The sequence below is a fragment of the Streptomyces sp. NPDC102279 genome (assembly GCF_044766365.1).
Classification (GTDB): domain Bacteria; phylum Actinomycetota; class Actinomycetes; order Streptomycetales; family Streptomycetaceae; genus Streptomyces.
Window position 1 is genome coordinate 339,353 of the sequence record NZ_JBIWLU010000006.1, and the last position, 55,756, is coordinate 395,108.

General features: G+C 72.1%; 56 protein-coding genes (2 of these 56 cut by a window edge). 34 read left to right on the top strand and 22 right to left on the bottom strand.

All coding sequences use genetic code 11. The features are described 5' to 3' along the window. A protein-coding gene (locus ACIRQH_RS17085) for a thioredoxin family protein (protein ID WP_358816675.1) crosses the window boundary here: on the bottom strand, window positions 1–400 show its 5' portion. The gene continues 14 nt to the left of window position 1, outside the view; the window shows 400 of its 414 coding nt (coding positions 1–400); the start codon lies at window positions 398–400; the stop codon falls past the left edge of the window. Between the two features lie 75 nt (window positions 401–475). Between ACIRQH_RS17085 and ACIRQH_RS17090 the strand changes: the two genes are divergently transcribed. Together ACIRQH_RS17090 and ACIRQH_RS17095 are read left to right on the top strand one after the other, a co-directional pair. Beyond that, complete coding sequence (locus ACIRQH_RS17090) at window positions 476–892, top strand: DUF4395 domain-containing protein (protein ID WP_358816676.1); 417 nt, start codon at window positions 476–478, stop codon at window positions 890–892. A gap of 186 nt (window positions 893–1,078) precedes the next feature. Then, the gene (locus ACIRQH_RS17095) at window positions 1,079–1,807 is read left to right on the top strand and encodes a lysophospholipid acyltransferase family protein (protein WP_358816677.1); all 729 of its coding nucleotides are present in this window, start codon (window positions 1,079–1,081) and stop codon (window positions 1,805–1,807) included. A gap of 40 nt (window positions 1,808–1,847) precedes the next feature. Here ACIRQH_RS17095 and ACIRQH_RS17100 read toward each other — a convergent pair whose 3' ends face one another. From ACIRQH_RS17100 to ACIRQH_RS17120, 5 genes are all read right to left on the bottom strand, one after another. Further along, window positions 1,848–2,537 carry a B3/4 domain-containing protein gene (locus ACIRQH_RS17100; RefSeq protein ID WP_404226446.1) on the bottom strand — a complete coding sequence of 230 codons (690 nt, stop codon included), beginning with the start codon at window positions 2,535–2,537 and terminating at the stop codon, window positions 1,848–1,850. A 12-nt stretch (window positions 2,538–2,549) separates the two neighbouring features. Beyond that, window positions 2,550–3,122, bottom strand: a complete 573-nt coding sequence (locus ACIRQH_RS17105; RefSeq protein WP_404226447.1) for a transglutaminase domain-containing protein — start codon at window positions 3,120–3,122, stop codon at window positions 2,550–2,552. Between the two features lie 98 nt (window positions 3,123–3,220). Then, window positions 3,221–4,294, bottom strand: coding sequence for a threonine aldolase family protein (locus ACIRQH_RS17110; protein ID WP_388870433.1), 1,074 nt, complete (start codon window positions 4,292–4,294; stop codon window positions 3,221–3,223). Continuing rightward, on the bottom strand, window positions 4,291–5,046 hold the full coding sequence (locus ACIRQH_RS17115; protein ID WP_358816820.1) for an SDR family NAD(P)-dependent oxidoreductase: 756 nt from the start codon (window positions 5,044–5,046) through the stop codon (window positions 4,291–4,293). Before ACIRQH_RS17115 ends, ACIRQH_RS17110 begins: the two co-directional genes overlap by 4 nt. Window positions 5,047–5,087: 41 nt before the next feature. Further along, on the bottom strand, window positions 5,088–6,485 hold the full coding sequence (locus ACIRQH_RS17120) for a DUF6421 family protein (RefSeq protein WP_388933579.1): 1,398 nt from the start codon (window positions 6,483–6,485) through the stop codon (window positions 5,088–5,090). Window positions 6,486–6,961: 476 nt separating this feature from the next. Here ACIRQH_RS17120 and ACIRQH_RS17125 point away from each other — a divergent pair, with 476 nt between their 5' ends. Continuing rightward, window positions 6,962–7,645: a glycerophosphodiester phosphodiesterase family protein gene (locus ACIRQH_RS17125; RefSeq protein WP_358816682.1), complete on the top strand. Its 684-nt coding sequence runs from the start codon at window positions 6,962–6,964 to the stop codon at window positions 7,643–7,645. 67 nt (window positions 7,646–7,712) lie between these two features. On the opposite strand, the gene ACIRQH_RS17130 is transcribed toward ACIRQH_RS17125, so the two are convergent. After that, a complete protein-coding gene (locus tag ACIRQH_RS17130) occupies window positions 7,713–8,252 on the bottom strand; it encodes a GNAT family N-acetyltransferase (protein ID WP_358816683.1) in 540 nt (179 codons plus the stop codon). 70 nt (window positions 8,253–8,322) lie between these two features. On the opposite strand from ACIRQH_RS17130, the gene ACIRQH_RS17135 reads away from it, so the two are divergent. Next, window positions 8,323–8,709, top strand: coding sequence for a VOC family protein (locus ACIRQH_RS17135; protein ID WP_404226448.1), 387 nt, complete (start codon window positions 8,323–8,325; stop codon window positions 8,707–8,709). A 34-nt stretch (window positions 8,710–8,743) separates the two neighbouring features. Here the strand turns inward: ACIRQH_RS17135 and ACIRQH_RS17140 are convergent, their stop codons facing one another. Continuing rightward, window positions 8,744–9,310 (bottom strand): MarR family winged helix-turn-helix transcriptional regulator, encoded by a 567-nt coding sequence (locus ACIRQH_RS17140; RefSeq protein WP_388870441.1) that lies wholly within the window; start codon window positions 9,308–9,310, stop codon window positions 8,744–8,746. Continuing rightward, complete coding sequence (locus tag ACIRQH_RS17145) at window positions 9,307–10,950, bottom strand: FUSC family protein (protein ID WP_404226449.1); 1,644 nt, start codon at window positions 10,948–10,950, stop codon at window positions 9,307–9,309. The genes ACIRQH_RS17140 and ACIRQH_RS17145 overlap by 4 nt, the downstream gene beginning before the upstream one ends. 324 nt (window positions 10,951–11,274) lie before the next feature. On the opposite strand from ACIRQH_RS17145, the gene ACIRQH_RS17150 reads away from it, so the two are divergent. The 4 genes from ACIRQH_RS17150 (at window position 11,275) to ACIRQH_RS17165 (ending at window position 14,561) form a co-directional block, all read left to right on the top strand. After that, complete coding sequence (locus tag ACIRQH_RS17150; RefSeq protein WP_388870446.1) at window positions 11,275–11,874, top strand: DUF5134 domain-containing protein; 600 nt, start codon at window positions 11,275–11,277, stop codon at window positions 11,872–11,874. Between the two features lie 104 nt (window positions 11,875–11,978). Continuing rightward, window positions 11,979–12,914: a M56 family metallopeptidase gene (locus ACIRQH_RS17155; protein WP_358816688.1), complete on the top strand. Its 936-nt coding sequence runs from the start codon at window positions 11,979–11,981 to the stop codon at window positions 12,912–12,914. Window positions 12,915–13,164: 250 nt separating this feature from the next. Beyond that, a complete protein-coding gene (locus tag ACIRQH_RS17160; RefSeq protein WP_404226450.1) occupies window positions 13,165–13,830 on the top strand; it encodes a phosphatase PAP2 family protein in 666 nt (221 codons plus the stop codon). Between the two features lie 32 nt (window positions 13,831–13,862). Then, window positions 13,863–14,561 (top strand): HAD family hydrolase, encoded by a 699-nt coding sequence (locus ACIRQH_RS17165; RefSeq protein ID WP_404226451.1) that lies wholly within the window; start codon window positions 13,863–13,865, stop codon window positions 14,559–14,561. Window positions 14,562–14,582: 21 nt separating this feature from the next. On the opposite strand, the gene ACIRQH_RS17170 is transcribed toward ACIRQH_RS17165, so the two are convergent. Next, window positions 14,583–14,828 (bottom strand): DUF2630 family protein, encoded by a 246-nt coding sequence (locus tag ACIRQH_RS17170; protein WP_358816690.1) that lies wholly within the window; start codon window positions 14,826–14,828, stop codon window positions 14,583–14,585. 249 nt (window positions 14,829–15,077) lie between these two features. On the opposite strand from ACIRQH_RS17170, the gene ACIRQH_RS17175 reads away from it, so the two are divergent. Next, complete coding sequence (locus ACIRQH_RS17175) at window positions 15,078–15,323, top strand: hypothetical protein (RefSeq protein ID WP_404226452.1); 246 nt, start codon at window positions 15,078–15,080, stop codon at window positions 15,321–15,323. Window positions 15,324–15,483: 160 nt separating this feature from the next. Further along, on the top strand, window positions 15,484–16,161 hold the full coding sequence (locus tag ACIRQH_RS17180; RefSeq protein ID WP_358816692.1) for a helix-turn-helix domain-containing protein: 678 nt from the start codon (window positions 15,484–15,486) through the stop codon (window positions 16,159–16,161). Here the strand turns inward: ACIRQH_RS17180 and ACIRQH_RS17185 are convergent. Then, the gene (locus tag ACIRQH_RS17185) at window positions 16,149–17,651 is read right to left on the bottom strand and encodes a hypothetical protein (RefSeq protein WP_358816693.1); all 1,503 of its coding nucleotides are present in this window, start codon (window positions 17,649–17,651) and stop codon (window positions 16,149–16,151) included. The genes ACIRQH_RS17180 and ACIRQH_RS17185 overlap by 13 nt on opposite strands. 229 nt (window positions 17,652–17,880) lie before the next feature. Here ACIRQH_RS17185 and ACIRQH_RS17190 point away from each other — a divergent pair, with 229 nt between their 5' ends. Next, window positions 17,881–18,492, top strand: a complete 612-nt coding sequence (locus tag ACIRQH_RS17190; protein WP_388870462.1) for a DUF305 domain-containing protein — start codon at window positions 17,881–17,883, stop codon at window positions 18,490–18,492. Window positions 18,493–18,519: 27 nt separating this feature from the next. On the opposite strand, the gene ACIRQH_RS17195 is transcribed toward ACIRQH_RS17190, so the two are convergent. After that, complete coding sequence (locus tag ACIRQH_RS17195; RefSeq protein ID WP_358816821.1) at window positions 18,520–18,987, bottom strand: DUF6214 family protein; 468 nt, start codon at window positions 18,985–18,987, stop codon at window positions 18,520–18,522. A 213-nt stretch (window positions 18,988–19,200) separates the two neighbouring features. Here ACIRQH_RS17195 and ACIRQH_RS17200 point away from each other — a divergent pair, with 213 nt between their 5' ends. Further along, entirely contained in the window at window positions 19,201–20,550 is a 1,350-nt protein-coding gene (locus ACIRQH_RS17200) for an FAD-dependent oxidoreductase (RefSeq protein ID WP_388933598.1), read from the top strand. Window positions 20,551–20,748: 198 nt separating this feature from the next. Further along, on the top strand, window positions 20,749–22,104 hold the full coding sequence (locus ACIRQH_RS17205; RefSeq protein ID WP_358816696.1) for a nucleobase:cation symporter-2 family protein: 1,356 nt from the start codon (window positions 20,749–20,751) through the stop codon (window positions 22,102–22,104). Here ACIRQH_RS17205 and ACIRQH_RS17210 read toward each other — a convergent pair. Beyond that, entirely contained in the window at window positions 22,090–22,449 is a 360-nt protein-coding gene (locus ACIRQH_RS17210; protein WP_358816697.1) for a helix-turn-helix transcriptional regulator, read from the bottom strand. The genes ACIRQH_RS17205 and ACIRQH_RS17210 overlap by 15 nt on opposite strands. A 152-nt stretch (window positions 22,450–22,601) precedes the next feature. Here ACIRQH_RS17210 and ACIRQH_RS17215 point away from each other — a divergent pair, with 152 nt between their 5' ends. The 4 genes from ACIRQH_RS17215 to ACIRQH_RS17230 all read left to right on the top strand — a co-directional run bounded on the left by ACIRQH_RS17215 (window position 22,602) and on the right by ACIRQH_RS17230 (window position 28,313). After that, window positions 22,602–23,681 carry an NADH:flavin oxidoreductase/NADH oxidase gene (locus tag ACIRQH_RS17215; RefSeq protein WP_404226453.1) on the top strand — a complete coding sequence of 360 codons (1,080 nt, stop codon included), beginning with the start codon at window positions 22,602–22,604 and terminating at the stop codon, window positions 23,679–23,681. Between the two features lie 179 nt (window positions 23,682–23,860). Further along, on the top strand, window positions 23,861–24,163 hold the full coding sequence (locus ACIRQH_RS17220) for a hypothetical protein (RefSeq protein WP_358816699.1): 303 nt from the start codon (window positions 23,861–23,863) through the stop codon (window positions 24,161–24,163). Window positions 24,164–24,371: 208 nt separating this feature from the next. Continuing rightward, complete coding sequence (locus ACIRQH_RS17225; RefSeq protein WP_358816822.1) at window positions 24,372–26,117, top strand: phosphatidylglycerol lysyltransferase domain-containing protein; 1,746 nt, start codon at window positions 24,372–24,374, stop codon at window positions 26,115–26,117. 120 nt (window positions 26,118–26,237) lie between these two features. Beyond that, window positions 26,238–28,313: a HEAT repeat domain-containing protein gene (locus ACIRQH_RS17230; RefSeq protein ID WP_404226454.1), complete on the top strand. Its 2,076-nt coding sequence runs from the start codon at window positions 26,238–26,240 to the stop codon at window positions 28,311–28,313. A 142-nt stretch (window positions 28,314–28,455) separates the two neighbouring features. On the opposite strand, the gene ACIRQH_RS17235 is transcribed toward ACIRQH_RS17230, so the two are convergent. Next, on the bottom strand, window positions 28,456–29,028 hold the full coding sequence (locus tag ACIRQH_RS17235; RefSeq protein ID WP_404226455.1) for a hypothetical protein: 573 nt from the start codon (window positions 29,026–29,028) through the stop codon (window positions 28,456–28,458). A 273-nt stretch (window positions 29,029–29,301) separates the two neighbouring features. Here ACIRQH_RS17235 and ACIRQH_RS17240 point away from each other — a divergent pair, with 273 nt between their 5' ends. The 4 genes from ACIRQH_RS17240 to ACIRQH_RS17255 all read left to right on the top strand — a co-directional run bounded on the left by ACIRQH_RS17240 (window position 29,302) and on the right by ACIRQH_RS17255 (window position 33,362). Then, the gene (locus tag ACIRQH_RS17240; protein ID WP_388933611.1) at window positions 29,302–30,387 is read left to right on the top strand and encodes a WD40/YVTN/BNR-like repeat-containing protein; all 1,086 of its coding nucleotides are present in this window, start codon (window positions 29,302–29,304) and stop codon (window positions 30,385–30,387) included. Between the two features lie 153 nt (window positions 30,388–30,540). Then, complete coding sequence (locus ACIRQH_RS17245) at window positions 30,541–31,218, top strand: uracil-DNA glycosylase (RefSeq protein ID WP_404226456.1); 678 nt, start codon at window positions 30,541–30,543, stop codon at window positions 31,216–31,218. A 50-nt stretch (window positions 31,219–31,268) separates the two neighbouring features. Continuing rightward, on the top strand, window positions 31,269–32,312 hold the full coding sequence (locus ACIRQH_RS17250; protein WP_404226585.1) for an N-acetylglucosamine kinase: 1,044 nt from the start codon (window positions 31,269–31,271) through the stop codon (window positions 32,310–32,312). A gap of 129 nt (window positions 32,313–32,441) precedes the next feature. Then, window positions 32,442–33,362: a hypothetical protein gene (locus tag ACIRQH_RS17255; protein ID WP_358816704.1), complete on the top strand. Its 921-nt coding sequence runs from the start codon at window positions 32,442–32,444 to the stop codon at window positions 33,360–33,362. 230 nt (window positions 33,363–33,592) lie between these two features. On the opposite strand, the gene ACIRQH_RS17260 is transcribed toward ACIRQH_RS17255, so the two are convergent. From ACIRQH_RS17260 to ACIRQH_RS17270, 3 genes are all read right to left on the bottom strand, one after another. Next, window positions 33,593–34,639, bottom strand: a complete 1,047-nt coding sequence (locus ACIRQH_RS17260; RefSeq protein WP_358816705.1) for a lactonase family protein — start codon at window positions 34,637–34,639, stop codon at window positions 33,593–33,595. Between the two features lie 227 nt (window positions 34,640–34,866). Then, on the bottom strand, window positions 34,867–35,964 hold the full coding sequence (locus tag ACIRQH_RS17265) for a nitric oxide synthase oxygenase (RefSeq protein ID WP_404226586.1): 1,098 nt from the start codon (window positions 35,962–35,964) through the stop codon (window positions 34,867–34,869). Between the two features lie 804 nt (window positions 35,965–36,768). Then, entirely contained in the window at window positions 36,769–38,256 is a 1,488-nt protein-coding gene (locus tag ACIRQH_RS17270) for an FUSC family protein (protein WP_404226457.1), read from the bottom strand. A gap of 241 nt (window positions 38,257–38,497) precedes the next feature. On the opposite strand from ACIRQH_RS17270, the gene ACIRQH_RS17275 reads away from it, so the two are divergent. Both ACIRQH_RS17275 and ACIRQH_RS17280 read left to right on the top strand, forming a co-directional pair. After that, the gene (locus ACIRQH_RS17275; protein ID WP_358816707.1) at window positions 38,498–38,974 is read left to right on the top strand and encodes an Lrp/AsnC family transcriptional regulator; all 477 of its coding nucleotides are present in this window, start codon (window positions 38,498–38,500) and stop codon (window positions 38,972–38,974) included. Between the two features lie 51 nt (window positions 38,975–39,025). After that, window positions 39,026–39,721, top strand: a complete 696-nt coding sequence (locus tag ACIRQH_RS17280; protein WP_388933619.1) for an HAD family hydrolase — start codon at window positions 39,026–39,028, stop codon at window positions 39,719–39,721. Between the two features lie 117 nt (window positions 39,722–39,838). On the opposite strand, the gene ACIRQH_RS17285 is transcribed toward ACIRQH_RS17280, so the two are convergent. Together ACIRQH_RS17285 and ACIRQH_RS17290 are read right to left on the bottom strand one after the other, a co-directional pair. Then, window positions 39,839–40,468 (bottom strand): dihydrofolate reductase family protein, encoded by a 630-nt coding sequence (locus ACIRQH_RS17285; protein ID WP_388933622.1) that lies wholly within the window; start codon window positions 40,466–40,468, stop codon window positions 39,839–39,841. Between the two features lie 164 nt (window positions 40,469–40,632). Next, the gene (locus ACIRQH_RS17290) at window positions 40,633–41,697 is read right to left on the bottom strand and encodes an NAD(+)/NADH kinase (RefSeq protein ID WP_388933624.1); all 1,065 of its coding nucleotides are present in this window, start codon (window positions 41,695–41,697) and stop codon (window positions 40,633–40,635) included. 355 nt (window positions 41,698–42,052) lie between these two features. Here ACIRQH_RS17290 and ACIRQH_RS17295 point away from each other — a divergent pair, with 355 nt between their 5' ends. The 4 genes from ACIRQH_RS17295 to ACIRQH_RS17310 all read left to right on the top strand — a co-directional run bounded on the left by ACIRQH_RS17295 (window position 42,053) and on the right by ACIRQH_RS17310 (window position 46,735). After that, complete coding sequence (locus tag ACIRQH_RS17295; RefSeq protein WP_388870676.1) at window positions 42,053–42,697, top strand: class I SAM-dependent DNA methyltransferase; 645 nt, start codon at window positions 42,053–42,055, stop codon at window positions 42,695–42,697. 51 nt (window positions 42,698–42,748) lie between these two features. After that, window positions 42,749–44,617 carry a SpoIIE family protein phosphatase gene (locus tag ACIRQH_RS17300; RefSeq protein WP_388870499.1) on the top strand — a complete coding sequence of 623 codons (1,869 nt, stop codon included), beginning with the start codon at window positions 42,749–42,751 and terminating at the stop codon, window positions 44,615–44,617. A 228-nt stretch (window positions 44,618–44,845) separates the two neighbouring features. Next, window positions 44,846–45,328: a carboxymuconolactone decarboxylase family protein gene (locus ACIRQH_RS17305; protein ID WP_404226458.1), complete on the top strand. Its 483-nt coding sequence runs from the start codon at window positions 44,846–44,848 to the stop codon at window positions 45,326–45,328. 183 nt (window positions 45,329–45,511) lie between these two features. After that, a complete protein-coding gene (locus ACIRQH_RS17310; protein WP_388933627.1) occupies window positions 45,512–46,735 on the top strand; it encodes an MFS transporter in 1,224 nt (407 codons plus the stop codon). Window positions 46,736–46,844: 109 nt separating this feature from the next. Here ACIRQH_RS17310 and ACIRQH_RS17315 read toward each other — a convergent pair whose 3' ends face one another. Continuing rightward, window positions 46,845–47,267: a secondary thiamine-phosphate synthase enzyme YjbQ gene (locus ACIRQH_RS17315; protein ID WP_358816715.1), complete on the bottom strand. Its 423-nt coding sequence runs from the start codon at window positions 47,265–47,267 to the stop codon at window positions 46,845–46,847. 124 nt (window positions 47,268–47,391) lie between these two features. On the opposite strand from ACIRQH_RS17315, the gene ACIRQH_RS17320 reads away from it, so the two are divergent. From ACIRQH_RS17320 to ACIRQH_RS17345, 6 genes are all read left to right on the top strand, one after another. Next, window positions 47,392–47,475, top strand: a complete 84-nt coding sequence (locus ACIRQH_RS17320) for a putative leader peptide (RefSeq protein ID WP_349817350.1) — start codon at window positions 47,392–47,394, stop codon at window positions 47,473–47,475. A gap of 145 nt (window positions 47,476–47,620) precedes the next feature. After that, window positions 47,621–48,547, top strand: a complete 927-nt coding sequence (locus ACIRQH_RS17325) for an ABC transporter permease (protein WP_404226460.1) — start codon at window positions 47,621–47,623, stop codon at window positions 48,545–48,547. After that, entirely contained in the window at window positions 48,520–49,266 is a 747-nt protein-coding gene (locus tag ACIRQH_RS17330) for an ABC transporter ATP-binding protein (RefSeq protein WP_404226461.1), read from the top strand. The genes ACIRQH_RS17325 and ACIRQH_RS17330 overlap by 28 nt, the downstream gene beginning before the upstream one ends. Before the next feature lie 47 nt (window positions 49,267–49,313). Continuing rightward, a complete protein-coding gene (locus ACIRQH_RS17335; protein ID WP_388870514.1) occupies window positions 49,314–50,345 on the top strand; it encodes an ABC transporter substrate-binding protein in 1,032 nt (343 codons plus the stop codon). After that, complete coding sequence (locus ACIRQH_RS17340) at window positions 50,345–51,499, top strand: LLM class flavin-dependent oxidoreductase (protein WP_404226463.1); 1,155 nt, start codon at window positions 50,345–50,347, stop codon at window positions 51,497–51,499. The genes ACIRQH_RS17335 and ACIRQH_RS17340 overlap by 1 nt, the downstream gene beginning before the upstream one ends. 75 nt (window positions 51,500–51,574) lie before the next feature. After that, complete coding sequence (locus ACIRQH_RS17345) at window positions 51,575–52,663, top strand: NAD(P)-binding domain-containing protein (RefSeq protein WP_404226464.1); 1,089 nt, start codon at window positions 51,575–51,577, stop codon at window positions 52,661–52,663. A 64-nt stretch (window positions 52,664–52,727) separates the two neighbouring features. Here the strand turns inward: ACIRQH_RS17345 and mltG are convergent, their stop codons facing one another. After that, on the bottom strand, window positions 52,728–53,609 hold the full coding sequence (gene mltG / locus ACIRQH_RS17350) for an endolytic transglycosylase MltG (protein ID WP_388933637.1): 882 nt from the start codon (window positions 53,607–53,609) through the stop codon (window positions 52,728–52,730). Window positions 53,610–53,653: 44 nt separating this feature from the next. Continuing rightward, a complete protein-coding gene (locus ACIRQH_RS17355) occupies window positions 53,654–55,453 on the bottom strand; it encodes an ABC transporter ATP-binding protein (protein WP_358816722.1) in 1,800 nt (599 codons plus the stop codon). A gap of 157 nt (window positions 55,454–55,610) precedes the next feature. On the opposite strand from ACIRQH_RS17355, the gene ACIRQH_RS17360 reads away from it, so the two are divergent. Further along, a protein-coding gene (locus tag ACIRQH_RS17360; RefSeq protein WP_358816723.1) for a MarR family transcriptional regulator crosses the window boundary here: on the top strand, window positions 55,611–55,756 show its beginning. Its footprint extends 310 nt past the window's final position; the window shows 146 of its 456 coding nt (coding positions 1–146); the start codon lies at window positions 55,611–55,613; its stop codon lies off the right edge, out of view.

A 55,756-nucleotide genomic window follows, 5' to 3' on the forward strand; every position in this document is an offset into this window, starting at 1 on the left:
CCAGTGCGGCGATGACGTCCGCCTTGCGCGGCTGTCCCGTCGCTCGCCGCACGATCCGGCCGTCCGCGTCGAGGACGAGGACGGTGGGGGTCTTGAGGATGCCGAGATCGCGTACGAGGTCGAGGTGGTCCTCCGCGTCGATCTCCACGTGCGACACGCCGGGGACCAAGTCGGCCACCTCGCCGAGGACCCGGCGGGTCGCCCGGCAGGGGGAGCAGAAGGCGCTGGAGAACTGCACGAGGGTGGCCCGTTCACCGAGCCCCTCCCCCAACTCCGCCGCGCCGAGCAGCTTTCCGTCGTCGCGCCCGCGCACTGTCACCCTCCCGCTCCGCCGCCGATGCAGCACTCCGTACACGCTCGCCAGCGCGAGCACCGCCAGGCACACCACAAGTCCGGTCATCACATGCACAAGCATTCATGAGACCGCATTGATTCCCGGCATCGAGCAGTGCTCGGCATGCGGAATCCTTGAATCATGGACATTGATGTGAGGGGACCGCGTTTCGGCGCGGTCGTGACGACGGTCGTCCTGGCGGCCACGCTGATCACCGGGAGCACGTGGCTGCTGGCCTGGCAGACGCTGGCGTTCGCGCTGGGAGCCTCGGGCGGTGTGGCGCGTTCTCCGTACGGGTGGCTCTTCCGGAAGGTGGTGCGGCCGCGCCTCGGGCCGCCGGCCGAGTTCGAGGCGCCGGAGCCGCCGCAGTTCGCGCAGGCGGTCGGGCTCGTCTTCGCGGTGGTCGGGCTGATCGGCTTCACCGCCGGCCCGCAGTGGCTGGGACTCGCCGCGACCGGGTGCGCCCTCGCGGCGGCGTTTCTCAATGCGGCGTTCGGGTACTGCCTGGGGTGCGAGATGTACCTGCTCGTGCGGCGCGCGATGGTACGCGCGGAGTAAAGGCGAGTTAAAACCCCGAGGTGGATCAAGTGAACGACGTGACAAGGATCTCGCCGTTCTCCGGCACCAGGACTGGCCACCCGTCCGTTCTTCGGGCACGATCTGCGCAATGCCGTAAACCTACGGCTGCGTAACTTTCCCGCCGGGAGCCCCCTTCCCAGGCAGAGAGAAGGGTCCACCCCGTCCATGGCAGAGCTTGTCTACCGTCCCGTCGTCGCCTTCGCCCAGACGCTGTTCAAGGCCTGGGACCTCAAGATCGACTGCCAGGGATCGGAGAACATTCCGCGCTCGGGCGGCGCCGTGCTGGTCAGCAACCACATCAGCTACCTGGACTTCATCTTCGACGGCCTGGCCACCCTGCCGCAGAAGCGCCTGGTGCGCTTCATGGCGAAGGAGTCGGTGTTCCGGCACAAGATCTCCGGACCGCTGATGCGGGGCATGAAGCACATTCCCGTGGACCGTGAGAAGGGCGAGACGGCCTACCAGCACGCGCTGGAGTCGTTGCGTTCCGGTGAGATCATCGGCGTCTTCCCCGAGGCGACCATCTCGCAGTCCTTCACTCTGAAGAGCTTCAAGTCGGGTGCCGCGCGCATGGCCCAGGAGGCCGGCGTCCCGCTCATCCCGATGGCACTGTGGGGCACGCAGCGGCTGTGGACCAAGGGGCACCCGCGCAACTTCAAGCGCAGCCACACCCCGATCACCATCCGGGTCGGCGAGCCGATGGAGGCCCCGCAGGACCAGTACGCGGGCGCCATCACCCGGCGGCTGCGCGAGCGGGTCCAGGAACTGCTCGAAGCGGCGCAGCGCGCCTATCCCGTACGCCCCAAGGGGCCGGACGACACCTGGTGGATGCCCGCCCATCTCGGCGGCACCGCGCCGACCCCCGAAGAGGTGCGCGCGGCCGAGGCCCGCTGAGCGGTTCTCCCGCTCGGCTCGCTCGCCACGCGCCGGGGCGTCACTCCGGGGCGTGGACGGTGATCCGCGCCCCGGGGCTGAACTTCGCCAGAAGCTCGGCGAGTTCGGCGCCCGCGCCCTCAACGTCCGCGACGGGCATCGGAGCGAGGCTCTCCAACAGGAAGACCGCCGAGGTCGATCGCTCGGTGAGCCGGGTGCGCGGTCCCTGCCGCCAGTTCCAGCGACGGCAGGTGACACCGGCGTCGTCGCGCCACACCACTTCTCCCGCGTCGGGGTGCTCGACGGTCTCCTCACCGCCCGCGACGGTCACGAAGTCCTCGTCGCCGGTGGCGCGCACGAGGCGCATCGCACCCCGGATGTGCTCGGTGTCCTCGCCGCCGACGGGGATCAGATGGGCCACACTGATCGCGTTGTAGACGTCCACGAGGACGTTGATCCGCGGCAGGCCGGCGTCCGAGAGGGCGCGCCTGGCCAGTGCCTCCGCGGAGTTGCGGGTTCGAGAGGGCTTCGAGCCGAACGCCGTGTACGTCTCCCGCCAGGCCGCCACGTGCGGGTCCTCGTGCGGAGGCCGGCCCCCCAGACGCTCGGCCAGCCGCCGAGCGTCGTCGAGAAGAGCCGAAGTGCCTTCCGTGCTCGGCCCGTTCACCAGTCCGTCCGCCTCCACGGCGACGTGCGTGAAACCGGGCGCGAGCGCGCGGACCTCGTCGGACACGGTGAGCGTGAGAGTCATCGTTGCCTTGCCTCAGAGTGCGGTGGGGAGAGTCCGCCACAGGGACGGCCGGTCCGGGGCGGCCTTCAGGGCGCCGAGCACGGTCGGGTGCGGTTCAGCGTACAACACCGGGTAGTCCAACTCATTGGACTCGGGATCGGGCGTGAAGGCCAGCCGTTCGCCCTCGAGGGAGAACCGGGCGTCCACGCCCGGCTTGTTGCCGCGCGGGTCCTGACGGTGCCAGGCGCCGTGGAAACGTACGGCGACCAGGCCGTGCACCTCGCCGAGCCGCTGATAGCAGAAGGCGGTCGGGATGTCCTCGGCGCGCAGCAGGGCGGCAAGCGCGTGGGCCTTGGCGTAGCAGATGCCGGTGCGCCGCTCCAGGACGTCGGAGGCGCGCCAGGTGACCCGCGGGTCGCCCGAGTCCTGGGAGTGCGGGATGGTGTCGCGCACGAACTCGAACGCCGACCGCGCATAGGCATACGAGTCGGCAGCCCCCTCGGCGAGCCGTGCCGCCGTCCCACGGACGAGCGGATGATGATGGTCGACGACCTCGTCAGCGGCCAGATAGGCGGACAGGTCGCTGGTTTCCTGGATCAGCTCCATATCCGCAGAGCATAGGAAAGCGATCACCCGGGGGTCAATGCTTTTCCAGGTGACCGCATACCTATGCAACGAGAGGGAGCAGAAGACAGCCCGGCTAGCTAGCTCTGGGCCATCTCCTCCTTGAGCGCGGCGACGAAGCCGTCGACGTCGTCCTCGGTGGTGTCGAAGGCGCACATCCAGCGGACGTCGCCTGCGGCCTCGTCCCAGAAGTAGAAGCGGTAGCGCTTCTGGAGCCGCTCGGTCACGTCGTGCGGCAGCCGGGCGAAGACCGCGTTGGCCTGCACCGGGTGGAGGATCTCGACGCCGTGCACGGCGCGGACGCCCTCGGCGAGTCGCTGGGCCATCTCGTTGGCGTGCCGGGCGTTGCGCAGCCACAGGTCCTTGGCGAGCAGCGCCTCCAACTGCACGGAGACGAACCGCATCTTGGAGGCGAGCTGCATCGACAGCTTGCGCAGGTGCTTCATGTGGCGGACGGCGTCCCGGTTGATGACGACGACCGCCTCGCCGAACAGCGCGCCGTTCTTGGTGCCGCCGAGCGAGAGGATGTCGACGCCGACCGCGTTGGTGAACGTCCGCATGGGGACGTCCAGGGAGGCGGCCGCGTTGGATATCCGGGAGCCGTCCAGGTGCACCCGCATGCCGTGCGCGTGGGCGTGGTCGCAGATCGCCCGGATCTCCTCGGGCGTGTACAGGGTGCCCAGTTCGGTGCTCTGGGTGATCGAGACGACCTGCGGCATCGCGCGGTGTTCGTCGTCCCAGCCGTACGCCTGCCGGTCGATCAGTTCGGGCGTGAGCTTGCCGTCGGGCGTGGGCACCGTGAGCAGCTTGAGGCCGCCCATGCGCTCGGGGGCGCCGCCCTCGTCGACGTTGATGTGCGCGCTCTCCGCGCAGATCACCGCGCCCCAGCGGTCGGTGACCGCCTGGAGGGCGACCACGTTCGCACCGGTGCCGTTGAAGACCGGGAAGGCCTCCGCGGCGGCACCGAAGTGGCTGCGGATGATCCCCTGGAGGTTCTCGGTGTAGTCGTCCTCGCCGTACGCGACCTGGTGCCCGCCGTTGGCCACGGCGAGCGCGGCGAGCACCTCGGGGTGGGCCCCCGCGTAGTTGTCACTGGCGAAACCGCGGACGGCCGGGTCGTGATGACGCCGGGCGTCGGTCTTCGGAGGGTTCACGGCTTCTCGGTCAGCCACAGACGGTTTCCGTTCACTTCGGCGGCGGGCCGGTTCCAGACGTCGACGATGGACTCGGCCAGGTCCTTGACGTCCGTGAAGCCCGCGAACTTCGCGTTCGGCCGCTCGGCGCGCATCGCGTCGTGCACCAACGCCTTGACCACCAGGATGGCAGCGGCGGACGTCGCGCCCTCGGCGCCCTCGGCGATTCCGGCCTTGCGGAAGTAGTCCGCCATGGCGAGCGTCCACGCCTCGGCGGCGGCCTTGGCCGCGGAGTAGGCGGCGTTCCCCGCGGTGGGGTTGCTCGCACCGGCGGCGCTGATCAGGACGTACCGGCCGCGCTCGCTGCTCTGCAGCGCCTCGTGGAAGGCGAGGGTGGTGTGCTGCACGGTGCGGATGAGCAGCAGTTCGAGCAGGTCCCAGTCGTCGAGGACCGTCTTGGTGAAGGTCTCGCTGCCCCGCCAGCCGCCGACGAGGTGGACGAGGCCGTCCACCCGGCCGAAGTCCTTCTGGATGCGTGTGGCCCAGTCACGGGTCGACTGGAGTTCCAGCAGATCCACCGTGTCCCCGACGACGGTGGAGCCGCCGTGGGCGTAGCTGGCCGCGTCGACGGCCTCGGCCAGCCGCTCCGCGTCGTTGTCCGCGCCGATGACGGTCGCGCCGGCCTCGGCGAGCCGGAGCAGTGCCGCCCGGCCGGCGGGTCCACCCGCTCCGGCCACCGCGATCACCGCACCGCTGAGAGCCCCGTTCCCCATGGTCTTCGCCTCCTGAGCAATGATCTCGGTACCGCGGTCGGTCACGCGGCGATCCGCTCGGAGTCCGCCGCCGTGATGCCCTTGGTGGAGGCGATCACGTTCTTCAGCTTCTTGGAGAGTGCCTCATAGAACATGCTCAGGGGAAACTCGTCCGGAAGCACGTCGTCGACCAGCCTGCGCGGCGGCTGGGACAGGTCGAGGGCGTCGGGACCCTTGGCCCAGCGGGAGCCGGGGTGCGGTGCGAGGTAGGTGGAGACCAGGTCGTAGGCCTTGAACCAGTGGACCAGCTTCGGGCGGTCGATGCCGGCCCGGTAGAGGTCCTCGATCTCGCCGCACAGCTGGTTGGTGACCTGCGGTGCGCGCTGCCAGTCGATGTGCAGCTTGTTGTCGGTCCAGCGGACGACGTCGTGCTTGTGCAGGTAGGCGAAGAGGAGCTGGCCGCCGAGCCCGTCGTAGTTGCGGACGCGGTCGCCGGTGACCGGGAAGCGGAACATCCGGTCGAAGAGCACGGCGTACTGCACGTCACGGCCGTGCTGGTTGCCCTCGGCCTCCAGCTTCACGGCCTCCTTGAAGGCGGTGAGGTCGCAGCGCAGCTCCTCCAGGCCGTACATCCAGAACGGCTGGCGCTGCTTGATCATGAAGGGGTCGAAGGGCAGGTCGCCGTGGCTGTGCGTACGGTCGTGGACCATGTCCCACAGGACGAAGGCCTGCTCGCAGCGCTCCTGGTCGTCCACCATGGCGGCGATGTCCTCGGGCAGCTCGAGGCCCAGGATGTCCACGGCGGCGTCGGTGACGGCCCGGAAGCGGGCGGCCTCGCGGTCGCAGAAGATGCCGCCCCAGGAGAAGCGCTCGGGCGCCTCGCGGACCGCGATGGTCTCCGGGAAGAGCACGGCCGAGTTCGTGTCGTACCCCGCGGTGAAGTCCTCGAAGGTGATGCCGCAGAACAGCGGGTTGTCGTAGCGCGTGCGCTCCAGCTCGGCCAGCCAGTCCGGCCACACCATGCGCAGCACGACCGCCTCGAAGTTGCGGTCCGGGTTGCCGTTCTGCGTGTACATGGGGAAGACGACCAGGTGCTGGAGGCCGTCCTCGCGGGACGCGGCGGGCTGGAAGGCCAGCAGCGAGTCCAGGAAGTCGGGCACGTGGAAACCGGCGTCAGCCCAGCGGCGCAGGTCCTTGACGAGGGCCTCGTGGTACGCCACGTCGTGCGGCAGCAGCGGGGAGAGCCGCTCGATCGCGTCTATCGCGCGGCGGACGGCCAGGTCGACGTCCGAGGCGTCGGGCGCGTCGTCCGCGTCGAAGTCGATGGAACCGTCCTTCGACTGCCAGGGCCGGATCTCCTCGACGGCATCCTTGAGCACGGGCCACGCCGGGTGCTCCACCACCCTGGCGACGGGAGGAATTCGATCCTCCACACCGACCTGCACAAGCATTTCCGTCATGTCCCACCCTCCACAGGAGAACCTCGCGTATGGACACCGTATGTATACGAGGTTCCTTCCCGCAAGAGGGAATCCGAGAGATTATCCTGCGCATCCCCACCTTCACCGCTCTTTTTCCTGTCGGACACCGTGAGGACAGCCGCATGCGCCGCGGCCTTCCGGCGGTGGAACGGACCTCGGAGGGTGCCGGGCGGACGCGGCTCACGGAGCCGAACTCCCCGCCGGGGCGCGGGAGTCGACGGGCCGGGGGCGGTCCTGCGAGGGGCGCGCCCGGCCGGCCACCGCAGGACGCGACCGGCGCCCCGGTGAGCCGTCCGCCGATGTGGGCAGGGTCTCCCCCGTCCGACACCCTCATTGCCCGGCGCAGGAACGGGTACATCGCACAGTCAGGCCATTAGGCTGCGGCCTTGCCGCGTGGGCGTCCCCGTCGGAACCACGCGCGAGCCGAGCCGCCGTCGACGGAAGCGAGTCGCATCTTGAACTTCCTCACCATCGGTCACCGCGGAGTGATGGGCGTCGAACCCGAGAACACTCTCCGTTCCTTCACCGCCGCGCAGAACGCCGGCCTCGACCTGATCGAACTCGATCTGCACCTGAGCAAGGACGGCGCCCTCGTCGTCATGCACGACGCCGACGTGGACCGCACGACCGACGGCTCGGGGCCGATCGCCGAGAAGACCCTCGCGGAGCTGCGCGCACTGGACGCCGGGAGCGGCGAGCGCGTTCCCGTCTTCGAGGAGGTCCTGGACGCCGTCACGTCGCCGTTGCAGGCCGAGATCAAGGATGTCGCGGCGGCTCGGGCGCTGGCCGAGGTCATCCAGCGGCGCGACCTGGTCGGCCGGGTGGAGGTATCGTCGTTCCACGACGAGGCGGTCGCCGAGATCACCCGGCTGGTGCCGGGCGTCCGCACCGCGCTGATCGCCAGCCGCTACGGTGTCGACGTCGTGGACCGCGCCGTGGAGGTCGGCGCCGAGACGGTCTGCCTCAACATCCGCAGGCTGAGCCTGGAGGTCGTCGAGAAGGCCCGCAAGGCCGAGCTGCGGATCATCGGCTGGGTGGTCAACACCCAGGACCATCTGCGGCTGGTGCGCGCCCTGGGGCTGGACGGCGCGACCACCGACTACCCCGAGATCAAACGCACCGGCCGCTTCACCGCGTGAGGCACGGTCCTGGGGCCGCCCACCGGGCAGGCCCCGGGACCCCGCCGCACGATCCGGACGACGGGCCCTAGGCGAGGGGCTTGACCAGCAGTTCGAAGCACAGGTCGTCGCGCTGCGGAACGCCGAAGCGCTCATCGCCGTACGGGAAGGGCGTCGTCCGTCCCGTACGGCGGTAGCCGCGCCGCTCGTACCAGGCGATGAGGTCCTCGCGCACGGAGATCACCGTCATGTGCATCTCGGTGACGCCCCAGGTCTCGCGGGCCGTGCGCTCCGCCTCCGCGATGATCACCTTGCCGAGTCCGCCGCCCTGGAGCGCCGGGCTGACCGCGAACATCCCGAAGTAGGCGTGGTCACCGCGGTGCTCCAGCTGGCAGCAGGCGACGACCGTGCCGTCCCGCTCGACCGTCAGGAGCCGGCTGTCGGACGACTCGATGACGGCGAGGACACCCTCGGGGTCGATTCGCTGCCCCTCCAGGATGTCGGCCTCCGTGGTCCAGCCGGCCCGGCTGGCGTCCCCTCGGTACGCCGATTCGATCAGCGCGACCAGGACATCCACATCGTCGTCCTTGGCGTCGCGGAAGGTCAGGCCGGTGGTGGCGGTTTCCATGGAGCGGTTATCCGTTCGGTGGCGCGGCTCGGGCACGCCTGAGCGTAACCCGCCCCTATGATCCCGCTGCATGGTGCATGTACTGAGCAGCCGTGTCCTTCTGCGCCCCACCGATCCCGAACGCTCACGCGCCTTCTACGGCGAACGTCTCGGACTGGCCGTCTACCGCGAGTTCGGTACGGGGCCCGAGCGCGGGACCGTGTACTTCCTCGGCGGCGGTTTCCTCGAGGTCGCCGGACGGTCCGGGACACCGCCCTCCCCCGCCCTGAAACTGTGGCTCCAGGTCGCCGACGCGGCGGCGGCCCACGATGAGCTGGTGGCCGCCGGCGTCGAGGTCGTGCGGCCTCCGGTGCGGGAGCCGTGGGGGCTGATCGAGATGTGGATCGCGGATCCGGACGGAACGGAGATCGTGCTCGTCGAGACGCCGGCCGACCATCCGCTCCGGTACCGGCCCTGAGAACGGTGGGAGGACTGCTGCGGCGCGGGAGGCGTCAGGCGCGCGGCAGGCCCAGGCGGCCTTCGAGCTGCCCGAGCAACTCCCCGAGGAGAACGGCCAGTTCACGCTGCCGTTCGGCGTCGATGCCGGACAGGACCGTGGTCTCGTAGGCGAGCTGGTCGGGGAGGACGCCGTCGACGAGGTCGCGCCCGGCGTCCGTCAGCCGGACGTGCGCGACCCGGCGGTCACGAGTGTCGCCGCGGCGCTCGACCAGCCCGCGCTCGGTCAGTGCCTTGAGCCGCTTGGTGACGGCGGCACCCGAGGAGAACGTCTCGCGGGCGATGTCGCCGGGGGTCAGCTCGTGCCCGGTGCGGCGCAGTGTGCCGAGCACGTCGAACTCGGGGCGGGTGAGACCCGCCCGGCGCAGCGGCGCGTCCTCGGCCTGCTGGAGGAGCGCGGAACAGCGGTTGACGCGCCCGATGACCTCCATGGGTCCCGTGTCGAGATCGGGCCGCACCGTCTCCCACTGGCGCACGACGGCGGCCACCGTGTCGGCGGGTACCCGCTGCGGCCCCGCCACCGGGCCGCCGTCCGCCGCGCTCCGTCCGTCCGCTGTCGTCATGCCTGTGCGCCCTCCCGGCCGTGCAGTCCCTGGCGTCGTACCGTCGCCGCGAGCGTACGGTGTCCGGCCTGTTCGGCCCGCATCACTCGCTCCTCGGGCAGGGCGCGCTGCCACCACTCGCCGGCCGCGGCGTCGGCTGTGGCGCGCAGGTCCACGACGGCGGCGGCCAGGCCGCGGCGGGCCGACTCCAGGGCACCCCGGCCGGGCGTCTCCTCGGTCAGCAGCGCGTCGGCGTGTTCCCGGGCGCGCTCCACGGCCGACAGCCCGTCCTCGATCCGGTCGCCGGCCCGCCGGTTGGTGACGGCCATCGCGGCGACGAGGCCGACCAGCGCGCCGACCAGGGTGTCGACGACCCGGTCGGTCATCAGCTCGGCGGGCTGCTGCGCGCGGGCGAACTCGGTGATCAGCAGGGCCATGGGTGTCACGCAGATGCTGCCCAGCCAGTAGTTCCGGCCGATCAACGCCTCGGCTCCGAAGTTCAGCGCGAGACAGCTCAGGACCAGGGCCGCCTGGCCGACGTGGGCGAGCGGGACCAGCGCGGCGAAGACGAGTACGCCGACGAGGTTGCCGACGACGCGCTGCACACCCCTGCTCCAGGTCAGGGTGACGTTGGCCTGGTAGAGGGACGCGGCGGTGACCAGCGCCCAGTAGGGGCGGCCGACACCGAGGGCGAGCGAGACGTAGCCGGCGAGGGCGCAGCCGGCGGCCGTGCGCAGGGCGATGGGGCCGAGCGGGCCGAGACGCCCGAGCAGGGGCCGTTCCCCGAAGGTGAGGACCGCCTCCACGCCGAGGAGTTCGTCGGCCGCCTCACCGAGACCGTCCGGGTGCGGCACGGGGCCGGTGCCGGACAGCTCACGGGCCAGGCCGCGCAGCCGCTCGGGGTCGGTGTCCGTGGGAGCCGCGAGCGCGACCTCGGCGCGGACGACGAGCCGTTCGAGGGCACGGCGGGGCGCCGAGCGCGCTCCCGTCGACAGCAGCGACTGCCACGCCGCGTGCACGGCGGCGGCGCCGGCGGCGCGGGCCCGGGCGTCGTCCGGGGCGTCCGCGTACACCGCCGCGGCGTTCAGCGCGTGGGCCGTGGCGCGCCGCTCCGGACCGTGCGGACGGACGAGCCCCGGTGCCATGCCGACGATCCAGGCCCACGCTCCCGCGGCCGCGCCCAGCGCGAGGTGACCCGGCACTTGGCCGAGGTTCTGCGGCACGAACAGGGACGCCGAGGAGATGAACGCGAGGACCACGTGCCCGGGCGGGCCGACGCGGGTCGCGTCGCACAGCGTCTTCTGCGCGGCGGCCAGCAGAGCGCCGACGGTCACCAGCACGACGGCGTTCGAGGTGAGCGAGGCCGTCACGAGCGCGACGCCCAGTCCGCCGAGCATGCCGAGCACCACCAGGGCGAGGACACGGGCCCGGGCCGCGTACGGACGGTTGTGGGCGTAGAGCGCGCACAGCGACCCGGCCATCGTGTACATCGCGAGATCCAGGCGCCCGAGCGCCAGCAGCGTGAGGTTCGGCGGGGCGACCGCGACGACGACGCTGAGGGCGGGCTTGAACCAGATGTCGGAGGGCCTGCCGAGGCGCAGGACACCGGCGAGCGGGAGGCGGGGGACGCGCGAGGGGGTGGGGCGGAGTGCACTGCTCATGCCATAACCTTAACAGGTGTTTTACTTGTAAATCATTCCGCCTCGACCATCGCCCGGCTCCTCTCCCACCGGGCCCCTCCGGCGCCCTGAGCCGCCCCGAGCCGATCGGTGCAGGTCGGCGCACGCCCCGTGCGCTCCCCCTCGTACACCCTTGCGCTTGCTTGCGCCCCGGCCGGCCTGGGCATGCCCTGACCGACCAACCAACCGTCCGTCCGTCCGTCCGTCCGTCCTTCCGAGGCTGTGGCGCGGCGACCGCCGCCGCGCCGTCCGGCATCGGCGTCCTTCGTCCGTCGTGTCGGCGTCGTCGAGCGGGGAGGCTCCACGGTGTACGAACCGGCTTCGCCCGGCTGGCTGCTCGTCGCACTGTGCGCGGCCACCGGGGCCTACTGCCTGCTGCGGATGCGCAGCCCCGTCGAGGAACAGCGGCGCACCGCGGGTGCCGAGGCGCTCATGGGGTTCGGCATGGCCGCGATGGCCGTACCGGCCGCCGTGGTGGTCCCGCCCCGCTGGGCATGGCTCGCGTACGTGACCGTGTTCGGTGCCGCCGCGCTGCGGGGCCTGCGGACCGCGAGGAGCAGCCCCCATCAGGTGCACCATCTGATGGGCGCTGTCGCCATGGTCTACATGGCGGCCGTGATGACCGTCGCTCCGGCCCACCACGCACACAGCCACGGCAGCGCGGGGGTCCCCCTCATCACCGGAGCGCTTCTCCTCTACTTCACCGGCTACGTCCTCCGCTCGGGCGTCCGGCTCCTGCCCCTGGCTGCGTCCGGTGGCGGTCTTGGCAGTGGCACCAGGAGTACGCCCGTCACCGAGGAGTGGGGCGCGCGTCGTACCGTCCGGTGGGGGGACCGGCCCGAGCTCTCCCAGGCCTGCCGTCTGTCGATGGGGATCGCGATGCTGGCGATGCTGGTCACGCTCTGAGACAGGGCCCTGCGTCCAGCCGGAGCTGTACGAAACCGTGGCGTACGTCACTTGCCGTCGCTGACCGTATCCAGCGGCGACGCCCCGCTCATAGGCTTCGGCCCATGATGGTCCCCGCGGCACTGTTGCTGCTCGGCGCCCTGGTCGCCGTGGTCGCTCCGCGACTGCTTGCCCGGGCGGACTGGCCGGACCGAGAACCGGTGGTCGCCCTGTGGGTCTGGCAGTGCGTGGTGGCGGCGGTTCTGCTGTGCTGCGTCCTGTCGATGACCCTCTCCGCGGCGGCGGCCTGGGCCGCCGTGCGCGGCCACCTCTTCGATGGCGCACCGGCCCCTGTCGTGGACGCCTACGCGCTGAGCGCGGGCAGCCCCTGGGCCGCGACGACCGCCGTGGCCCTCGCGTGCGGTGGTGCCTGGACCGCGGCGATGCTGGCGCGGGAGATCTTCCGGGCGCGGCGCAGGCGCCGGCAGAGCCGTCGCGAACTCCTCGTGCGGGCGCCGCTGTTGCCCGGTGAGGAGCCCGGCGAGGATCGTCTCGTCGTGCTGGAGGGGGAGCGTCCCGACGCCTGGTGGCTACCCGGCGCGGCGCCCCAACTCGTCATCACCACAGCCGCGTTGCGGCGCCTGAAGGGACGCCAGCTGGACGCCGTGCTCGCTCACGAGCAGGGGCACGCGCGGGCCCGCCACGACTGGCTGCTGCACTGTTCGGGGGCCCTGGCCAACGGATTCCCCCAGGTGCCCGTCTTCGCGGCGTTCCGCGACGAGATGCACCGGCTGGTGGAGCTCGCCGCGGACGACGTCGCGTCGCGGCGCTTCGGGCGTCTGACGATCGCGCTCGCCCTGGTCGAACTCAACGAGGACCGCGGGGTGTTCGGGCCGTGCCCGACGCCGGGGGCGCATGTCCCCCAGCGCGTGGACCGCCTCCTCGCACCCCGGCACCGGCTCACGGCGACGCGGCGACTCCAGTTGACGGCGGCCGCCGCGTTGGTGCCGGTGATTCCGGTGCTGGTGGCGTTCGTTCCGGGGTTGCGGGCGCTGGGGTAGTCCACTCCCCGTCCAGCCCCTCCGGCGTCGGAGGGGCGGGGTCTGGAGCGGAGCTCCAGGTCCGGGCGGGTAGGAACGGAGGGGCGAAGGAAGGCTTGAGGTGGCACGGCCCGGAGCGACCGGTGGCTCCGGTGGTGGCAACCCGCTCCGTCCCGGCGGGGCGCGTCGAGGGGTGGATGGCAACTGGCTCCGCCCCGGCGGAGCGCGTCGGGGTGAGGGCCGAAGGGCGTCCGTCGGCGAGGATCGGTGCATGCGCCTCCCGCCCGGCCCCCCGACCCGCACAGCGCTGATCACGGCGGCAGCACTGGCCCCACCCACGGTGGCCCTTCTCCTCCTCGTCGCCCTCTCCTGGGGCCCCCTCATGACCCTGGACGAGGACATCGCCGGCACCACGCACCGGTGGGCGGTCGACGCACCGAGCGCCACGCACGTGTGCCGGATCCTGACGGACTGGTTGTGGGACCCCTGGACCATGCGGGCGCTGTGCGCGGTGGCCGTGGTCCGGCTGGTCCTGCGCCACGCGGTGTGGGGGCTCGCCCTGTGGCTGGTCGCCGCGTGCGCGCTCGGCACACTGTTGCAGCAGGGGCTCAAGTGGGCGGTCGGACGCGACCGGCCCGTCTGGCCCGACCCGGTCGACTCCGCCCACTACGCCGCCTTCCCCTCCGGCCACGCCCTCACGGCCACCGTCGTCTGCGGCCTGCTGCTGTGGCTCCTCCACCGGTACGACGCCGGACGCGCCGTGCGGTGCACAGCGGTGGCCCTGGCCGTCGTCAGCGTCGTGGGGGTGGGGCTGACCCGCGTATGGCTCGGGGTGCACTGGCCGTCCGACGTGGTGGGCGGCTGGCTCATCGGGGCCCTCGTCGTGGCCCTTGCCGTGGGCGCCTACGGACGGTGGGACGACCGGGGGCCCTCTTGACCGGCGGTGTCGGCTCACCGAAGGATTCCCCCATGACCGTCAAGGGCGTGCTGTTCGACTTCTCCGGGACCCTCTTCCGTATCGAGTCCGCCGACTCCTGGCTGCGCGCCGCCCTCGCCGGGACCGGGCACGACCTCTCCGAGGCGGAACTGGCGCACACGGCACGGGCGCTGGAGTCGGCGGGTGCGCTCCCCGGTGGCGCCAAGCCGACCGTGCCGGTACCGGCGCATCTCGACGCCGTGTGGGCCGCCCGGGACCGGAGTGCCGCCGAGCACAGGGCCGCGTTCACCGGTCTCTCCCGGCTGGTGTCCCTGCCCGGACCCGATCTGCACGACGCGCTGTATCAGCGCCACATGGCGCCCGCCGCCTGGACCCCTTACCCGGACGCCGGCGACGTGCTCGGCGCGCTGCGCGAGCGCGGTGTCGCGGTCGGCGTGGTCAGCAACATCGGGTGGGACCTGCGCCCCGTGTTCCGCGAGCACGGTCTCGACTCGCACGTGGGGGCCTACACGCTGTCGTACGAGCACGGCATCCAGAAGCCGGATCCGCGGCTCTTCGCGATCGCCTGCACCGCGCTCGGCGTCGCTCCCGAGGACACCCTGATGGTCGGCGACGACCGGCGGGCGGACGGCGGTGCGGCAGCCCTGGGCTGCGCGGTGCACTTCGTCGACCATCTGCCCCTGACGGACCGCCCGGACGGGCTCCGGGCGGTGCTCGGTCCGCCGGACTGACGGACCGCCCGAGAGCCGCCCTCAGCCCAGATAGCCCTCGACCTGCGACGACGGCCTCGACTGCGCCTCGTCCGGGTTCTCACCGAACTCGGACTTGGCACGCCGCTGACGCAGCAGGTCCCAGCACTGGTCGAGCTCGCGCTCCAGATCCGAAAGACGCGCGTGCTCCGTGGAGCTGTCGATCTCGCCCGCCGCCACGGCGTCGCGCAGCCGTCGCTCGTCGTCCACCATCGCCGTGATCCTGGTCAGGATCTGCTCTTGATCCATGTCCGTATGCCTCCTCAGGGCTCCAGGCCACTCTATGGAGGACGCGCGGGCTCGGCGAGCGATAGAGGTGGCCTCGGGCGACCTTCAGGGGTACCACGCGTCCCGCCTGGGCCGATCCTCCGCGCGATGGATCACTCTCGGGCTTGATCGGCCAGCGATGGTCAAGCTTGGACCAACACGGGTCAAATGACCCTAAATACGGGAGACGTGGCTAGGTTGGCGCCCCCACCGCACTCTCATGAGGTGTCCTTGAAGACAGCACTCTGGATCCTCCTCGCCGGGCTGCTCACGTATGTCACCGGCGCCGCCCTCCTCAACACCGCGCTCAGCCGGGACAGGCAATCCCTCGTAGGCAACGCGCTGCTGAGCCTGTGCATGGGCTGGTACATGGCCGCCAGTTGGCGGCGCGTCCTCCGTGCCACGCGCGGCGACCCCGCGGAGGAGGAGGCGACCCCGACGCGGACCGCGCCCGCGATGCACGAGGGCGGTTCCTGAGGGCGCCGACAGCACGGCGCACGTCGCTGCCGCGTCCGACCTGAGGCGATCCCCCGCGTCGCCCCAGGTCGGCGGCAGCCCGGAAGCGACCCGCGGAGGGCCTCGATCCGGACGCGTTGAGTATAGTTGGCTGGCAGCCAGTCAACGCAGGAGTTACAGCATGTCCCCGCGAAGCGCCTCGGTCAATGAAGAGTTGCGGCGGCGTTCCCGGGAGCGGCTGCTCCAGGCCGCCGTGGAGCTGGTCAGCGAGCGCGGCTACGACGCGACGACGCTCGGGGACATCGCCGACCGGGCGGGATCGGCCCGCGGACTGGTGTCGTACTACTTCCCCGGCAAGCGCCAGCTCCTCCAGTCGGCCGTGCACCGGCTGATGCACCGCACACTGGAGGAGGCGCTCCAGCGCGAGCCGCGCACCGAGGACGGCCGGGAGCGGATGGCACGGGCCATCGACGCGATCCTCGGTCTCACCCGCGACCAGCCGGTGCTCATGCGCCAGCACATGGCCGGACTGCTCCAGGCCGAGGGGTTCGTCCAGTGCCCGGAGCAGCGCCGGCTCTCCGAACTGCTCGGGGAGACCGTCGCAGCGTACGGCTCGACGCAGGTCACGGCGGACTACCCGATGCTGCGGGCGCTGCTCATGGGCGCGGTCTACGCGGCACTGGTGCCGGGCGTGCCGATGCAGGTTCCGGTGCTGCGGACGGAGTTGTTCAAACGGTACCGGCTGGAATGGGAGTTGGGGGTTCCGCCCGATGCCGAGGCATCGGGCGGAACCCCCGGGACGGATCTGTCACGCTTCTTCGAGACAGGCCCGGAGCCGGAGGACGATCAGTCGAAGTAGTCCGGCTGCGTCTGGACGTTGAGCTCACGCAGGTGGACCCGCTTGGCCGGGTCCGTCCGCCGGTCGCTGAGCTTCAGCACGTCGAAGCCCTTGGCGATGTCGTTCGAGTAGATGTAGCCGTTGTAGTAGTACGCCGACCAGGAGCCGCCGACCTGCAGGGTGTCGGTGGACAGCGGGCCGCGCTCGAAGTAGGCGATCTCCTTCGGCTCGGCGGAGTTCGTGAAGTCCCAGACGGAGACGCCTCCCTGGTACCACGCCTGGACCATGAGGTCCTTGCCCTTGACCGGGATCAGCGAGCCGTTGTGGGCCACGCAGTTCTCGGTGTCGGCCTGGTGGCGGGGAATCTTGTAGTAGCTCCGGAAGACGAGCTTGCGGTGGTCTCCCCTGCCGACGATGTCGTAGATGCCGTCGGCGCCGCGGTCGGGGCCGGTCGCCTCGTTGCAGGTGGCCGCTCCGCCGCCGCCCAGCTCGTCGGTGAACACGACCTTGTCGGCCTTCTGATTGAAGGTCGCCGAGTGCCAGAACGCGAAGTTCACGTTGTCCTGGACCCGGTCGATGACCTCCGGGTGCTCCGGGTCCTCGATGGAGAACAGGATGCCGTCACCCATGCAGGCGCCCGCGGCCAGGTCCTTCGACGGCAGGACCGTGATGTCGTGGCAGCCGGTCGTCTTGGAGACGCCCGGGTTGGTGGGCGAGCCGGGGTTGCCGCCGCCGTCGGGTCCCTCGCCCGGGAAGAGCACGGGGAAGTTCACCACGGCCGCCTTCTCCGGGGCGTTGCGCGGGACCTTGATGACCGAGATGCCGTCGTGCGGGGGCAGGCAGTCGGGGAAGGTGGCGCTCGGCGAGTACGAGGAGACGTAGACGTAGACGTTCTTGCGCTCGGGCACCAGCGAGTGGGTGTGCGAGCCGCAGGCGGTCTCGACGGCCGCGACGTACTTGGGGTTGGCCTTGTCGCTGATGTCGAAGATCTTCATGCCCTCCCACGAGGACTTCTCGGTCGCGGGCTGCGTCGTGCTCGCACACGAGTTGTCGCTGCGCGAGGAGTCGGTCGACAGGAAGAGCAGGTCTCCGGAGACGGACACGTCGTTCTGCGAGCCGGGGCAGAGCACCTGCGCGACGGTCTTCGGCGCCTTCGGGTTGCTGATGTCGAAGACGCGGAACCCGTCGTAGTTGCCGGCGAAGGCGTACCTGCCCTGGAAGGCCAGGTCCGAGTTGAGGCCGGTGAAGGCCTCCTTGGGGACGTTGGCGAGATGTTCGATGTTGTCGGAGTGGACGACCTCGTCGGTCCCGGGTATCCCTCCGCTCGCGATCGCCGCGCGCGCCTCGGCGGCTTCGCTGCCGGAAACCTGCTCCCGTGTGGTGGGGGTGTCCCCGGGGTCGGGGGTGGCGGACGCCGGGACTGCTGTGAACAACGCGGCCAGGAGTCCGGCCGCAGCCGCGACAACTCCCAGTCTCCTGCGCCGCGTTCGGGGGTGGTTCAACAGGGTCACTGTGTTCTCCCTTGTAGCCGTTCGCAGTCGAACGGTTCACGGACCCCTGAAGTATCGTCCTCACCATGTACAGATCAACAGATGGCAACGTACTCGTAATGAACGTTTTTGATCAGTCACGTTCGGAAGCGTGTTAGGACGGTCATCAACACCCGTGTGATGTCCGCCGATTCGTGCGCCGCAGGAGGTCGCTGTGCTCGCTGGTCATGCGTCCCGTACACCCCTGGTCGTGGCTTCGCTGGCCGTCGCCGCCCTCGCGCTGGCGGGCTGCGACTCCGGCTCCGACACCAAGTCCGCAGCGACGGACGGGCCTTCGGTGATCGCGCCCGGCAGACCGGGTGAGGCGGCGGAGACCCTGTCCGCGAAGGAGGCGGACGAACGGCGCCCCGACGACACCCCCAACGCCGCCGACCTCGCCTACGCGCGGATGATGATCACCCACCACACCCAGGCCCTGCGGATGACCGAACTCGCTCCGGACCGCGCGAAGTCGGGCCCCGTCCGACGGATCGCCGAACGGATCGCCGCCGCGCAGGGTCCGGAGATCGCCACCATGAAGAGCTGGCTGAAGGCGCACGGCGGCGCCGGCGCGTCCACGGGCCACGACCACGCGGACATGCCCGGCATGGCGACGAAGGCGCAGCTCGAGGAGTTGCGCGCGGCCGACGGCACCGCGTTCGACCGGCTCTTCCTCCGGCTGATGATCACCCATCACGACGGCGCGATCACCATGGCCACGGACGTGAAGGCGCAGGGCAACAACATCCAGATCGAGGAGATGGCCGACGACGTGATCGCGCAGCAGACGAGCGAGATCAGCCGGATGCGCGCGATGTCCTGACGCCCACGGCCCTCCGGTCCGCCGGCGTCAGCGGCGGACGTGACGTGGCGTCAGCAGCCCCGCGTCCCGGGCCCCGGCGATCAGCCGCAGGGACTTTCGGCGGCTGTGCCCGGTGGCGTCCATCACCGCGAGCACCGGATCCACACCCTCCTCCTGGGCGGCGCGGTACTCGTCGGCGATCAGCTGACGGCCCTCGGCGCCACGCGGCCAGGCCGGCCGGGCCCTGCGCGCCTGGCCCTCCTGCTCCGGGTCCCCGTCGGCGCCGAGCCTGCTTCCGCACGCCTCGAACAGCGGCTCCTCGATCCAGTCGGCGACCGTCGCGAGGTCGTCGAGCGAGAGGGGCGGCTCGGCCCGTACGTCCTCGACCGACAGGCCGGCTTCCGCCAGCACGGCGAGCAGGTCGACGCGGGCGCCGTCGGCGAAGGCCAGCCGGACATGGAACCAGGAGGTGGCGGTCTCGCCCTCCCGGACCTCCCAGGCGGGCCACACCGACACCGCGCCGTCCGCGCGGCATCGGTCGGACAGATTAAGGAACGATGCTTCTAGCACATACGGAACGTAACCGCATCATCACATTCCATACGAACGGACACGCGCGCCTCTGCCCCGCGCAGCACCCTGTCAGCGGAGCACCGGGGGTGCGATCCTGGAGGGACCAGCGCTCTCACGTCCGCGATCTTCCTGATCCCTCGGGTGAGGAGTTCCGCCGTGCTGCATGTCGCCGTCGTCGGCTCGGGACCCAGCGGGGTCTACAGCGCCCAGAGCCTTGTCCATCGGAGCGGTCCGCCCGACGTCCGGGTCGACGTCCTGGACCGGCTGCCCTGCCCGTACGGCCTGGTGCGCTACGGGGTCGCGCCCGACCACGAGAAGATCAAGTCGTTGCAGAACAACCTGCGCGCCGTCCTGGAGGACGAGCGGGTGCGGTTCCTCGGCGGTGTCCAGATCGGCCCGGGCGGGATCCCCGTGGCGCGGCTGCGGGAGCTGTACCACGCGGTCGTGTACTGCGTCGGCGCCGCCACCGACCGGCATCTCGGCGTGCCCGGCGAGGACCTTCCGGGCAGCTGGTCGGCCACCGAGTTCGTGTCCTGGTACAGCGCGCACCCCGACGCGGAGGTCGAGGAGTTCGTGCGGGACGCGCGCTCGGCCGTGGTCATCGGCGTCGGGAACGTCGCCGTGGACGTGACCCGGATCCTGGCGCGTGGCGCACCGGAACTCAGCCCTACGGACATCCCGGAGGCGGCCCTCGCCGCGCTGGCGGCCGGCAAGGTCGCCGACATCAGCATGGTCGGACGACGCGGACCCTCGCAGGCCCGGTTCACCACCAAGGAGCTGCGCGAGCTGGGCACCCTGCCCGGTGCCGAAGTGGTCGTGGATCCGGCGGAGTTGGCGCTCGACCCGGCCTACCTCGACCCGTCGGGCCTGCCCGCCGCGCAGCGGCGCAACGTGGAGGTGCTGCGGGGATGGGCCGCCGCGACGCCGCTCGGGCGGCCCCGTCGCATCCGCCCGCGGTTCTTCCTGCGCCCCGTCGAACTCCTCGCGGACGGCGGGCGCGTGGGGGCGGTGCGCTTCGAACGGACGGTGCCGGACGGGGCGGGCGGGGTCACGGGGACGGGCCGGTACGAGGAGATCGAGGCGCAGTTGGTGCTGCGTTCGGTGGGCTACCGGGGGATGCCGCTCGACGGGCTGCCCTTCGACCCCCTCCTCGGTACGGTGCCGAACCTGGCCGGGAGGGTCCTGCGGGACGGCACGGTCGTTCCCGGCGAGTACGTGGCGGGGTGGATCAAGCGCGGCCCGACCGGCGTCATCGGAACCAACCGGCCCTGCGCCAAGGAGACGGTGACCTCGCTGCTGGAGGACGCCCCCGCTCTCGTACGGCGGAAGGTCGCCGAGGATCCCCTCGAAGCCCTGCTGGCCGAGGGCGTACGGCCGGTCGAGTGGGCCGGGTGGCAGGCGATCGAGCGGGCCGAGGCGGAACTCGGTGCGCGGCTCGGCCGGGGCGTGGTCAAGCTGCCCGACTGGGACGCGCTGTGGACGGCGGCTCGGGCCGCGGGCCGCTGACGGCCCGTCGGCCGCTCCAGGGCTCGGCCACCGCGTGGAGGCGTTCCCGGCTCCCTTGCCGGCCGGTTCGCGACCCATGACACACACCGGCAACAGACCGGAAATCAACAAACTGTTCAAGGCGCCTACGGTCTCGTGCTGTCCGGGCGTGCGCAGGCCGTGCGGACGTCCCCTCTCCCCGCAGCTTCTGGAGTGCCCATGGCAACCACCGCTCCCGTGCATCCCGTAGACGAGGTTCCACCCGTACGCCAGCTGGCCGCCTTCGGGCTCCAGCACGTGCTCGCGATGTACGCGGGCGCGGTGGCCGTGCCGCTGATCGTGGGCGGCGCGATGAAGCTGTCGCCCGCCGATCTGGCGTATCTGATCACCGCGGACCTGCTCGTGTGCGGCATCGCGACGCTGATCCAGTGCGTGGGTTTCTGGCGCTTCGGTGTACGGCTGCCCATCATGCAGGGGTGCACCTTCGCCGCCGTCTCGCCGATGGTGCTCATCGGGACGACGGGCGGCGGACTGCCCGCGATCTACGGGTCGGTGATCGTGGCGGGCCTCGCGATCGTCCTGCTCGCCCCGGTCTTCGGACGGCTGTTGCGCTTCTTCCCGCCGCTCGTCACGGGCACGGTCATTCTGATCATCGGCGTCTCGCTGCTGCCGGTGGCGGGCAACTGGGCGGCGGGCGGTGCGGGCGCCGAGGACTTCGGGGAGCCGAAGAACCTGGCGCTCGCCGGGTTCGTGCTGGCCGTGGTCCTGGGCGTGCAGCGATTCGCGCCCGCCTTCCTGAGCCGGATCGCCGTCCTCATCGGCATCGCCGTGGGTCTCGCGGTGGCGGTGCCGTTCGGGTTCACGGACTTCGGCGGGGTCGGGGACGCCGACTGGATGGGCATCAGCACGCCGTTCCACTTCGGGGCGCCGTCGTTCCACGCCTCGGCGATCGTGTCGATGCTGGTCGTGGCGCTGGTGACGATGACCGAGACGACCGGTGACCTCATCGCGGTCGGTGAGATGACCGACCGGCCCATCGAGGCGCGCACGCTCGCGGACGGTCTGCGGGCCGACGGTCTGTCCACGGTCCTGGGCGGTGTCTTCAACACGTTCCCGTACACGGCGTTCGCGCAGAACGTGGGTCTCGTGGGCATGACCCGGGTGCGCAGCCGGTGGGTGGTCGCGGCGGCGGGCGGCATCCTCGTCGTGCTCGGCCTGCTGCCGAAGCTGGGTGCGGTCGTCGCGGCGATACCCGCGCCCGTGCTCGGCGGCGCCGGCCTGGTGATGTTCGGGACCGTCGCGGCGAGCGGACTTCGCACCCTCGCCGCGGTGGACTTCAAGGGCAACGACAACCTGACGGTGGTCGCCGTCTCGGTCGCGATCGGCATGCTGCCGGTCGGCGTGCCCGGGGTCTACGCCCGGTTCCCCGACTGGTTCCAGACGGTCATGAACAGCGGTATCAGCGCGGGCTGTCTGACGGCGATCGCTCTCAACCTGCTCTTCAACCACCTTCCCGGCAGGGAGAGCCGGCCGGCGACCGGAGCGGAGCCGGAGGCGGCCTCAGCGCCCGCCTAGCCGGTCCGACTGGCGGGCCGCCGCCTCCAGGACGCGGCCGAGCAGGCCGGGGAACAGGGCCTCCAGGTCGTCCGCGCGCAGCCCGTTCATCTTGGCCGTGCCGCGGTAGACCTGCCGGATCACGCCGCTCTCCCGGAGGACCCGGAAGTGATGGGTCGTCGTGGACTTGGTGACCGGCAGCACGAAGTGCGAACACGAGAGCTCGCCGCCGTCGGCGGCGAGTTCTCGCACGACCTGGAGGCGCATCGGGTCGGAGAGCGCGTGCAACACGGACTCCAGCCGGATCTCCTCGCACGGGGGATGCGGCAGATCACGGCCACTGGGGGCGGGGGCGGCGGTCGTCACGGCGGCTCCACATCGTCCGGGGACCTCGGTCCGGGTCCGGGCTCCGCACCCGGAGCCCTCATAGTACGACGATCATCGTAGTTTGACACTCGCCGTACTACGGGGCCTATCGTGCGAGCCGTACACCGGCCCCGCGACGAATGGAGTCCGCCGTGAGCGCGCTCTTCGAGCCCTGCGTCCTGCGCGACGTCACCATCCCCAACCGGGTCTGGATGCCGCCGATGTGCCAGTACTCGGCAGCCCCGGAGGGCCCCTCCACGGGCGCCCCGCACGACTGGCACCTCGCCCACTACGCGGCACGCGCCACCGGTGGAACGGGACTGATCGTCGTCGAGGCGACCGCCGTCTCGCCCGAGGGCCGGATCTCCCCGTACGACCTGGGCATCTGGAACGACACCCAGGTCGAGGCGTTCCGCCGGATCACGGGGTTCCTCGCGGACCAGGGCACGGTGCCCGCGAGCCAGCTCGGGCACGGCGGCCGCAAGGCCTCGACCGACCGGCCCTGGAAGGGGGGCGCGCCGGTCGGCCCGGACGCGTACGGCTGGCGGGCGCTCGCCCCGAGCCCCCTCCCCTTCGACGACGGGCATCCGGTCCCGGACGAGCTGACGGTCGCCGGGATCCGGGAGATCGTCGGGCAGTTCGCGGACGCGGCCCGGCGCGCTCTCGCCGCCGGTTTCGAGATCGTCGAGATCCACGGTGCCCACGGCTACCTCGTCAACGAGTTCCTCTCCCCGCACTCCAACCACCGCACCGACGCGTACGGCGGCTCGTACGGGAACCGGACCCGGTTCGCGCTCGAGGTCGTGGACGCCGTGCGGGAGGTCTGGCCGGACGGCAAGCCGCTCTTCTTCCGCGTCTCGGCGACGGACTGGCTGGAGGACGCCGGCTGGAGCGCGGACGACACCGTCCGTTTCGCGGACGCGTTGCACGAGCACGGGGTGGATCTGCTCGACGTCTCCACGGGCGGGAACGCGCCGGGCGTGCGCATCCCCGTCGGACCCGGCTACCAAGTGCCCTTCGCCGCCCGGGTGAAGAAGGAGACGCCACTCGCCGTCGCGGCGGTCGGCCTCATCACCGGCGTCGAGCAGGCCGAGAAGATCGTCGCCAACGGCGAGGCCGACGCGGTGCTGCTGGGCCGTGAGCTGCTGCGCAACCCGTCCTTCGCGCGGCTCGCGGCACGCGAACTCGGCGCCGAGGTCCACGTGCCGGAGCAGTACCACCGCTCCGTGTGACACCACCTGCCGCGAACTCCCCCTGACGTAGGCCTTGTTGGCGTCGCGCCCGACACGCCGGAGTGTGACGGGCGCGACCCGGGGTACCCGGCACGGGACAATGGGAACAAGGCCACGCCGGGGCGACCCTACGTGCTGTAGGTTCCCCCGGGGAAAGCGTCGTACGTCAGGGGGAGCCTGTGAGGGAACGTGACGCCGGACGCACGGGGCGTGGTCCGGCGTCCGTGCTGGCACTGCTCGTGCCGAGTCTGGGGATCGCCGCGGTGGGCGTGTACCACCTGTGCGGATTCGATCTGCACGCCCTGCACGGGCGCCCGCACCTGGGCGACGGACTGACCATGGCCGGGGTGATCACGGCCCTCGTCGCGGCGGGTGCCGCGCTGGGTGACCTCCTGTGGTGGGCCGGCACCCGCCGCCGCCCCCTCGGAGAGAGCGGGGACCCCTGCCCGGGCGGGCAGTTGAAGAACCCCCGGCGCAACTGACGGCGACGAGCAGAGCGATTCACACCACTCCCTTACCCCCGTAACACCCTCCTACGTGGCGACCACCCTCCCCTTCCCTACACCATGTAGTGTTCCGCCCTCTGCTCGCACCGGTTCGCCCGGCCGCTCCCCAAGGTGATGCTCCACGGTGTCCGTACAACAGTCAGCGCCCCTCAAGGAACAGCGGAACACCGGCGCGCGCCCGGGGGTGGCCCCGCCCGGACGGACGGGCGCCGAGCTCCGGCGACGGGCCGCCGCCTCCACCGTCTGGTACCTGAGGCTCCTCGCGCTGCTCAACGTCGTCGCGGTGGTCTCGCTGCCGTTCGGCGAAGAGGTCCACGAGCACAACGCCGGTCAGTACTTCACCCCGTACCTGGCCACCGCCGGTCTCGTGTCGGCGGCGCTGGCCCTCTTCCTCGCCCTCGTGATGCGACGCCGCAAACGCGCCGCGTGGATCTTCAACATGCTGCTGGCCGGCCCACTCCTCGTGCTCTACGGGGTGGCACTGAGCCAGGAGCGCTACCGGCAGCACTGGTTCAACTGGCTCTCGGTCCTGCTCACCGCTCTCTTCGTCGGGGCCCTGGTGCTGGGACGCAGGGAGTTCCATGCCGTCGGGGACCGCTCGAACCCCCGCCTCGCGCTGGCCGTCGGCGCCGGCGGGCTCCTCGTCAGCGCCGCTCTCGGCACCGCGCTGGTGAGCGCCACCAACCGTGTCGCGGGAACGCCGCTGGGCGACCGCATCGCGTACACCCTGCTGCGCGGCGTCAGCGTCGGCCCGCTCGCCGACCGCTTCGACACCGTCGCCGCCCCGCGCTGGGCGGACGTCCTGATCAACGTCCTCATGGCCGGCACCTTCCTGCTGGTGCTCTACGCCTGCTTCCGCTCCCCCCGCGGTCTCGAACTCCTCGGTGAGCAGGACGAGATGCGACTGCGGGAGCTGCTGGCCCGGCACGGGGAACGGGACTCGCTCGGCTACTTCGCGCTGCGCCGCGACAAGGCGGTCATCTGGTCCCCGAGCGGCAAGGCCGCGATCGCGTACGGAGTCGTCGGCGGCGTGACCCTCGCCTCCGGCGATCCGATCGGCGACCCGGAGGCGTGGCCCGGCGCGATCGAGGCGTGGCTGCGGGAGGCGCGGCGGCACGCGTGGACGCCCGCGGTGATGGGCGCGAGCGAGGAGGCCGGAACCGTGTACGCCCGGCACGGCCTGGACGCGCTGGAGCTCGGCGACGAGGCCGTCGTGGACCGCGCCGACTTCACCCTGGAGGGCCGCGCGATGCGGGGCGTCCGGCAGGCGCACAACCGGGTCCGGCGCGCCGGCCACACGGTCCGTGTCCGGCGGCACGAGGACATCCCCGACGCCGAGATGGCCGCTCTGACCGACCTGGCGGACCAGTGGCGCGACGGGGAGACCGAGCGCGGCTTCTCGATGGCGCTCGGCCGGCTCGGGGACGCGGCCGACGGCCGGTGCGTGATGCTGGAGTGCCAGGACGGGGACGGGGTGCCCCGGGCCGTTCTGAGCTTCGTACCGTGGGGCGTACGGGGGCTGTCCCTCGACCTGATGCGCCGCGACCGGAACTCCGACAACGGGCTCATGGAGTTCATGGTGATCGAACTCCTGCGGCGAGCCGAGGAGATCGGCGTCGACCGGGTGTCCCTGAACTTCGCGATGTTCCGGTCCGTCTTCGAGCGCGGGACGCGGCTGGGCGCGGGGCCCGTGCTGCGTCTGTGGTGCTCGGTGCTGACGTTCCTCTCGCGCTGGTGGCAGCTCGAATCCCTCTACCGGGCCAACGCCAAGTACCGGCCGGTCTGGGAACCCCGCTATCTGCTCTTCGAGAAGAGCGCCGATCTCCCCCGGATCGGCATCGCCGCCGCGCGTGCCGAGGGCTTCCTCGCGCCGCCCGCGCTTCCCCGATTCCCCGCGCGGCGCCCGGAACGCCCCCGCCGAGCGTCGTAAAGCGGCCTTTATCGCGGGAGTTGGCCGGGTTGTCACGGTCGACGTGACGGCGCCCGGGCGTCACTGTCAGTGCCGTGGTGCACACTCGCGATCAGTGGCCGTACGCCTGGGGAGGACGCCGTGTTCAGGGGGATCGACGAGGTCGACTGGGCCTCGATGGAGCATGCCTACGGAAGCGCCGCGGACGTGCCGGAGCTGCTGCGGGGCCTGGCCTCGCGGCACCCCCATGAGCGGGAGGCGTCCCTCGACGGGATGTACGGGGCGGTGCACCACCAGGGCGACGTGTACGACTCGACGCTCGCGTGCATCCCCTTCCTCTTCGGCCTCGTCCGGCACACCGGGCTACCGGACCGCGGTGGCATCGTGGAGCTGCTCGCCAGCATCGGCGGCGGGGACATCGACGACGAGCCGGCGGAGGCCGGAGTCGAGTGGGCCGGCGGTCCCGGCGGGGGCGTGGGCCCGGGCGGCCCGGACATGGAGGACCGGGCCGACGACAACTACACCGTGGCGCGGGCCGCGATACGGGCGGGTGCCACCGTCTTCCTGGACCTGATGACGGACGGCGACCCCGAGGTGCGCCGCGCCGTACCGACGGCGTTCGTGCGGTTCTGCGAGGCACCCGACCGCGTACTGGCCCTGATGAGGCGGCAGTTGGCGGACGAGCACGACGAGGGAGTCCGCCTCGCCCTGGTCGAGGGCCTCGGACTGTTCGCCCGGCTGCACCCGAGTCTCTCCGCCCCGGCCGTCGACCTGCTGGCGTCGCTCTGCGCCCCGCCGCACGAACCGGGACTGCGGCTCGCCGCGCTCGGGCAGCTGGCCCTGTGCGCCCCCGACCGCCTGCCGGCCGACCTCGTGAGCACGGTCGTGGCACTGCTCCACACCAGGTCACGGCACTTTCGGCCGTCGGGAGAGCCCACCCGGACGTCCACCGACACGCTCCTCGGCCGCCTGCGCCGCATGCGCCCGGCGGACGAGGAGGGCGCCCAGCTGCTCCGGACGCTGCACACCGCGCTGGGCGCCCGCACCGGGGACCGGATCGCTCTGCTCAAGGGGCAGTTGAGCAGCGCGGACACGGCCGACCGGTGCAACGCCGTCTGGATGTCGGCGGGGCTGTTCCGCGAATGGCGGGCCGCCTACGCGGAGCCCGTCGCGCTGATCGGCGAGCAACTGGCCTCGGACGAGGAGCAGTTGCGGCAGGCCGCCGTGTCCGTCCTGGAGTTCCTCTTCAACCTGGCGGAACCGGCGGCCGACCGCCTCGCCGCCCTCGTCGCGTCGGACCCGGCCTCCTGGGAGCGCGGCACGGCCACGCTGGGCGGCCCGCTCAGGGCGCTCGCCCGGACGGGAGACCCGCGCGCGGTGCCGGCCCTCGCCGAGGTCCTGCGGCGACGGGTCGTTCCGAACGAGACCGGTTACACCGTCCGTCACCTCGGCCCGGCCGCCGTCCCCCTGGCGCCGCTGCTGCGGGAGCGGCTGGCCGACGTCCCCCTCGACGACGCCGACACCTTCAGCCGGGCCGCTCCCCTGCTGTCCGCCCTGGGCGCCCTGCGGCACGCCGCCGCGGTTCCGGAGGTGCTCCGGCTGCTGCACGGCGTCCCCCGCGACCTGCGCATGCGGGGCTCCCTCGTGCGGGCGCTGACGGAAGCGCTGGGCGCGTTCGGGCCGGCGGCGCGGGAGGCGATACCCGCGCTGCGGGAGCTGCTGAGCGGCGACGACCCCGTGGCGGCGGCCGACGCGCTCTGGTCCGTCGAGGGCGACGCGGAGACCGTCCTGCCGCCCCTGCTGCGAGCGCTGGCTCGGCCGGGAGCCGCGGGGACCTCCCGGCCGGCCGCCTCGGCTCTGGCCCGCATGGGTCCGGCCGCGGGGGCCGCGCTCGTCGGGCTGCGGGGCCTGACGGACTCCGCCGACCTCTGGGAGCGGACGGCGGCCGCCTGCGCTTTCTGGGACATCGGCGCCGATCCGGCGCCGGTCCTGCCGGTGTTCCGTGACGCCTGGCGCCAGAACGCGTACACCCGCGGCGCCATCACCGCCTGCCTCGTCCGCATGGGTGACGCCGGCGCCCCGGCCCACGACCTGGTCGCCACGGAACTGGCCTCACCGCGGCGCCACCGAGCCCGCTCCGGCGGCTACGGCAGCCACGACGTCCTGGAGGACGAGACCTTGCTGCGGGACTGCCGAAGGGTGTTGGAGGGGGCGTAGCCGGGCGCGGGAGGCCGTAAGGGCGGGTCCGGCGGCTCGGCGACCCTGTGTTAGCAGGGGGCGGCGGCGCGGTGGGCCGTGTCTGCGGGCGTCCGCGGCGCGGGCCTTCGTGATGCGGGGCGCTCGCCGGGGGCGGTCCGGGTCAGCTCGTCATGCGGCTCCAGAGGGGGCCGATCCGTCGCCACTCGGTGTCCCACTGGTCCAAGCGACGCCGTTCCAGGCCGGCTCGCACGAGTCGGCCGGTGGCGAAGGGGATGCCTGCCGCGCTCACGCCGACCAGGGCGCCGACCAGGGACGCCCGGACGCGGGCCTGGGCGGCGGTGGCGGGGCGGCTGACGAGGCGGCCCTCACGGTCGGTCCACACCGCCACCGGGGTGCCCGCCGCGCTGCCCGTACGGACTCGGACCTGTCCGGAACGGGGTGCGCCGTCCGCCGTGGTCCAGCGGGCCTTCGCCCACACGATGCGGGCGCCGGACTCGGTCGTGGGTGGCACGTCCTCGGTGAGCCGGGCGGTCGCGGAGTGCCAGGCCGCCCGCTGCCCGGTCAGACCGTCCTCGACGGCCTGGGTGGCCGCGAGGCCGGTGACCACGCCGCCGTACACGGTGAACACCCAGGCGACCAGGAGGACCCAGCTCTCCAGGGCATCGCCGCGCCGCCGCAGCGGGTTGCGTCGCCACCGCCACAGCCACCTCTTCGGACCACGGAATGCCGCCATCAGGGGCATCCTCCCCACCTCCGCTCCGACCCGCCACATCTCCCTCCCTTACGCGCCCGCTCCCCTCGCTGCTCACGCGTTCCCGCCCGCCCGTCGGCCCCGGCACCGTCCGGCCCCGCTCGAAGCCGCCCCCGCACCGGCCGCGGCGATCCTCCGCAGGACGCCGACGCGACCCGTCCGACCAGCGCGGACGAGCGAGTCCGCGGTCGTTGTCGGTGCCGCGGTGCAGACTGGCCCGTAACGCAGACGACGAGGTCGCGGAGGTGACCGGGCATGGTCGACGTACTTCTCACCGTGGGCACGCGAAAGGGCCTCTTCATCGGGCGCAGGCACGCCGGTGTCTGGGCGTTCGACGAGAGTCCGTACTTCAACGCGCAGGCCGTGTACTCGGTCGCGATCGACACCCGGGGCGACCGGCCGCGGCTGCTCGCGGGCGGGGACAGCGCCCACTGGGGTCCCTCGGTGTTCCACTCGGACGATCTCGGTCTGAACTGGACCGAACCGGCGCGTCCCGCCGTGCGGTTCCCCAAGGAGACGGGGGCATCGCTGGAGCGGGTGTGGCAGCTGCACCCGGCAGCCGGCGAACCCGACGTGGTGTACGCGGGGACGGAGCCGGCGGCGCTGTACCGCTCGACGGACCGGGGCGAGTCCTTCGAGCTCGTCCGTCCGCTGTGGGAGCACCCGACCCGTTCACGGTGGGTGCCGGGCGGCGGCGGTGAGGGCCTGCACACGATCCTGACCGACGAGCGCGACCCGAAGGCGCTGACGGTGGCCGTCTCGACGGCCGGTGTGTTCCGCACCGGCGACGGCGGCGCGAGCTGGCAGCCCGCCAACTCCGGTGTCTCCGCGGTCTTCCTGCCGGACCCGGACCCGGAGTTCGGGCAGTGCGTGCACAAGGTCGCGCGCGACGCGGCGGACCCGGACCGCCTCTACCTCCAGAACCACTGGGGTGTGTACCGCAGTGACGACGCGGGCGGGCGGTGGACCGACATCGGCGCCGGCCTGCCGTCGACGTTCGGATTCGCCGCGGCGGCCCATCCGCACCGCGGCGACACGGCGTACGTCTTCCCGATCAACGCGGACGCGGACCGGGTCCCGGCCGGTCGGAGATGCCGTGTCTTCCGGACGTCGGACGCGGGGCGGAACTGGGAGGCGCTCACGGCGGGCCTGCCTGCGGAGGACCACTACGGCACGGTGCTGCGCGACGCGCTCTGCACCGACGACGCCGACCCGGCGGGCGTGTACTTCGGCAATCGCAACGGCGAGGTCTACGCGTCCGCGGACGACGGCGACTCCTGGGAACAGCTCACCTCTCACCTGCCGGATGTCCTGTGCGTCCGCGCGGCGGTCGTGGCCTGACGTCGGGAAGTCCACTGCGCGGGCTGACCACAACGCCCCGCCAGGAAGGGCACCTTGTCCGGCGAGGAACCGATGTGCCCGCGAAACGGTCATCCGTGATCACCCGACGACACCGGTTGATCTCCGTCGCGGGTACGGCAGTAGGGTGACGCCGTGGCACCACGACCGTTGCATGAGATCGTCGAACCGGGCTGGGCGAAGGCCCTCGAACCCGTCGCCGGACGAATCGCCGAGATGGGCGACTTCCTGCGCGCGGAGATCGCCGCGGGGCGCACCTATCTACCGGCCGGCGCGAACGTCCTGCGGGCGTTCCAGCAGCCCTTCGACGAGGTGCGCGTCCTCATCGTCGGGCAGGACCCGTACCCGACACCGGGACACGCGGTGGGTCTGTCGTTCTCGGTGGCCCCCGACGTGCGTCCGCTCCCGCCGAGCCTGATCAACATCTACCGCGAGCTGACCACCGACCTGGGGCTGCCCCAGCCGTCCGACGGCGACCTCACCCCGTGGACGCGGCAGGGTGTGCTGTTGCTCAACAGGGCTCTCACCACGGCCCCGCGCAGCCCGGCCGCCCACCGCGGCAAGGGCTGGGAGGAGGTCACCGAGCAGGCGATCCGGGCGCTGGCCGCCCGCGGGCGGCCGCTGGTGTCGATCCTGTGGGGCCGCGATGCCGGCAACCTCCGCCCCCTGCTGGGTGATCTGCCGTCGGTGCAGTCCTCGCATCCCTCCCCCATGTCGGCCGACCGCGGCTTCTTCGGGTCCCGCCCCTTCAGCCGCGCCAACGACCTGCTGGTCAAGCAGGGAGCCGAGCCGGTGGACTGGCGCCTGCAGTGACCTCCGGCGGTGGACGCGAGTCGCGGCAGGGTGCTCCGGGCCCGTCCGTGGTGCTGGCCGTGGACTCGGGAGGTTCCGGGCTGCGCGTGGCCCTCGCGGCGCACGGGGCACCGAACGACGCCGAAATCGCCGCAGGTCGACGTGGGCTCACAGCCGCTCAGCCGATCACGCCGAGCGACCCCCTCAGCTCCGAGGAGCCGGTGCGCACCGGGCCGCGGGGGATCTCGGCCGGCCATCTTCTGGAGCAACTGCTGCCGATGGCGGGCCGGTTGATGGAGGCGGCCGGCGCCGTCCGGCTCGGGGCCGTGGCCGTCGGCGCGGCGGGCCTGGCGACGCTCGGTGACGAGCTGCGGGACGAGCTGCCCGCCGCACTGGAGCGTGAACTCGGCGTACGACGGCTCGCGTTGGTGGCCGACGCGGTGACGGCGTACACCGGCGCGCTCGGTCCGCGGGCCGGTGCGGTGATCGCCGCGGGCACCGGCATGATCGCGATCGGGACCGACCTCAGGTCATGGCGCAGGGCGGACGGCTGGGGACATCTGCTCGGCGACTGCGGCGGAGGCGCCTGGATCGGGCGAGCGGGCCTGGAAGCGGCTCTGCGGGCCTTCGACGGGCGCCAGGGCGGTTCGGCTGAGCTGCTGGCCGGGGCCGAGGAGATGTTCGGGCCGATGCCGGAGCTGCCGGGCCGCCTGTACCCGCGCCCCGACCGGCCCGCCGTGCTCGCCGCCTTCGCCCCGCAGGTCGCCGCCCGCGCCGGGAGCGACCCGGTGGCCGCGGGCATCCTGCGATCCGCCGCACGGCACATGGCCGAGTCCGCGGCGGCCGCCTGCCCGGCCGACGGCGAACCGCTCCTCGCGCTCACCGGAGGTCTGTTCAGGATGGGTGAGGCGCTTCTCGCGCCGCTGCGCGCGGAGTTGGCCTCGCGGGTGCCGCACGCGCGACTGGTGGCCGCCGCGGGCGACCCGCTCGACGGGGCGCTCCGGATCGCCGTCGACCTCGCGGACGGCAGGCTCGCACTCCCTCAGGACGACCGGATGTTGTACGTGGTGACTGAAAAGCCCTATCCGGAAATCGATGCTCTGAATTCGGCGTAGGACCGACAAGGGGGTGAGTACCGATCACTTCTGATCGGTACGTAACTCATCAGACAAAAGCGGACGGATACCGCTCACCTGCACCCTCCCCGAACAGGGGAACCCAAGAAGCCAGTAACATGCGGCGCCATGAGCTCCCCCACTGGGCCCGCGTCCGGCCTGCCAGTACGAATGCCGCGACCCCGCCAGCCCGGACGGCACCGCCGCCCGGAGCCCCTGGCGGCTCCCGAGGGCGCGCCCGCGCTGCTCCTCGCGGTGCCGGGCACCCCCAGCGCCGCCACGCGCAGCCTCGCCGAGGAGGTCGTGAGCATCGCGCGCTCCGAGCTCCCCGGCCTCGACGCCCGTATCGGGTACCTGGACGGGGACGACGAGTTCCCCACGCTGCAGTCCGTGCTGGCCCACGCCTCCGAGGAGCGCTCCGCGCGCTTCGAGCAGGCCCGTGCGGCCGGTTCCGACGTGGCCCGGCCCGACGGCCCGGTCGCCATCGTCGTGCCCCTGCTCGCCGGTCCGGACAACGCGCTGCTGCGCCGCGTCCGTCAGGCGGTCATGGAGAGCCGTGTCGCGGCCGAACTGACCGATGTCCTCGGCCCGCACCCGCTGCTAGCCGAGGCGCTGCACGTGCGGCTCTCCGAGGCGGGCCTGGCCCGCGCCGACCGCGCCCGCCTGTTCACCGTGGCGACCGCCGCGGACGGTATCGTGCTCGCCGCGGTGGGCGGCGAGGAGGCCGTGCAGGCAGCCGGCATCACCGGCATGCTGCTCGCCGCGCGGCTCGCGGTTCCCGTGATGGCGGCGGCGCTCGACGAGGAGGGCTCGATCGCGGCCACCGCCGAGGAGCTGCGCAACTCGGGTTCGCAGCAGCTCGCGCTGGCCCCGTACCTGATCGGTCCGGAGCTCGACTCCGGGCTGCTCGAAGCCGCGGCCAAGGAGGCCGGCTGCCACGCCGCCGAGGCACTCGGCCCGTACCCGGCGATCGGCAAACTCGCGCTGGCCCAGTACACGTCGGCGCTGGGCATCGCCCCGCCGCAGACCCAGGGCGCGCCGGTCCGCTGACCCGGCTCTCCACCCGTAGGTCCTCGTACGGCCTGTCCGGCCCGTACGGCGAAGGGCCCGCTCCTGTCACAGGAGCGGGCCCTTTCCGTGTACGTGGGGTGCCTCGGCGTCTCCGGGATGGTGCCGTCGGTTACCCGCGCCCCAGGTGCCCGCAGGAAGGCCGGTCACGGCCTCCCTCACCGTGGCCGTGTCCGACGCCCGGGAGACCGTTCCGCGTGGACGCGGGCGACTCAGCCGAAGACCACGCAGGACGCGGCGGGCGCCCCGACCGAGCCGCCGCGGCGCGGCACGCCCGTGTCCGGGTCGACGACGAACCAGGTCACGTCGCCGGAGCGCTCGTTCGCGGCGTACAGGAAACGGCCCGACGGGTCGACGGTCAGCGCGCGGGGCCAGACGCCGCCACAGGGCACCGTGGCGACGAGGCGGAGGCCTTCGCCCACCGCGTCCGGCGTGAGGACGGAGACGACGTCCTGACCGCGCGTGGCGGTCCACACGAAGCGGCCGTCGGGTGAGACGGCGATGCCCGACGGGAACGCGTCACCGTCCGGGACGCCGGACAGTACCGGCGTCTCCCCCACCGGCCGCAGCGACCCCTCGGCGGCGTCCCAGCGGCAGACGGTGACGGTCGGGGCGAGTTCGTTGAGGATGTAGGCGTGTTCGCCGCCGGGGTGGAAGGCGAGGTGGCGCGGCCCGGAGCCGGGGCGCAGGGCGATCTCGCGGTGCACCCTGAGGTCGCCGTCGTCGAGGGCGCACACTCGGACGGAGTCGGTGCCGAGGTCGACGCTGACCGCCCAGCGGCCGGTGGGGTCGGGCTGCACCTGGTGGGCGTGCGGGCCCTGCTGGCGCGGCGTGTGCGGTCCTGAACCGGTGTGCCGGAGCACGCTGGAGGCGGCCCCGGCGAGACCGCCGCCGGGGCGGACGGGCACGGCGGAGACGCTGCCGGAACCGTAGTTGGCGGTCAGCACGTGTCCGTCGAACACGCTCAGGTGCGTGGGACCGCTGCCGCCGATCCGGGTCGGCGGGCCGGTCAGTTCCGGTTTGTCGGCGTGCAGGCGGTAGGCGGCCACGGCGCCCTCGGCCGTCTCGCTGACGGCGTAGAGGTGGTCCCCCGCGGGGGACACGGCGAGGTACGAGGGGTCGGGTACGCCGTCGACCGCGCTCAGGACGGTCAGTGCGCCGTTGTCCGGGTCCACGGCCGCGGTGAGGACACCGAGACCTCCTGCCGCCGTGAACGAGCCGATGTACGCCCTCTGTTGCCGCCTGCCGCCGCCTGTCACCGCTGTCCCCTCTCGGTCCCGCCTGCTCGGGGGCGACCGTAGCAGCCGGGGTCCTGCGGTCTAGACCAGGACCGCTGTACGGGCGCCACCGGACACCCGGTGTCACGCCGGTCCGCGTCCCGGAACGGGCCGGGCGCGCGCCCCGGTGGCCGACGGTGCCGCTCGCCTCCGTGGGAGGTCGGCGGTGTCCGGGCACGCCCGAGCCGATCCGCCGCACACCTCCCCGCTCACAAGTCGCCCGCGCCCCGGGCTCGTTCGAGCGCTTCCGGGTGGTGGACGTAGGCCGGATTCCGTTCGACGTTCTCGTAGGTGCGGTGGAAGACCGGAGTGGCGCTGGCGGAGATGGGCGGCACGATCCACGACCAGTCGGCGCCCACTTGGCGGCCCTTGCGTTCCTCGCGGCCCAGGTGGGTGAGGAAGCGCCGGGACTCGGTGTGGTGGTCGGTGACGGTGACGCCGACGCGGTCGAAGGAGTGCAGGACGGAACGGTTCAGCTCGACCAGGGCGCGGTCCTTCCACAGGGAGCGGTCCGTGCGGGTGTCGAGGCCGAGGCGCTCGGCGACGACGGGCAGCAGGTCGTACCGGTCGGTGTCGGCGAGGTTGCGGGCGCCGATCTCGGTGCCCATGTACCAGCCGTTGAAGGGCGCGGCGGGGTAGCAGACGCCGCCGATCTCCAGGCACATGTCGGAGAGGGCGGGCACCGCGTGCCAGCGCAGGCCGAGCGAGCGCCACCAGGCGTGCTCCGGGTGCGTCAGCTCGACCTCGAGGACCGCGTCCTCGGGGAGCTCGAACCAGCGCGGCCGGGAGCCGGCGTCCTGGACCAGCAACGGCAGGACGTCGAAGGGAGTACCGGGACCGCCGGGCCAGCCGAGCCTGCGGGCGGCGTCGGTGAGGCCGGTGTTGCGCGGGTCGCCGGTCACGCCGCCGTCGGGGCGCGGATAGCCGGCGTACCGGACGAGCTGTTCGTTCCAGATCCTGGGGGCGGGCCTGTCCGGCGCGTCGGGCGCGAAGACGGTGATGAGTGCCCGGATGCGGCCGCCCCGGGTGGCTTCGCGCAGGTGCTCCGCGCACTCCTCGGCGACGCCTTGAGCGTCCTGCACGTCCCTGCGGTCGCGCACGGTCAGCGAGTTCCAGTACAGGCGGCCGATGCAGCGGTTGGCGTTGCGCCAGGCGACCCGCGCGCCGAAGACCAGCTCGCTCGTGGTGTGCCGATAGGTCCCGGTGTCCGCGATCTCCGCGCGGACGGCGGCGAGACGACCGGCCGGGTCGCCGAGGCGTTCCTCGGTGTGGTGCAGGACGACGAACTCAGCGGCGGCGCGGATCAGTTCGCGGGAGCCCGGTTCCGGCGACTGCCGGACGGGATCGGGCGGGGATCCGGGAGCCGGTGCCGGATCGGTGCGGTGGGTGCCCGTGCGTGCACCCGGGACGGTCCGGCGGCCCTCGGCGACGGGACAACTCCGGGCCTCCCCTGCGGGGCCGCCGGGGACCAGGAGCCCCGGGAGCGACGGCGGCGGCACCTCGCCCGGATCGGTCAGCAGCCGGGCCATGGCGTCGAGCTGCGCGTGCAGGGTGCGGGTGCCGGTGGCCGCGCCGGGGTGACGGGCGTCGAGCGGAACGACGGACACGGAGGCGCCCTCCGTACGGGACGCGTCCGCGGGAGCGCCGGGCTCGTCGCCGTACCGGAGCCGCTCCAGCCAGCCGCCCGGCTCCTCGCCGCCGTATGCCGGGGGCGGGCCGTCCGTGCTGTCCGCAGCGCCGGACGTGCCGCTGGTGCCCGTACCTCTCGGGCCGGACGTGCCGCTGGTGCCCGTGTCCCTCGGGCCGTCCGTGCCGCTGGTGGCCGTGTCCCTCGGGCCGTCCGTGCCGCTGGTGCCCGTGTCCCTCGGGCCGTCCGTGCCGCGCTCTTCGTGTCTGGTCCCGCGCGGGAAGTCGCGCATGGTGCCGCCCCCAAGAGATCCGCCCGCGGGCCACTCCGGCACGGCCCGCGGTGTCCGTGCGTCCGATGGCCGCGGAGTTACCCCACGGGTGTGCTGATCCACCCTGTACGTGGCCGGTAAATCTGCCCCATTCCGGGCATCGGTGTCCACCGAAACGGGACAGAATGCGGACAGGCGACGGGCCTGGAGGTATCAGGCGCCGACGAGCCGGGAGCCGCGCAACGGCGTCGCCAGGTCGACGAGCGCCCGCTCCAGGCCATGGAGATGGGCGAGCGCCTGCTCGGCCCCGGGATGGTGTCCGGGAGCGCCGTGGTGGGCGTCCAGAGCGCCTCCCGGCACCGCGCCGACCAGGGACTCCATCGCGGTCTCGACCCGTCGGCAGGCCGCCGTGAGGCGGGCGTCGTGGGACGCGTCCGGATCGGCGGCGACGGCGGCGAGGCCGCGCACCTCCCGGGCGCAGTCGTCGAGCAGGGCGAGGACCGCACGGGCTCGTGCCCTGCGTTCCCGCATCGGGTTGAGCGGATGAACGAGGGGCGCGAGAGACATCCGTACGCGCCCCAGGAGTGCTTCGAGCTCCCCTGCGCGCGGCGCTGGGTCGGCCTGCGCGTCGCCCGCGAGACGCCCGGCCGCCGCAGCGGTGCATCCGTGCACGGCGTGCAGGGCCCGCTCGATCCACCGGTCGGTCACGGCATGGGTCGTGATCGGCAGGACGAACGCCACCGCGAGTGCCGCGCCGAGCGCACCGACGGCCGTCTCGGTGAACCGGAGCCCGAGCAGTCCCGGGTGCAGCACACCGAGCAGGCCGTACAGCAGGCCGGCCATGACGGTGACGAAGAACATCATCCAGCTGTACGAGGGCGCCGCCGTGTAGAAGATCCCGAAGACACACACGGCGACGAGCGCGGCGGTGGGCGCCGGCGCGCCGTGCAGCGGGACGGCGACCAGGAGTCCGGCCACGATCCCGGCGACCGTGCCGACGACCCGCCGGAAGCCGCGGACCAGCGTCTCGCCGCGCGAGGCCGTGTTCACGAAGATCCACCAGGCGGTGCCGACGGCCCAGTACCAGCGGTCGTGCGAGAGCAGCTGGCCCGCGACGAGTGCGAAGGCGCAGGCCGCGGTCGCCTGGAAGGCCTGCCGGGTGGCGGGGCGGGCGAGGCCGCGTCCTTCCAGCGGCACCGGCGCCGCGGGCAGGGGGGTGCGCCGCTCCACGCACCAGGCGCCGAAGCGCACCGCCGAGGACGCCGCGAGCGACAGCGCGACGGCGGCGTACAGCTGCGGGAGCTGGCCGGGCACGGCGTGCAGGAACTGAGTGGCGAAGAACATCATGAACGCGAAGATGCCGAGCGCGTGTCCGCGCGGTCCCCAGCGGCGGGCGTGGACCCCGGCGAAGACGACGGCGAGCCAGACCGCGTCGCGCAGCGTCGGAACCCCGTGCAGGGCGGTGGCGAGTGCGAGAACCGGCAGTCCGACGACCGGGAGCAGAGCGGTCGTGCCCGCCTGCCCGCGGACCGTCGGGTCACCGACCGTGAACAGGGCGAGGAGCGCCGCGAGTCCGCCGGTGATGGACGCGGGGAGCGAGAGCCCGGCCAGCTCGCACAGGGTCACCGCCAGGCCGATCCCGAGGACCGCCCGCAGCGAGACACGCAGCCGGAACAGTCCCGGATCCGGAGCCATGAACATCTTCTTCACCGTCGGCTGCCCGCCCCCACTTCACTCTTCCGCACCGGTTCGGTATGCGCTTCGGCGCATACGAAAGGCGCCGCGGGTCCGGTACGGCGACCTTGCCGTCCGGCGCTGCGCAGCGCCATGGATACCGACAAGGTACGCAGGGGCCGGCGAATGGCTCAACCGGCTCGCCTCCGGCTGAGCCATTGGTACAGTCTAGGCTGATCATTGTCGGCCACAGGGAGGCCAACGGACCATGCCCGTGGACGAGCTGGACACCCGCATCCTGCGCCTGCTGCTGGAGCAGCCGCGCACCAGCATGCGCGAGTACGCGCGCATCCTCGGCGTCGCCCGCGGCACGCTCCAGGCCCGCCTGGACCGGCTGGAGCGGGACGGGGTGATCACCGGGACCGCACCGGCGCTCTCCCCCGCGGCCCTCGGCCACCCGGTCCTCGCCTTCGTGCACATCGAGGTCACGCAGGGCCATCTCGACGACGTGGGCGGCGCTCTCGCCGCCGTGCCGGAGATCATCGAGGCGTTCTCCATCACCGGCGGCGGTGATCTGATCACCCGCGTCGCCGCCCGTGACAACGCGCACCTGGAGGACGTGATCCAGGCGCTGATCAGCCTGCCCGGCGTGGTCCGCACCCGTACCGAGGTGGCGCTGCGCGAGCGCGTCCCGCACCGTCTGCTGCCACTGGTGGAGTCGATCGGGCGCGCGGCCAGGGGCTGAGTCGGCAGGGCTGCCACGAAGGCCTGCGGGCGGATTGGCATCCTGGACCGTATGAGCACTCTCGGCAGGATCTCGGTCATCTTCGATCTCGACGGAACGCTCGTGGACAGCGAACCGAACTACTTCGAAGCCGGACGGCAGATCCTCGCCGGGCAGGGCGTCACGGACTTCACCTGGGCCGACCACGAGCGGTACGTCGGCATCAGCACCCGGGAGACCTTGGCGCTCTGGAAGAACCGCTACGGCCTGACGGCACCGCTCGACGGCCTGCTCGCGGAGAAGAACAGCCGCTATCTGGAGCTGGCCCGCGCCTCCACGCGCGTCTACCCGGAGATGCGCGGGTTCGTGGAGCTGCTGGGCGCCGAGGGCGTCCCGATGGCCGTGGCCTCGGGTTCCTCACCCAAGGCGATCGAGGCGATCCTCACCGGGACGGGTCTGGCCTCCCGCATGACGGCCGTCGTCTCGGCCGACGAGGTCGCGCACGGCAAGCCCGCCCCCGATGTCTTCCTGGAGGCGGCGCGCCGCCTCGGCGCGGATCCGTCGGGCTGCGTGGTGCTGGAGGACGCCGCACCGGGGGTCACCGCGGCACGCGCGGCCGGCATGCGCTGCGTCGCCGTTCCCTACGTCGCCGAGCAGGCCGACGACCCCGCGTTCGCCGAGGCCGACCTCCTCTTCCGGGGCGGCCAGGGCGAGTTCACGGCCCGCGCGGCGTACGACTGGCTCGCCGGCGAGGTCGCGCGGTCCTGAGCGGGTCGGCCGGGGCCGGGGCCATCGCGGGAGGGGGCCTCGCCACCCGTCCCCGTCGACGCCCGTCCCCGTCGACGCCCCGCGCGGTCGGTGCCCGCGCGGTCGGTGCCCGCGCGGTCAGCGGCGGACGAGCACGGCGTGCGTGGCGGTGGGCGAACTGACGAGTTCGGCGACCCGGTAGCCGTCGATCCCGTCGCCGAGGTTGTCGAGCAGGCGCTCGCCGCGTCCGAGCAGCCGCGGGACGACGGCGAGGTGCATCTCGTCGATCAGCCCGGCGCGCAGGTACTGCTGGACGGTGGCCGGACCGCCGCCGATCCGGACGTCCTTGCCCGCCGCCGCTTCGACGGCGCGGGCGAGCACCGTTTCGACCGGCTCGTCGGTGAAGTGGAACGTCGTGCCGCCCTCCATCGTGACGGAGGGCCGCAGGTGGTGCGTGTGCACGAACACGTCGTTGTGGTACGGCGGGTTGGGGCCCCACCAGCCCGTCCAGGACTCGTCGTCCCAGGGCCCGCGCCGGGGCCCGAACATGTTGCGGCCCATGATGGTCGCGCCGATGTTCTCCTCCCCCCGAGCCACGTACTCGACGTCGACGCCGCCCTTGCCGTCGGCCAGGTCGCGCATCGCGGCGAACATCCATTCGTGCATCCCGTCGAAGCCCTCGCCGAGCGGGTGCTCCAGCCGCTGGTCGGGACCGGCGGCGTAGCCGTCCAGCGAGACCGTGATGTCGTGGACGCGCAGCTTCGCCATGACGTGCTCCCAAGGTTCGTTGTTTTCCGTTCTCACCCAGGCGTCGAACGGGACCCGTCCGGATCGACAGCCGGGTCCGGAATTCTCGAAATCGGCCGTGCTCCGCCCGCCTTGCGCCCACGGTGGTCACCGGGCCGGGCACCCGGTGGCGCACGGCTCCCCCGTCAGCGGGCCGCCGAGGGGGGCGGCAGGCGCAGCCCGGCGAGGTCCGGCGGGATGGGGGTGTCGGGGCGGAAGAACGGAGCGGCTTCCCCGTCGGCCGCGGTGGCCGGCGCGTCGGTCAGCCGGAACCGCTCCCGCAGCCGCCCGTAGAAGTCGGTGGGGCGCAGCCGGATGAGGCGGACCCGCTGCGGGGCCCGGAAGACCGCGATCCAGTCGCCGGGATCGACGACCCCGCGCAACTGGCCGTCGATGCTGACGGCGGCCTGGCCCGAGTGGGGCAGCACCCGCAGGGCGACGGGCTCGTCCGGCGCGGCCACCACGCTGCGGTTGAAGGTCATGTGCGGGGCGATCGGTGTGAAGACCACCGCGTCCATGTGCGGGGAGAGGACGGGACCGCCGGCGGCGAAGCTGTACGCCGTCGAGCCCGTGGGCGTGGCGACGGCGAAGGCGTCCGCGGAGTAGGAGGCCAGTCGCCGTCCGGCGATGTAGACGCCGACGCTGACCTGGCGGTCCCGGGCCAGTTTCTCCAGGACGATGTCGTTCAGGGCCATGACGTCCAGAGCGACGCCCCAGCCGTCCCCCTCGGTCGTCGCCGGCCGGATCCGGGGCGGCGGCAGCGCCGGACCGCGACCGTAGTGGAGCAGTGCCTCCATGCCCTCCGGGATCTCCAGCGCCCGGGAGGCGCGCATGGTCAGGGTCATGCGTTCCTCGATCACCGCGTGACCGTCGTGGACGGAGTCGAGTCCCTCGGTGACGTCGGCCGCGGGCACCTCGGTGAGGAAGCCGACCTTGCCGAGGTCGACGCCCAGCACACTGGCATCGCTCTTGAGCGCGATCCGGGCACCGCGGAGGAAGGTGCCGTCTCCGCCCAGCGTGACGACGAGGTCCGGGTTTCCGGCCGCTTCGGCCTCCGCACGGCCGCCGCGTCGCTGGTGGTCCTTGGCCCACACGTCGATCTCGGTGCACCGGATGCCGCGCGCCCCGCACCACTCGTGCACGGCGCGGGCGGCGTCGCCGGCCGGCGTCCGACCTTGGTGGACGACCAGTCCGACGCGGTGTACGGCCACGACAACCTCCGAGTCCGGGACTCACGATCCTTCCACGAATTACGCATTCCGGTACGGGGAGGCGGTGCTCGGCGGATTCGGGAAGCCGGGACGGAATGCGGCGCCCGGGGGCGGGCGCGTACCCGGGTGACCGCGCGCGGGGACCTCAACTTCGTTGACCGGCAGTCAACTTCAGCCACTCTGGCATCCGACCGAACATTGAACGACTATCGTTCCGAATTGACGTCTCCTGAGCGACTCATTCAGCTCGGAGATCTCGTCACGGCCACTTTCGGTCGGATAGCGCAATCACTCGATCGACCCCTTGGAAGGTACTTTCGTGATCAACAGCAATCACGGGACTGATTACGAGAGCATGCGGCTCGATCGCACCGGTCAGGCGGACGCGTTCGACTCCATCGGCGACCGCTACGACGAGGCCTTCCCGCACAAGGAGGGCCAGGTCGCAGCCGGCGCCTGGCTGGTCGAATCGCTCGCCGCCGGGTCGCGGGTGCTGGATCTGGGGTGCGGTACGGGGGTGCCGACCGCGCGCCAGCTGTCGGACGCCGGTCTGGAGGTCACGGGCGTCGACCTGTCCCCCGGCATGGTGAAGCTCGCCGGCGAGTCCGTCCCCGGGGGCACGTTCCATCAGGCCGACATCGCGGACCTGCGACCGGGCGGCCCCCGCGATCTCGGCCGCTTCGACGGTGTCGCCGCCTTCTTCTCGCTGCTGATGCTGCCCCGCGCCGAGATCCCCCTCGCGCTACGGACGATCCGTCATCTGCTGGTCCCCGGAGGCCTGTTCGTCCTCTCGATGGTCGAGGCCGACGTGGACAACTTCGCCATTCCGTTCCTGGGGAACACCATTCGGGTGTCCGGCTATCTGCGGGAGGACCTGCACAAGGTCGTCGAGGCGGCGGGTTTCGAGATCGTCGACGAGACCTCGTACACCTACGCCCCCTCGGTGGCCGACGTCCCGCCGGAGGAGCAGGTGTTCCTCTGCTGCCGGCGGAGCGACTGAGGAGGGCCGGTCCGAGCCGCGGACCGCGCCACCCACCGGACGGGACAGAACGTGACCGAGCACCACATCCCTCATGAGGGCACTCCCCTGCCGCACGGCCTTCCCTCGTCCGCCGCGGTGACCGTCGCTCCCGCGGTGGGGGCGGCCGACCTGCCTGTCGTGGTGACGGGGCCGCCCACCGTGGCGACCGGCCCCGTCGCCACGGTGACCGAGGACGGCGTGCCGCAGACCGACCGCCTGCGGTATCTCGACGTGGCGACACGGCGGATCGCCCGCGGAATGGATCTGGACGGGACGCTCCGGGAGTTGCGACGGGCCGCCGTCCCCGCGTTCGCGGACGCCATCCACATCCATCTCGACGACCCGCTGCCGGTGGGGGCGGAGCTACCGGCGGCACCCGTCGTGCTGCGCCTGCACGGCGGCGAGGTTCCGGAGGTGTCGCACACCGGTACGGTCCGGGTGGCTCCGCCCGCCGACGGATCCCCGGCACCCGTGCTCCCGCAGATCGCCGAGCGTGTGGAGCCGGCCGGCGGCGGGCGTCTCGCCGAGCTGCTGCTGGACGGGCGTCCCGCCTTCGGTGACGCACCGGGGAACGCGCCCGCCGTCGCCGAGCTGCTCGCGTCCGGCGTGGACCCGTCGAGCATGCTGCCCCCGGGCCACCGTCTGATCATCGCGCCGCTGCACGGCAGCCATCACGTCATGGGCACGGTCGTGCTGCTCCGGTGCGGTGAACGCCCGGCGTTCACCGGGGACGACCTGCTCGTCGCCTCGCAACTCGCCACCCACACCGCGCTGGGGGTGCAGAAGGCGGTCATGTACGGCCACGAGGCCGCCGTGGCGGACACGCTGCAGCACACCATGCTCCCGTCGTCACTGCCCGAACCCACCGGCGTACGGCTGGCCAGCCGCTATCTGCCCGCCTCGAAGACCGCCCAGGTCGGCGGCGACTGGTACGACGCGATCCCGCTGCCCGGCAACCGGGTCGCGCTCGTCGTCGGCGACGTCATGGGGCACTCCATGACGTCCGCCGCGATCATGGGCCAGCTCCGCACCATCGTGCAGACCCTCGCCGGCCTCGACCTGCCGCCGCACGAGGTGCTGCACCATCTCGACGAGCAGGCCCAGCGTCTCGGCAGCGACCACATGGCGACCTGCCTCTACGCCATCTACGACCCGATATCGCACCGCCTGCTGATGGCGAACGCCGGTCATCCACCCGCCGTGCTGCTGCACGAGGACGGCCGTGCCGTGGTGCTGGACGTCCCGCCCGGCGCTCCGATCGGCGTCGGCGGCGTGTCCTTCGAGTCGGTGGAGATGGCCGCGCCCACCGGGGCGACCCTGGTCCTGTACACGGACGGCCTCGTCGAGTCGCGCACCACCGACGTGGGGAGCGGCGTGGAGGCGCTGCGGCTCCGCCTCCAGACCACCGCGGCGGGGCCCGCCTCGCTGGAAACACTGTGCGACCACGTCCTCGGCACGCTCGGTCCGGGCACCCGGGACGACGACATCGCCCTGCTCACCGCCCGGTTCGAGGGCTTTCCGCCGGACAGCGTCGCGTACTGGTACCTGGCCCCTCACCCGATGACCGCGGGCCAGGCGCGCCGGCTGATCCGCCGGGCCCTGCGCCGGTGGGGTCTGGAATCCCTGCTGGACCCGACGGAGCTGATGGTCAGCGAGGTCGTGACGAACGCCGTGCGCTTCGCCTCGCGGCCGATCTCCCTGCGGCTGCTGCGCACCGAGGTGCTGCGCTGCGAGGTGACCGACGACTCGCCGCTGGTGCCCCGGATGCGGGAGGCGGCGCCGGGCGACGAGTGCGGCCGCGGTCTGTTCCTGGTCGACCAGCTCGCCCTGCGGTGGGGTGCGACGAGGCTGAGCAGCGGCAAGGTCGTCTGGTTCGAGCAGAAGATCCCGGCGAAGTAGCCGAGCGCGCCGACGCGTTCACGGGAATGCGCGGGTGATCACCGGCTCCGGCCACGGCTCGTCCCGCCGTCCGACGCGGTCACCGGAGCGCCCGCGTGTCCTCTTAGGTCCCGTCGCGGCAGGCTCGTCGGGGGGCGCCGGACCGTCGTATCGGGATCGTAGGACAATGATCACCAACGTGCCGGCGGAGCCCAGCGGGGCCGGGCACGGTCCACGAAGGAGTCGAGGGTGAGCGAGACGACAGCCGAAGCGACGGAACGGCGGGTCTTCGTCGACAAGCAGAGCCCGAAGGCCTACCACGCGCTGGTCGAGACGTCCGAGGCCGTCCGGGCCGTCGCCGCCGACGCGGGCCTGGACCGGGTCCTGGTGGAGCTGGTCAACCTCCGGGTGTCCCAGATCAACGGCTGCGCCTTCTGCCTGGACGTGCACACCAGGGCGGCGCTGCGTGCCGGCGACACGACTCGTCGCCTCGGCGTCCTGGCAGCGTGGCGCGACACCGAGCTCTTCACGGAACGGGAGCGTGCGGCGCTCGCCCTGGCCGAGGCGACCACCGAGCCCGCGAAGGGCGCCGCGCAGGACACCGCCTACGCCACGGCGCGACGCGTCCTGTCGGACGACGAGATCTCCGCGGTGATCTGGGTGGCGATCACCATCAACGCCTTCAACCGGGTCTCCGTCCTGAGCCGGCACCCGGTGCGCCCCGCACTCTGACCGTGCGCGTCTCACTCATCTCCGATCGAGATGACTGACATCCCGAACGATCGCATCCGGTGAGGAAGATCGAGGAGCTGCCGGGCGCTTGAGCCCTGTGACGGCTTCGAACGGGATGCCGTCAACCGCACAGCGTTCCCACCCGGGCCGGGCTTCCCCGGCCTCCCTTTCGAGAAGGTGCACATGTCCGCATCGCCCGACGTCCGGACCACCCGCCGCTCCGGAACGGCGCAGGCCGCCTCCGGTGTGCCCGGCTGGCTGGTCGCGCTGCTGGCCGTCGCCTCCGGGATGACGGCCGCCAACCTCTACTACGCCCAGCCCCTGCTCTCCTCGCTGAGCGGTGTCTTCCACATCGGCACCTCGACGGCGGGAGCGCTGATCACGCTCACGCAGGTCGGCTACGTCCTCGGCATGCTCTTCCTGGTCCCGCTCGGCGACCGGCTGGAGAAGCGGAACCTGATCACCGCTCTGCTCACGGTCACCACGCTGTCGCTGGTGGCCGCGGGCCTCGCGACCAGCTTCCCCATGCTGCTGATCGCCTCGCTGATCAGCGGGGCCACCTCGGTCGTCGCCCAGATCCTGGTGCCCTTCGCCGCGAGCCTCGCCCCCGACCACGCCCGCGGCCGCGTCGTCGGCCGGGTGATGAGCGGTCTGCTCACCGGCATCCTGCTCTCCCGCACCCTCAGCAGCCTGGTCTCGGACGTGGCCGGCTGGCGGGTCGTCTTCCTCGGCTCCGCCGTCCTGATGGCCTTGCTGGCCGTGGCACTGCGGGTCGCCCTGCCCGAGCACGCCCCCACCACGACGATCCCCTACCACCACGTTCTGCGCTCCACGTTCCGCCTGGTGCGCACCCACCCGGTGCTGCTGCGCCGGGGGCTCTACCAGGCGGCGATGTTCGGAGCCTTCAGCGCCTTCTGGACGACGGTCTCCTTCGTGCTGACCGGTCCCCGCTTCCACTACTCCCCCGTCGGCGTCGGCGTGTTCGCGCTCGTCGGTGCCGCGGGCGCGGCCGTCGCCCCGTTCGCGGGCCGGTGGGCCGACCGGGGGCTGGTCCGTCCGATGACGGGCGCCGCGTTCGTGGTCGCCGCGCTGGCCTTCGCGGTCGCGGGCTTCGGCGGACACAGCGTCGTCCTGATCGCCGTGGCGGCGATCCTGATCGACATGGCCGTGCAGACCACGCTGATCCTCGGTCAGCACACCATCTACCAGCTCGACGCGGACGCGCGGGCCCGGCTCAACAGCGCCTTCATCGCCACGTTCTTCGTGGGCGGCGCGCTCGGTTCGCAGCTCGGCTCGGTGGTCTACCACGCCGGCGGCTGGACGGCCCTGACACTCCTGGGGGCGGCACTTCCCCTGCTCGCACTCCTGTACTGGATGACGGAGCGCGCCCACCGGGCGACGAGCTGAACGAATGTGACGCGACGTCATATGCCCCCGCGACACAGCGTGCCGGAGCCGGCGGCCCGCTGGGCCCGCCGGCTCCGCGCGTTCCGGTGAAGAACGGCCCGGGGTCGTCTCAGCCGAGGAAGCTCAGCCGGACCTGACGGTTCGGGTTGTCCTTGTTCGTGTCGACGAGGCACACCGACTGCCATGTCCCCAGCTCCAGATTCCCGTCCACCACCGGCAGGGTGGCGTGGGGCGGGACGATCGCCGGGAGGACGTGGTCGCGGCCGTGGCCGGGGCTGCCGTGGCGGTGCTGCCAGCGGTCGTCGGCGGGGAGCAGGGCGTGCAGCGCGGCGAGGAGGTCGTCGTCGCTGCCCGCCCCGGTCTCGATGATGGCGATCCCGGCGGTGGCGTGGGGCACGAAGATGTTCAGGAGGCCGTCGCGGCCCGGCGCGACCTCACGGAGGAAGGCCTCGCAGTCACGGGTCAGGTCGACGACCGTCTCGGACGATCCGGAGGACACGTTCAGGACGTGCGTGGTGAAGGCATCGGACATGTTCCCATCCTCTCTCCCATGGGCCGGATTCCGCACGCGACCGACCGCCCGAGCGGTGATACGGGCGGTCCATTCCGCGAGACACCGTTGACCGGACACGGACGAGCTGACTACTTTCTGCCGCATGTTGCGTTCAGCCCTGCTCACCACGCGCGGTCACATCGACCTGCTGCGGGTGGCCTCCGCCGCGTGTCGCCGCGGCTGCTGACGACCTTCCCTCCTCGCACCTCCGCGCTCTCGCGCTCCGCCCGACCCGCACGTCCGGCACTCCCGTGTCCGCACGCCGAGCCGCCGACGCGTCGGGGTTCCGGCGTACTCCCTTCCGGACGCTCTCCTCCTCCCGTGGAGCCCTCATGAGCATCAGTCACGCCCCGCCCGGCTCGTCCGGGCCGGATATGTCGCCCGTGTCGAAGGACGGCCTCTCGGATCAGGCCACGACCACGCCGGACCACGCGGTCCACGCGGTCCACGCGGCACCCGAACTACAACCCATCGTCCCCGCCTCCACCCGCCGCACGCGCGTTCCGCGCTGGATGCGCCGCACCTCAGGACCGCTTCTGCTGCTCGCCCTGTGGCAACTCCTGAGCGGCACAGGGTTGTTGACCCCCGATGTCCTCGCCTCTCCGGGCACCATCGCCCGGGTCGGCCGGGACCTGGTCACGGACGGTTCGCTGCCCGGGGCGATGGGCGTCTCCCTGCAACGCGTCGCCCTGGGGCTTCTCCTCGGCACCCTCGTCGGCACCGGACTCGCCCTGGTGTCGGGGCTGTTCCGCATCGGCGAGGACCTGGTGGACGCCTCCGTCCAGATGCTGCGGACGGTGCCCTTCGTCGGCCTCATCCCGCTGTTCATCATCTGGTTCGGCATCGGCGAGACCCCGAAGGTCGCGATCATCACCCTCGGGGTGTCGTTCCCGCTGTACCTGAACGTCTACGCCGGCATCCGCGGCGTCGACTCCCAGCTCATCGAGGCGGGTGAGTCCCTCGGCCTGTCCCGGTGGGGGCTCGTGCGGCACGTGATCCTGCCGGGAGCGCTGCCCGGCGCGATGACGGGGCTGCGCTACTCCCTCGGCATCGCCTGGCTCGCACTCGTCTTCGCCGAGCAGATCAACGCGGACGCCGGCATCGGCTTCCTGATGGTCCAGGCGCGCGACTTCCTGCGGACCGACGTGATCGTGGTCTGCCTGATCGTCTACGCCTTCCTCGGCCTGCTCGCCGACTTCGTCGTCCGCACCCTCGAAAGGCTGTTGCTGCAATGGCGACCGACGTTCACGGGCCGGTGAGCCCCGAAGCGACCCCGGCCGTACGGGTCGAGGGCCTCACCCGCTCCTTCGACGGCAGGCCCGTCATCGATCGCCTCCGACTCGACGTCAGGCAGGGCGAGTTCGTGGCCCTCCTCGGGCGCAGCGGCTGCGGCAAGTCGACGCTGCTGCGCATCCTCGCCGGGCTCGACCGCGACATCGAGGGCACCGTGCTGGTCCCGCGCCGCAAGGCGGTGGCCTTCCAGTCACCCCGGCTGATGCCGTGGAAGAAGGTGTGGCGCAACGTGCTGCTCGGGCTGCCCGGCAAGCCCGGCCGCACCGTCGCCGAGCGGGCACTGGCCGAGGTCGGCCTCACCCATCGCTCGGACGCCTGGCCCAAGACGCTGTCCGGTGGTGAGGCGCAGCGCGCGTCGCTGGCCAGGGCCCTGGTCCGCGAGCCCGATCTGCTGCTGCTCGACGAGCCGTTCGGCGCGCTCGATGCCCTGACCCGCATCAAGGCGCAGCGGCTCGTCGGGGAGCTGTGGCAACGCCGTGGCTGCGCGGTCCTGTTGGTGACCCATGACGTCGAGGAGGCCGTGCTGCTGGCCGACCGTGTCCTGGTGATGGACGACGGTGTCATCGCCTACGAGACCCGCGTCGGCCTGGAACGCCCCCGCGACATCAGCGACCCCCGGTTCGCCGCGCTCCGCGCCGGCCTGCTGGAACGGCTCGGCGTCGACACCGCCGCCGAAGCGGCCTGACCCCCCCCCTGCCCTGCACTCCAGTTCACCTCCACGAACGGAACCTCATGCGACGACGTCTCGTCCCCGCCGCCCTGCTCCTGCCCCTGACCCTGCTGATCGCCGCCTGCGGCGGGAACTCGGCGGCCGAGACCAGCACGGGGTCCGGCACCGACGGCAAGGGGTCTCTCACGCTCGACGTCGGTGACCAGAAAGGCGGTTCCGAGGCGGTGCTGCGGGCCGCCGGGGAGCTGAAGGACCTCGACTACAAGATCAAATGGTCGACGTTCACCTCCGGCCCACCGCTTCTGGAGGCCGTCAACGCCGAGGCCGTCGACATCGGCGGCGTCGGCAACACGCCGCCCGTCTTCGCGGCCGGGGCGCACTCGAAGATCTCGGTGGTGGCCGCCTGGCACGGCAACTCCCAGGGCGAGGCCGTCCTCGTACCGAAGAACTCGACACTGCGGAAGCCCGCGGAGCTGAAGGGCAAGTCCATTGCCGTGGCGCAGGGTTCGTCCGCGCACTACCAGCTGATCGCCTCGCTGAAGGAGGCCGGGCTCACACCGGCCGACGTCAAGGTGAAGTACCTGCAGCCCGCCGACGCGCTGGCCGCGTTCACCAGCGGCAAGGTCGACGCTTGGGCGGTGTGGGACCCGTACACCTCGCAGGTGCTGCAGGCGAAGCAGGGGCGGATCCTGGCCGACGGCGAAGGGGTCGTCAACGGGCTCAACTTCCAGGTGGCGGCGCCGGGCGCGCTGCGGGACAAGAAGAAGGCCGCGGCCGTGAAGGACTATCTGGAGCGGCTGCGACGTGCCCAGGACTGGGTCTACGAGCACCCGGAGGCGTGGGCGAAGGTGTGGGCGAAGGACACCGGCCTGCCCTACGAGGTGGCGCTGGCGTCGGTGAAGCGGACCAACGCGAGCCGGATCGCGGTCGCGGTCGACAAGCCGCTGATCGCCTCCGAGCAGGCGATCGCCGACACCTTCACCGGTCTGAAACTGCTGCCGGGCCAGGTCGACTTCAGCGGCTTCGTGGACCCCCGGTTCAACGGTGACCTGCCGGCGTCGACCACCGCTCCCCGCGTCTTCAGGGAGTCCTGATGACCGTTCGCCCGCACTGGTTCCTGCCGACGGGCGGGGACGGCCGGACCCTTGTGGACCGGCACGCCTACTCCGGAAACACCCTCGACCCGTCACGCCGGCCGAGCGGCGTGCGCGCCCCCGACATCGCGTATCTGGCCCAGATCGCCAAAGCGGCCGAGCAGTTGGGCTTCGAGGCGGTGCTCACCCCGACCGGCACCTGGTGCGAGGACGCCTGGCTGACGACGGTGGCGCTCGCTCAGCACACCGAGCGCCTGAAGTTCCTGGTGGCGTTCCGGCCTGGCGTGATCTCGCCGACGCTCGCGGCCCAGATGGCGGCCACGTATCAGCGGGTGACCCGCGGGCGGCTGCTCCTCAACGTCGTCACCGGCGGCGATTCGGCCGAACAACGGCGCTTCGGGGACCACCTCGGGCACGACCAGCGCTACGCGCGCACGGACGAGTTCCTCTCTGTCGTCCGTGGGGTGTGGAGCGGGCGGCCGTACGACTTCGACGGCGCCCACTACCAGGTCGAGGGCGGTCTGACGGCGCTGCCGCCGGACCCGCTCCCGGAGATCTTCTTCGGCGGGTCCTCGCCCGCGGCGGGGCCGGTCGCGGCCCGGCACGCGGACGTCTACCTCACCTGGGGCGAGACCCCGGCCCAGGTGAAGGAGAAGACGGACTGGATCCGCGGTCTCGCCGAGCGCGAGGGACGCACCGTCCGGTTCGGCATCCGGCTGCACACGATCTCGCGGGACTCGTCGGCCGAGGCGTGGGCGACGGCGAACCGGCTGCTCGACGACCTCGACGGGGACACCGTCGCGGCCGCGCAGGCGGCGCTCGGTCGGAGCGAGTCGGTGGGCCAGCAGCGGATGCTGGCGCTGCACGGCGGCTCCCGCGCCGGCCTGGAGATCTCGCCGAACCTGTGGGCGGGCGTCGGCCTGGTGCGCGGCGGCGCGGGCACGGCTCTGGTGGGCAGCCACGCGGAGGTCGCCGACCGGATCGAGGAGTACCACGCGCTGGGCATCGAGCACTTCGTGCTCTCCGGCTATCCGCACCTGGAGGAGGCGTACTGGTTCGGGGAGGGTGTGATCCCGATCCTGGGGTCGCGGGGGCTGCTGTCGCGTACGAGGACGGGAGGCGGAGCGGCGCTGCTCGTGGCCGGCGGCCGGTGACGCGGGTCCCGTCGGGTGGCTCACACGGTGTCGCCCGCCGGGAAGATCCCGGAGCCCGGCCCGGTTGGTAGAAGCGTGAACGACACAGGGGTACGCGCGCGTGAGGTCGATGTGGTCGTGGTCGGCGCGGGCCAGGCGGGCCTGTCCAGCGCCTACCACCTGCGGCGTGCCGGTTTCGAGCCCGGGCGGGATTTCGTCGTCCTCGACCACGCGCCGCGGCCGGGTGGAGCCTGGCAGTTCCGGTGGCCGTCACTGACGTTCGGCAAGGTGCACGGGATGCACGAGCTGCCCGGCATGGAGCTGACGGACGCCGACCCGGGGCGCCCCTCCTCCGAGGTCGTCGGTGAGTACTTCGACGCCTACGAGCGCGCCTTCGACCTGCGGGTGCGACGGCCCGTGAAGGTGACGGCGGTCCGGGAGGGGCCCGACGGCCGACTGCTCGTGGAGACGGACGACGGAGCGTGGTCCGCGCGGGCGCTGATCAACGCGACGGGCACCTGGGACCGGCCGTTCTGGCCGCGCTACCCGGGCCAGGAGACTTTCCGCGGACGGCAGTTGCACACGGCGCAGTACCCGGGTCCCGAGGAGTTCGCGGGGCAGCGCGTGGTCGTCGTGGGCGGCGGCGCCTCCGGAACCCAGCATCTGATGGAGATCGCGGCGTACGCCGCCGCCACCACGTGGGTGACCCGGCGCCCTCCGGTCTTCCGGGAGGGACCCTTCACCGAGGAGTTCGGGCGGGCCGCCGTCGCGCTGGTGGACGAACGTGTACGGCAGGGGCTTCCGCCCCGCAGTGTGGTCTCCGTGACCGGGCTGCCGCTGAACGACGCGATCCGGCAGGGGCTGGCCGACGGGGTGCTGAACCGGCGTCCGATGTTCGACCGGATCACCCCGGACGGAGTGGCGTGGGCGGACGGACGGCGGGTGGACGCCGACGTGATCCTCTGGGCGACCGGTTTCCGGGCCGCCATCGACCATCTGGCTCCGCTGCGTCTGCGGGAGCCGGGAGGCGGCATCCGCGTCGAGGGGACGCGGGTGGTCGCCGATCCGCGCGTCCATCTGGTCGGCTACGGGCCGTCCGCGAGCACCATCGGCGCCAACCGGGCCGGACGTGCCGCGGTGCGGGACATCAGGAGGCTGCCGGCGACCTCGCCGGCCAGTGTGTGATGTCCCGTGCACCGGTCCGCGTGACGTGGTCCGGGACGCCCGTCCCCTGCGCCCGATGCGCGGCTCAGTGGGTGGGCGATGCGGTGGGCGATGCGGTGGAGGAGACGGTGGGAGAGGCGCTCTTGCGGCTCTGGTTCCGGTTGAACTCGGCCACGTTGCGCTGGTGCTCCTCGTAACTGGCCGTGAAGCGCGTGTCACCCGGCTTGACCGTGACGAAGTACAGCCAGTCGCCCGCGGGCGGGTTGACAGCGACGCGCATCGCCTCCTCGCCCGGGTTGGCGATCGGCGTGGGCGGCAGTCCCATGCGCTGGTAGGAGTTGTAGGGGCTGTTGAGCCGGGTGTCGTTCTGCGTGGTGTTCAGGGTGGAGCGGTTCAGCGCGTAGTTGAGGGTCGAGTCCATCTGCAGCGGCATGCCGCGGTCCAGACGGTTGAAGACGACCCGGGCCACCTTGCCCATGTCCGCGGTGGTCGCCGCCTCGGACTGGACGATGCTCGCGATGGTGACGGCCTGGTAGACGTTCATCGCGTTGCGCTGGGCGCCCGCGGCGACCGGCGCTCCGTTGAACTTCTTGTTCGCGGTGTCGACCATGAAGGTGAGCAGCGACTCGGGCGTCGACTTCTTGTCGAGCGGATACGTCGCCGGGAAGAGATAGCCCTCAGGATTGCCCTCGGCGTCGTTGGGAAGCTTCAGGTTCGCCTTGGTGAGGGACTTCTTGGTGGTGCCCGCGGGCATCCGCAGGGCCTTGTCGACGGCCGAGTAGACCTGGCCGGAGCGCCAGCCCTCCGGGATGACGAGTGCCTTCGGCGACTCGTCCTGGTCGGTTCCCATGCTGAGCAGCGGCACCGCCACGGCGGTGGCCGCCACGACGGCTCCGGTCGCGATGAGGGCGACCCGGCCCCGGCGCGTCAGTCGAATCGTGCTCCGTGGCGGAGTGTTCATCTGCATAACGGGCACGTTAACCCGCTAATGACCACAAACCCGGCATATCGTCATCTTGTCGGCTCCAGTTGGGCGTCCCGGTGCACGAGGGCGGCGTAGCGCCCGCCCTGAACCAGAAGCTCCTCGTGCGTTCCGCGCTCGACCGCGCGGCCGGCGTCGAGGACCACGATCTGGTCGGCGCCGCGGATCGTGGACAGCCGGTGGGCGATCGTGATCGTGGTGCGGTTGGCCGACAGGGCGTCGATGGCCTCCTGCACGGCGTGCTCCGTACGGGTGTCCAGCGCGCTGGTCGCTTCGTCGAGAACGAGCACGGGCGGGTCCCGCAGGATGGTGCGGGCAATGGCGAGGCGCTGCTTCTCGCCGCCGGAGAAGCGGTGGCCGCGTTCGCCGACGACCGTGTCGTACCCGTCGGGCAGTGCGGCGATGTGGTCGTGGATCTGTGCCGCTCGCGCCGCCGCGTGCAGTTCCTCCTCGGTGGCGTCGGGCTTGGCGAACCGCAGGTTCTCCGCGACCGAGGCGTGGAAGAGGTAGGTCTCCTGGGAGACGACGCCGATCGCGCGGGCCAGGGTGTCGAAGTCGAGGTCACGCACGTCCACCCCGTCCAGCGTCACGCGGCCGCCGGTGACGTCGTACAGCCGCGGCACCAGATAGCTGAGCGTGGACTTGCCGGAGCCGGTCGGTCCGACGACGGCGAGGCTGCCGCCCGCCGGGACGGTGACGTCGATGGCGTCGAGGATCGGGGCGCCCTTGTCGTCGTAGCGGAACTCGACGTCCTCGAAGCGGATCTCCCCCTTGACCTGGTCGAGGTGGACCGGGCGCTCGGGCTCGGTGATGTCGATGGGCAGGTCGAGGTACTCGAAGATGCGCTGGAAGAGCGCCAGCGAGGTCTGGATCTGCACACCGGTGGACAGCAGGCTGACCGTCGGCCGGAACAGGCCCTGCTGGAGCGAGACGAAGGCGACGAGGGTGCCGATCGAGATGGTCGGTCCACCGAGCTGGAGGGCGACGCCCGCGGTCCAGTAGATGAACGCGGGCATGGCGGCCATGACGATGCCGATGACGGACATGCGCCAGCGTCCTGCCATGTTCGACCGCACTTCGAGGTCGACGAGACCCTCGGACTCGTCGGCGAAGGACTTGGTCAGCGAGTCCGACCGGCCCATGGTCCGGCCGAGCAGGATGCCGCTGACGGAGAGCGACTCGGTGACGGTGGCGGCCATCGCCGCCATCTGCTTCTGCCGCTGGGTGGTGATCCGCTTGCGTTCGTTGCCGACGCGGCGGCTGATCCAGACGAACACCGGGAGCAGGAGCAGCGAGACGACGGTCAGGCGCCAGTCCAGGGCGACCATGGCGACGATGGTGGCGATCACGCTGGTGAGGTTCGAGACCAGGGAGGTCGCGGTGGAGGTGACGGTGGCCTGCATGCCGCCGATGTCGTTGGCGATGCGGGACTGGACCTCGCCCGTGCGCGTCCTGGTGAAGAAGGCCAGTGACATGCGCTGGAGCCGGCCGTAGACGGCGGTGCGCAGGTCGTGCATGACGCGCTGGCCGACGGTCGTGGAGATCAGGGTCTGCAGGACGCCGAAGACGCCGCTGAGGACGGCGCTGAGGATCATGCCGAGCGCGAGCAGGCTCAGCAGGCCCGTGCGGCCCTGGGGGATGGCGGTGTCCAGGATCGCCTTGAGCAGGAAGGGGGTGGCGACGGACACGAGGGAGGCGGCGCCGACCAGCAGGCCGACGATCGCGAGGCGGCCCCGGTAGGGGCGGAAGAGGCTCAGGATGCGGCGAACCTGCCGAGGCTGTTCCGTGTCGGCAGGTGACGGGCTCCACGTGATGTGTTCGGGAGGCAATGGACTCCTAGGGAAACGGGAATACGGGAAGCACGGGAGTACGGGGCCCGCGCGGTACGCGTGGACCACGGCTGCACCGTGAGGATCCGGCGACTGACGGAGCCTAGCTCATTGTTACCTATACTCACAATGAACCGCATCCTGATATTGTTCCCGCATGACCACCCCAGATGCCGACGGCCTGCTCGCCGAGCAGCTGCTGCGCCTCACGCGCCGCGTGCACCGCATCCAGAAGCGCCATCTGGAGCAGCGCGAGCTGGGCATCACACCGGCCCAGTCGCGCCTGCTGCGCACCCTCGCGCA

Coding starts and splice junctions, on each gene's coding strand:
- ACIRQH_RS17340 (WP_404226463.1), top strand. CDS start 50,345: ATGACCGTTCGCCCGCACTGGTTCCTGCCGACGGGCGGGGACGGCCGG.
- ACIRQH_RS17155 (WP_358816688.1), top strand. CDS start 11,979: ATGATGGTCCCCGCGGCACTGTTGCTGCTCGGCGCCCTGGTCGCCGTG.
- ACIRQH_RS17165 (WP_404226451.1), top strand. CDS start 13,863: ATGACCGTCAAGGGCGTGCTGTTCGACTTCTCCGGGACCCTCTTCCGT.
- mltG (WP_388933637.1), bottom strand. CDS start 53,609: ATGCAGATGAACACTCCGCCACGGAGCACGATTCGACTGACGCGCCGG.
- ACIRQH_RS17100 (WP_404226446.1), bottom strand. CDS start 2,537: ATGACTCTCACGCTCACCGTGTCCGACGAGGTCCGCGCGCTCGCGCCC.
- ACIRQH_RS17095 (WP_358816677.1), top strand. CDS start 1,079: ATGGCAGAGCTTGTCTACCGTCCCGTCGTCGCCTTCGCCCAGACGCTG.
- ACIRQH_RS17145 (WP_404226449.1), bottom strand. CDS start 10,950: ATGAGCAGTGCACTCCGCCCCACCCCCTCGCGCGTCCCCCGCCTCCCG.
- ACIRQH_RS17135 (WP_404226448.1), top strand. CDS start 8,323: ATGGTGCATGTACTGAGCAGCCGTGTCCTTCTGCGCCCCACCGATCCC.
- ACIRQH_RS17310 (WP_388933627.1), top strand. CDS start 45,512: ATGTCCGCATCGCCCGACGTCCGGACCACCCGCCGCTCCGGAACGGCG.
- ACIRQH_RS17280 (WP_388933619.1), top strand. CDS start 39,026: ATGAGCACTCTCGGCAGGATCTCGGTCATCTTCGATCTCGACGGAACG.
- ACIRQH_RS17120 (WP_388933579.1), bottom strand. CDS start 6,485: ATGACGGAAATGCTTGTGCAGGTCGGTGTGGAGGATCGAATTCCTCCC.
- ACIRQH_RS17140 (WP_388870441.1), bottom strand. CDS start 9,310: ATGACGACAGCGGACGGACGGAGCGCGGCGGACGGCGGCCCGGTGGCG.
- ACIRQH_RS17320 (WP_349817350.1), top strand. CDS start 47,392: ATGTTGCGTTCAGCCCTGCTCACCACGCGCGGTCACATCGACCTGCTG.
- ACIRQH_RS17275 (WP_358816707.1), top strand. CDS start 38,498: ATGCCCGTGGACGAGCTGGACACCCGCATCCTGCGCCTGCTGCTGGAG.
- ACIRQH_RS17335 (WP_388870514.1), top strand. CDS start 49,314: ATGCGACGACGTCTCGTCCCCGCCGCCCTGCTCCTGCCCCTGACCCTG.
- ACIRQH_RS17295 (WP_388870676.1), top strand. CDS start 42,053: ATGCGGCTCGATCGCACCGGTCAGGCGGACGCGTTCGACTCCATCGGC.
- ACIRQH_RS17240 (WP_388933611.1), top strand. CDS start 29,302: ATGGTCGACGTACTTCTCACCGTGGGCACGCGAAAGGGCCTCTTCATC.
- ACIRQH_RS17180 (WP_358816692.1), top strand. CDS start 15,484: ATGTCCCCGCGAAGCGCCTCGGTCAATGAAGAGTTGCGGCGGCGTTCC.
- ACIRQH_RS17235 (WP_404226455.1), bottom strand. CDS start 29,028: ATGGCGGCATTCCGTGGTCCGAAGAGGTGGCTGTGGCGGTGGCGACGC.
- ACIRQH_RS17330 (WP_404226461.1), top strand. CDS start 48,520: ATGGCGACCGACGTTCACGGGCCGGTGAGCCCCGAAGCGACCCCGGCC.
- ACIRQH_RS17115 (WP_358816820.1), bottom strand. CDS start 5,046: ATGGGGAACGGGGCTCTCAGCGGTGCGGTGATCGCGGTGGCCGGAGCG.
- ACIRQH_RS17285 (WP_388933622.1), bottom strand. CDS start 40,468: ATGGCGAAGCTGCGCGTCCACGACATCACGGTCTCGCTGGACGGCTAC.
- ACIRQH_RS17205 (WP_358816696.1), top strand. CDS start 20,749: ATGGCAACCACCGCTCCCGTGCATCCCGTAGACGAGGTTCCACCCGTA.
- ACIRQH_RS17130 (WP_358816683.1), bottom strand. CDS start 8,252: ATGGAAACCGCCACCACCGGCCTGACCTTCCGCGACGCCAAGGACGAC.
- ACIRQH_RS17270 (WP_404226457.1), bottom strand. CDS start 38,256: ATGTTCATGGCTCCGGATCCGGGACTGTTCCGGCTGCGTGTCTCGCTG.
- ACIRQH_RS17170 (WP_358816690.1), bottom strand. CDS start 14,828: ATGGATCAAGAGCAGATCCTGACCAGGATCACGGCGATGGTGGACGAC.
- ACIRQH_RS17105 (WP_404226447.1), bottom strand. CDS start 3,122: ATGGAGCTGATCCAGGAAACCAGCGACCTGTCCGCCTATCTGGCCGCT.
- ACIRQH_RS17315 (WP_358816715.1), bottom strand. CDS start 47,267: ATGTCCGATGCCTTCACCACGCACGTCCTGAACGTGTCCTCCGGATCG.
- ACIRQH_RS17160 (WP_404226450.1), top strand. CDS start 13,165: ATGCGCCTCCCGCCCGGCCCCCCGACCCGCACAGCGCTGATCACGGCG.
- ACIRQH_RS17255 (WP_358816704.1), top strand. CDS start 32,442: ATGAGCTCCCCCACTGGGCCCGCGTCCGGCCTGCCAGTACGAATGCCG.
- ACIRQH_RS17090 (WP_358816676.1), top strand. CDS start 476: ATGGACATTGATGTGAGGGGACCGCGTTTCGGCGCGGTCGTGACGACG.
- ACIRQH_RS17325 (WP_404226460.1), top strand. CDS start 47,621: ATGAGCATCAGTCACGCCCCGCCCGGCTCGTCCGGGCCGGATATGTCG.